Origin of the sequence: Mycoplasma enhydrae (genome assembly GCF_025779955.1) — a bacterium.
GTDB lineage: Bacteria > Bacillota_I > Bacilli_A > Mycoplasmatales > Metamycoplasmataceae > Metamycoplasma > Metamycoplasma enhydrae.
Genome location: NZ_JAOXHI010000005.1, coordinates 1 through 40,628 on the forward strand (window position 1 = coordinate 1; position 40,628 = coordinate 40,628).

A 40,628-nucleotide genomic window follows, 5' to 3' on the forward strand; every position below is an offset into this window, starting at 1 on the left:
CGCCGCTAGATTTCAAAAGAAACCTCGCTCGACATGCATGTATTAGGCACACAGCCAGCGTTCATCCTGAGCCAGGATCAAACTCTTAAAATTTGATTTTGGTTATTATGTTTTTGTTTTGTTTTTTGTTATTTAAATAAATTAAATTGACGTTATGGTATTCGTATCCAGTTTTCAAAGAACTATCTCAAGTGTATCCTTTAAAATGTGTCTTAAAGAACATACTCATAATATTATACACATTAAATATTTTTAAATAAAAATAATTAATATTTTATATTTGCTACATTTAAATTTTGATAAAAGAATAAATAGCCTTATTATTATAATAAAAATCTTAATTATTACGCTAAAAAAATAATAAAAAATGACGGTTGTCTACCGTCATAAAGCTTAATTATTTGATCTTGTCATTAATTGCATTTTTAAGAACTTTTTCTTCTTTATAAAATCCACAATATTTACATGCTTGGTGAGGAATTATTAATTGTTTACAGTGTGAACATTCTACTAATGTTGTTGGCACTAAAGCGTGGTGGCTTCTTCTTAAATGTTTTCTTTGTTTTGAAGTTTTTCGTTTTGGAACTATTGCCATAATAAATTCTCCTAAATCCTATACTAATTTAATAATAGCCATTTTAGCGTTATCACCTGCACGGTTATTAATTTTAATAATTCTTGTATATCCACCATTACGTTGTGCGTATTTTGGTGCTATAACATCAAATAAATATTGTAATGAATCTTTGTTTTCGTGTTTTGAAGGAATTAATCTTAAAAATTTTGCTGCTTGTCTACGGGTAGCAAGAGTATTTTTCTTGCCTAAAGTAATCATTTTTTCAGCCGATGATCTAATTCTTTTTGCTCGTTCTAAAGTGGTTTTTAGTTGTCCATGAATTAATAAGTCTGTAACTAATGATCTTTCCACATGGTTTCATCATTCTGTATTTCTACGAAATACTTGCTTTGGATTTGCCATTATTCATCTCCCTCTGCTTGATTATTTAATTGACTAAATGATTCTATTATGTCATCATCTTCTGAACTCTTACCGACTCTTGCTTGTCATTCGTTTCTTTTTTGAATAATATCTTCGATTGATTTTTTACCTAAGTTTTTAATGTTAGATAAATCTTCATCAGTTAGTTTCATTAATTCTTCAACTGTATTATATTTAGCTCTTTTTAAAGCGTTTAGTGATCTTATTGTTAGACCTAATTTTTCAATTGAAATAGATGCTTTAATATCTTTTTGTTGATTTTGTTTATTATCATCAAATAATTTAATAGTTTCTAAAGCATCAATGTTACCAATTATTTGGAAATGCGCCACAATTATTTGAGCAGCTTGTTCCAAAGCGTCCTTAGCTTCAATGGTGCCATCTGTTTCAATTTTAATTTTTAGTCTTTCTTCAATTAATTTTGATGAACTGTTTAGTTCTTCAAATGATATTGCACATTTTTTAATAGGACTAAAGTCACTATCCATAGCTAAAAATTGACCACGGCTAATACTTGATTCTAATCTTGGACCATACTGGTTAATAACGGCTTTGTTTTCTTCAAAGTCAATAAAACCTCTACCTGATCTTAAAAATAAATCAAATTCTAGACTTCCGCCTTTAGCAATATCGGCGATGTATTGATCTTTATTAACAATTTCAAGTCCAGAAAGATTTGTTATATCTGAAGCTAAAATCGCACCTTCCTTATTTGATTTAAATGAAACTTTTGCCAAGTTATTTTTTTCAAAAAACTCGGGTTTGTAAACGAAACGAATGCTTCTAATGTTTTTAACTAAAGTTATTGCATCTTCTCTAATGCCATTAATTGTTTGAAATTCATGTTCCACGTTGTTAATTTTAATTGCAAATGGAGCTACAGATGTTATTGAAGATAATAAAGTTCTTCTTAAAACTGTTCCCATTGTATTAGCATAACCACGTGATAATGGTTCAATTACAAAAGTTGTATTAAAGTCGTTAATTCTTTCAGCTGCCAATTCCTTATATGTTATTTTTTGAATTTTTTCCATAATATCCTCTCTTCAATTATTTTTTTAATCTAGTAATTTTTATACTCTCTTAAGAATTTTCTTTGGAGGACGTGTACCGTTATGTGGAGTTGGAGTTACATCTTTAATTTCTTTGATACTAAAACCGCTTGCTTCAATTTGTTTACGAGCTGTTGATTTACCTGGACCAACACCTTTTACTAAAATTGATACTTCTTTTAGACCAAATTCTTTAGCTTTTTCAACTGCTGCTGCAGCAGCTAGTCCAGCTGCATATGGAGTTTTTTTCTTTGTACCTTTATATCCAATTGCACCTGATGATGATCATGCAAAAACATTACCTTTTAAATCTGAAAAAGAAACAATTGTATTTTGATAGGTAGAGTGTATGTGTGCTACACCTTGGGTAATAATTTTTTTATTCTTTTTAGCCATTATTATTTACCTTTCTTTCCTGCAATTGTTTTTCTTGGGCCTTTTCTTGTTCTTGCATTTTTCTTTGTAGATTGTCCTCTAACTGGCAATCCTTTTCTATGTCTAATACCACGGTATGACTTAATTTCCATTAATCTTTTAATGTTTAGGTTAATTTCTCTTTTTAAATCACCTTCGGTATTATATTTTTTTGCTTCATCTCTGATACGTGTTAATTCTTCTTCTGTTAGTTCTTTAACTCTTTTTTCACCATCGACATTGGCATCTGCTAAGATTTTTTTAGCGATTGATGGACCAATACCAAAAATGTATGTTAATGAAATACGAGCTTTTTTGTTATTTGGAATTTCTATATTTAAAACTCTAGCCATGTTCTATCCTTGTCTTTGTTTATGTTTTGGATTTATACAAATCACTCTATTAACACCGTTTCTTTTAATGATTTTGCAATCTTTACAAATTCGTTTGATTGAAGCTCTAACTTTCATATTATCTCCTTAAGTTATTTGTGACGAAAGACAATTCTACCCTTAGTCATATCATATGGACTTAATTCCACATCAACACTGTCACCAGGAATCATCCTAATGTTATGCAATGACATTTTTCCCGAAATGAAAGCTTTAATTTCAATTCCATTTTCTAATAAAACATCATAGTCCTTGGTTGAGTGCATTTTGGTAATTTTGCCTGTCATTCTAATTGCGTCTTTTGCCATTAAATGTTATCTCCTGATAAAATGTATGCTTCACCATTATCAATTAAAACTGTTTGTTCATAGTGCGCAGTATTGTAGCCCAATGGGTCTACAACGGTTCAATTATCTTTTTTTGTTGTAACTTTTTTAGATTTTTGTAAAATCATGGGTTCAATACATATGACCATCCCATTTTTAATAATTGGCCCAGTATTAGGTAAGCTGTCATTATATACATATGGGTCTTCATGTAAGTGTTTACCAATTCCATGACCACAATATTCGTCTGGTGTATAGTATCCTTTTTGTCTAATATAGTTACCTATAGCAGCAGATATATCACCAATTCTTTTGCCTACTTTAATCGCATTAAAGCCAGCATAAAAAGCGTCTTTAGCTACTTGAATTAATTCTTTGTCTTTGTCGCTAATATTTCCAATTCCTTTTGTAAAAGCTGAATCAGAATAGTATCCTTCTCAAATTACACCAGTGTCAATTTTTATAATGTCACCATCTTTAACAATGTAATCCGAAGGAATACCATGAATTAATTCTTCATTTACGGATATACAGCAAACTCCTGGAAATCCATATTGTCCCAAGAATGCTGGTTTACCGCCTCGTTTTTCAATTTCTTTAAAAGCGACGCTGTCTATTTCTTTTAAAGAAACACCTGGTCTTATAAAGTCTCATAAAATTGTTTTGACTTCTGCCAAGATTGAACAGGCTTTTTTAATTTTATTAATCTCAATTTGATTTTTGATTTTTATCATTTTAAAGCCTCTTTTACGTCTGAATAAACTTTTTTAAATTCTTGATAACTATTAATTTCAATAGCTATATTTTTATTTTTATAAAAATCTATTAAACATTTTGTTTGGCTTTCATAGATTGCCAAACGCTTTAAGACAACATCTGCTTCGTCATCAGGACGTTTAATAACTTCTGCCTGACATTTTTTACAAAACTTGTTGTCGATTGGAGGAAATGATTCTAAGTGATAAATAGTTTTACATGCTGGACAAACTCTTCTTTTTGATAAACGTTCAATAATTTGATCATCAGTTATTTTTAAAACAACAACTTTATCAATAATGACATTTTTAGCTTCTAATTGTTCTAAAAATTTTGCTTGATCAATCGTTCTTGGATATCCATCTAAAATAAAAGGTTTGTTTTGTGCTACTAATTCTGTTAATTTTTTTTCAACTAATTCATTAGTAATTGCATCATCTACATATTTACCAGAATCTAATATGATTTGAATTTTTTTTCCTAGTTCCGTTTTGTTTTTAATTTCTTGACGAAACATATCACCCGTAGAAAATTGGAAATAATTAAATTGTTTTACAAGTAAACTTGCAATTGAACCTTTTCCAGCTCCAGGCGGACCAATTAAAATTAAATTTGGCTCTTTTTTAGAATTGTTACATTTGCAATCGCAAGTACATGTGCACTTGCATTGGCAAGAACATTTATTTATCATATTAAATCTTCTTCCTCTCCATATACTTCTTTTAATTCTCTAATCATTCTTCTTTTACGAGCAAGTTCTTGAGATTTATATCTTGCTTGAATTTGTTGAACAGTTTCAGTTGCTGTTGAAACAAGAATCATGATTGAAGTTCCACCAAAAGCAATTGGTGCAGGTATGCCAAACATTTGTTGAATAAATTGTAAGGCACCTAAGATTATTAAATAACCAGCTGAAAAGAATGATAATCTTAAAACTGTATTTAATAAATAGTCTTCTGTTTGTTCTCCAGGTCTAATTCCAGGAATAAAAGTACTACTTTTTGCAAAATCTTCACTAATTTTATCAATCTTAGATTGTTGAATTCCCATTAGAATTGTTAGCCCGAAGGTAATAATTACGAATAGGAAAAATCCTAGAGGCTGAGTTAATTGAAGATTTGCATATACTCATTGGTAGTATCTACTTGTATCAGGATTAAATAGACCTGCAATCATTGTTGGTAGTGATAAAACCATCATTGCAAAAATTACTGACATAATTCCTGCAGGATTAGCTTTTATTGGTAAATAACTTAGTTCTTTTTCTGTTTTTGAAAGTCCAGCTCCAACTTGTTGAATTGGAATTCGTCTTTCAGCTAAAGAAAATATAGTTACAACGAATATTACTAATAAATAAGCTAATATGTAAACTACAAAATTCAATGTTTCTTTTAAAACAACTGAATTATTATTTTTTACTGAAGGCATGTAGTACTCAAATGCATGTCTAAAAGTTGGAATAAGTGAACTAGCAATACCTACGAAGATTATTAAACTTGTACCATTTCCAACACCTTTATTTGTGATTTGTTCTGATAAAAATAATGAAAAGAATGAACCAGCTATTAATAATAAAGGGATAACAAATCATTGATATGCACTAGCGCCTTTTGCTCCTAGTATTTTAACTAAATTTGGACTAAAAATAATTCCAAAATTATCAGTAGGATTAACTAGGGCTCTAGTAATTAAAATTGCTTGGAAAATTGCAAAGAATAATGTAACTGTATAAGTAATAAAATTAATTTTTATTCTCCCAAGCGGTCCTGATTGACTTAGGCGATATATTGCCGGGAATGCTTTGGTCTGTAAGATCATCATGACTAAACTTGACGAAATAAATGGACCTATTCCTAATGCAACAATGGAGAATCTACGCAATCCTCCACCACCAACTAAATTTAATATTCCAAAAAAATCACCTTGGCCCAATTTATCTTGATTAGCTAATTCAACTCCTGGTAATGTAATTGTACCAGCAGCCAAGAAAAGGGCAATGATAAATAGAGTGAACAAAATCTTTTTAAAAAGATCATGGTTTTTTCATCACTCTGTTCATGTATTTCGTTTTTCAGCAAAAAACTTATCAATCGCTAATTTGCGTTCAAGTCTTTTGTTGTATGTGTCCTTTTCCAAATTCGATTTCTTAGCCATTATTGAACCTCGATTTTTCCTCCAACTTTTTCAATCGCAGCTTTTGCTGATTGTGAAAGAGTAGGAATTTTAACTGTTAACTTTTTAGTTAACAAGCCATTTCCTAAAATTTTAACAGGTAAAGAACCTTTAATTAGTCTTTTTTCTGTTAATGTTTCATATGAAACGATATCATTAGCACTAAATCTTTCTTCTAAATCTTTAAGATTTATTACTTGATATTCAACATGGTTAACATTATTAAAACCACGTTTTGGTATTCTTCTAAATAGTGGTAATTGACCACCTTCAAAACCTAATCTAACTGTGCTTCGTTTTGTTTGACCACTTTGACCTCTACCTGCTTGTTTACCTTTACCAGCTGCATGACCACGTCCAACACGATGTTTTTGTTTACGAGCACCTAAGGTTGCTTTTAAATTATGTAATTTCATAATAATTTCTCCTTAAATATATTATTTTGCTAATAAATGTTTAACATCGATGTCACGTAATTTAGCAATTTCTTCTACTGTTCTAATTTTCTTAAGTGCTTTAACGGTTGCATGAATAATATTATGTTTTGTTCTTGAACCATATGTTTTGGTTGAAATATCAGTATATCCTGCTAATTCGACAACAGCACGAACAGTGTTAGAGGCAACAATTCCTGTACCTTTAGGAGCAGGACGTAGTTGTACTTTTGAAGCTAGGAATTTCTCTCTAATTTCATGTGGAATAGTTCCTTTTACAATTGGAACTGAAAAAACTTTCTTTTGTGCATCTTTAACAGCTTTTTTGATTGCGTCTTGAACTTCATTTGCTTTTCCGTGTCCAAAGCCTACTTTACCTTTTTTATCACCAACTACAACATATGCTGAAAATGAAAATCTTCTTCCACCTTTAACAACGGTTGTAACTCTGGCAATATCAATAACTTTTTCTTCAAATATTTTTGGTTGTATTGAATTAAATGATCTTTTAGTACTAAAAGTTTTTCTTTCGGTACTTGATTTATTAGTTGAAGCTTCTTTTTTGATTTCTTTTTTTGGAGCTAAAACTACTTTTGTACCCTTAGCAGTTTCAGTTTTTTCTTTTTTAATTTCTTCAGCCATTAGAATTTAATCCCTTCTTGTCTTAATGTATCAGCAAAAGCTGCTAATTTACCATGGTAAATGTAACCTGAACGGTCAAAAACAATTTCCGAAATTTTTGCTTTTTTTAGATTAGCTGCAAATTCTTTAGCAACTAATTTTACAGTTGAGATATTGTTTCCTTTGTCTTTGTCAGATAATTGTCTAGTTGAAAATGAAGCTAATGTAGTATGATTGGCATCGTTAATTGCTTGTGCATAGAAATTGTGTAATGATTTAAATACAACTACACGAGGTCTAGATGCTGTTCCCTTTGCTAATTTATTTGTAATCTTCAAATGTTTAGCTTTACGTTTTTTGTTTCTAGATAACATAATTTCTCCTAATCAAACTACTATTTAGCAGCAGTTTTTCCTTCTTTACGTCTAATAACTTCATCTTTGTACATAATACCTTTACCTGAATATGGGCTAGGACGTCTAATATCTCTAATGTTTGCAGCAAATTCTCCAACTGCTTGTTTATCAATACCTGAAATAATAATATTTGTAGGTTTCGGTACTTCAACTTTTAAATTTGAAGGTATTTCTTTTGTCACAGTATGTGAATAACCCGCAATAACTTCAATTGCATTTCCTTTAAGGGTGGCTTTATAACCAACACCTTTGATTTCGATTTCTTTTTTGTAACCTTTTGAAACTCCGATTAACATGTTATTAATATTGGCATTTGTTGTTCCATGTAATTGTTTTGTAGTTTTTTCTTCATTAGCTCTTAATGTTTTAATTTCATTGTTTTCTACAACAACTGAAATTAAGGGTGAAAATGTATATTCTAATTGTCCTAAATTACCTTTTATAATAATGTGATTATTGTTTAAATTAACTTCTACTCCTGTTGGAATTGCTAAAATTCTTTTTCCAATTCTTGACATATTTAATTCCTTAAAATCTTATTATCAAATGAAAGCAACAACTTCGCCACCTAAGTTGGCTTTTCGTGCTTCTTTATCTGTTAATAAGCCTTTTGAAGTAGAAATAATTGCTGTACCATAACCACTTAGTACACGTGGTAATTTTTCTGATGATGAATATACTTTTAGACCTGGTTTTGATACTCTTTTAATATCGGTGATTGCAGATTGGTTTTGGTTCATTCCTTTGTATTTCAAAGTAACTTTTAATTGCTTAAAGCCTTTTTCTTTAGGACTAATTACTTCATATGAAGCAATATATCCTTCTCTTTGAAAAATCTCAAGGATTTTTTCTTTCTTTGAAGAATGTGGTAAAACAACTTCATGATATTTTCTTGAAATTGAATTTTTAATTCTAATAAACATATCTGCTATTGGATCTGTAATAATAGCCATAATTATCAGCTCGCTTTCTTTACACCAGGGATTTTACCTTCATGTGCTAATTCTCTAAAACAAATTCTACAAATTTTATATTTACGTAAAACAGCATGAACTCTGCCACAAATTTGGCAACGTGTGTATTTTCTTGAAGAAAATTTTGGTTCACGTTCAGCTTTAACCATTAATGATTTTCTTGCCATGTATAATCTCCTTAATTATTGCCTTTTGCAAATGGAATTCCAAGTTGTTTTAATAAAGAAAAAGCTTCTTGATTTGTCTTTGCAGTGGTTACTAATATAATATCCATACCTTTTAATTTACGGATTTTATCAAATGAAATTTCTGGGAAAATAATTTCTTCCTTAATTCCGATAGCATAGTTTCCTTGGCCATCAAAACTTTTTGTGCTTGTACCATTAAAGTCACGAACACGAGGTAAAGCAACATTAATTAATTTTGTTAAAAATGATCACATTCTTTGACGTCTTAATGTTACTTTTCCACCCATTGGCATACCTTCACGTAATTTTCAAGATGCCAATGATTTTTTTGCTACTGTTTGATATGGTTTTTGACCAGTAATTTGAGCTAGTTCAACCATAACTTCTTCTATAGCTTTTGAATTTGATACTTCATTGCCAGCTGTCATGTTAACAACTATTTTTTGTAATCTAGGAGCTTGCATTATTGATGAATATCCGAATTCTTTAACTAATTCTGGACGAATTTTTTCTAAATATTTTTTTTCTAATTCTAATTTAGCCATAATAAAACTCCTTTCTAGATAACCTTATTAACTTTTTTCATAACACGTTGTTTTTTGCCGGTTTTTGTATCAACTTTTCATCCAATTTTTGTACCAATTGATCTTTGGCCTTCAGCACCTTTTTTAGCTAGATAAGCCACATTTGAAACATGGATTGGATATTCTTTTTTTTCAATTTTACCTTCGGTGTTTTCTTGTGAAGGTTTATGGTGTTTGGTTTTCATATTTATATCTTTTAGAATAACAGTATTATTTTTAGTATTTGTTGCTAATACAGAAGCAAATTTACCTTTTGATTTACCAGAGATGACTAAAACAAGGTCGTTTTTTCTAATTTTAGCTTGAGCCATAATTATAAAACCTCCGGTGCTAGTGAAATTATTTTTAAATAACCCTTGTCACGTAATTCTCTTGCCACAGGACCAAATACCCGGGTTCCTCTCATAGAACCATCTTCTTTAATTAAAACAACAGCATTGTCATCAAATCTAATGTATGAACCATTTTCACGTGACAATCCTCTTTTTGATCTAACAATAACAGCTTTTAAAACTTGACCTTCTTTAACTACTGAGTTTGGCATTGCTTTTTTAACTGTAACAACAACTACATCACCAATATTGGTGCTTCTAACAATTGAGCCACCTAAGTTTTTAATAATCATAACTTCTTTAGCTCCTGAGTTGTCAGCTACATTACATCTAGAAAATTCTCTAAGCATTTTCGTTTCCTCCAATTGCGTGAGATTTAATCTCTACCAATCTAAAGTGTTTTGTTTTTGAAAGTGGTCTTGTTTCTTGAATTTCAACTACATCACCAATTTTTGCTTCATTTTTTTCATCATGAACAGCAAATTTCTTTGATTTCTTGAAACGTTTTGAGTATAATGGGTGTTTTTCGTATGTTTCAACTATAACAGTAATGGTTTTTTCGTTTTTTGTACTAATTACAGTTCCAACAAGTTTTTTACGACGGTTTTCTCTTACTTGTTCCATTATTTATCTCCTTCTTGTTTTTTAAAGTTTAAAGCTGTTAGTGTTCTTGCAATATCTTTTTTAATTAAATCAATTTTATGTGTTTGGTCTAGTTGACGTGTTGCATTTTTAAAACGTAATGAAAATAATTCTGCTTTTAAATCATCTAAGATTTTGTTTAATTCTTCGATTGATTTTTTTGATAATTCGGCATAAGTCATAACTATTTATCTCCTTGAAGGTTAACTTCAGTTTCTTTTGCAACAATTTTTCAAGTAACTGGTAATTTGTGTCCACCTAATCTTAAGGCATCTTTCATAACATCTACTTGGTTACCCATTACTTCAAACATTACAGTTCCTTCTTTAACAACTGCAAATCATTGATCTGGGCTACCTTTACCAGAACCCATACGAACTCCAATAGGTTTTGAAGTTTTTGACATATGTGGGAATATTTTAATAATAACTTTTCCTTCACGACCCATACGACGAGTAATTGCAATACGGGCAGCTTCGATTTGTCTAGCGCTAATTCATGCTGAAGAAGTTGATTTTAGACCAAATTCTCCAAATGAAACTGTGTTGTTTCGACTTGCTTTTACCTTGTCATGACGGATACGAAACATTTTTCTATGCTTAGTTCTCTTTGGTTGAAGCATTTTTTTCACCGCCTTTTCTTGGTGCTCTTGGTTTTCTTTCTGGTTTAGTTTCTAAAAATTCATTATTCTTTTTGTTAGCGTCTAGAATTTCACCTAGTGATACTCATACTTTAATTCCTAAAATTCCATATGTAGTTTTTGCTCTTGCAACTGCATAATCAACATTTTGTCTTAAAGTATGTAGTTTCATTTCACCTTCGGTGTATCCTTCAGTTCTAGCCATGTCAACACCATTTAGACGACCAGCAACCGAGGTTTTGATACCTTTAGCTCCAGCTTTCATAGCACTCTTAATTGCCATTTTTTGAGCCATTCTAAAGCTACCACGATTTTCTAGTTTAATTGCTATTCCTTCAGCTAATAATCTTGCATTTAAATCAGGACTTTTTAGTTCCATAACTTCAAGATTAATGTTTAGGTTTTTATTTTTTAGTTCTTTTTTTAATGATAATGTTAATGCTTTAATGTTTTCACCATTAGTTCCTAATAAAGAAGCTGGTTTTGCTGTATAAACATAAACAATAACATTTTTATTTTGATTTCTTTTAATTTGAACGTTACCAATTTGGTATTCACGAACTTTTTTATCAAAGAAATCATATATTTTTTGATCTTCTAATAATAAGTTGGCAAAATCTTTTTTATCTGAATATCAAGTTGTATTATGTGGCTTTGTTATACCATAACGAAAGCCATTAGGATTTACTTTTTGACCCATTATTTTGCCTCCTTATTATTCATTTCTTCAAAATCCATTTCTGCTAATTCAATATAGAAATGGCTTGTTCTTTTTAAAATTGGAAAAGCTCTTCCACGTGAGTGAGGTTGATATCTTTTTAATGTAGGACCATCATTAACCAAAATTTTGGTTATAAATAATTTTGTGGCATCCATACCATTATTATTAGTTGCGTTAGCGATTGCTGAGTTTAGAAGTTTAAGGATAATTGCTGATGCTTTTTTGTTTGTTGTTTGCAAAATTACTAATGCTCTGGTAGCTGATTGATAACGAATTAAATCTGCAACTAATCTAGCTTTTCTTGGGCTGATTCTTTGCATATTAACTGATGCTTTAACTACTTGTTTCATATTATTTCTTTCCTTTAGCTTTATCAGCGCCATGTCCATTGAATGTTCTTGTAGGTGCAAATTCACCTAATTTATGTCCAACCATATCATTTGTAACAAACACATCAATAAATGCATGTCCATTATGTACTTGGAATGTTAATCCAATGAAATCCGGATATATTGTTGAACGTCTTGATCATGTCTTAATTGGACGTTTTGGAGATTTGTTTTCAATAATTGCAACAACTTTTTTCATTAAATGATCATCAACAAACGGTGCTTTTTTTAATGAACGAGACATTATTTAGCTTCCTTTCTTCTTCTAATAATAAATTGGTTAGATGCTTTTTTAGTTGCTCTAGTTTTAACTCCAAGAGCTTTTTTACCTCATGGTGTCATTGGTGATTTTCTTCCAATAGGTTGATGACCTTCACCACCTCCATGTGGGTGATCATTAGGGTTCATTGCTGAACCTCTAACTGTAGGTCTAATACCTCTTAGTCTATTTCTACCAGCTTTACCAATGTTTACTAGTGAGTGTTCTTCGTTTCCTACTTCACCAATTGTGGCACGACAAACTCCTAGAACTTTTCTTACTTCGCCTGATTTTAGTCTTAAGATGATGTATTTTCCTGATTCATCTTTACCTAAAATTTGAGCTGAACTACCAGCTGAACGGGCGATTATTCCACCTTGTTTAGGCTGTAGTTCAATATTGTGAACAAATGTACCTTCAGGGATATTCATAAGTGGTAAGTTATTACCAATTTGAATATCAACTTTTTCACCTGATACAACTTTTTGTCCGACTTTAATACCTTTTGGACTGATGATATATCTTTTTTCTCCATCACGGTATACAACTAATGAAATGTTTGCTGATCTATTTGGATCATATTCAATAGTTTTGATAGTACCTTCGATTCCATCTTTAGTATATCTTTTGAAATCGATGATACGATAGAATCTTTTTAATCTACCACCGTGGTGACGAGTTGTTATTTTACCTTGATTATTTCTACCTGCATGTGAAGCAAGTGCAACAAGCAATGATTTTTCTGGTTTATGTCCAGTTAGATTTGCTTGGTAATCAAGAGAAGACATATTACGGCGACCATTAGTATATGCTTTAAATTTTTTAATAGCCATTTTTGTTTTCTCCGTTTCTTAAAAATATTTTTATCTTTTAAGATTCTTAATTATTTTATTTTTAGCATAATCCTATATTTCAATTATTCTTTATCAAGATCTGCTTTTTTAGTTGTTTTAGCAGCTGGTTTTGGTTTTGGTTCTGCCTTAGCTTTAGCTTCTGCTGCTTTTTTAATTTTTTCAGCCGCTTTCTTTTCAGCTTCTGAAATTTCTTTAGGTTCGTCTTTTTTAGCTTCTTTTTTAGTTTCTTCCGCTGCCTTTTGAGCTTCTTTAGCTTCTTCAGCAAATAAAACTATTTTTGAGTTTTCATCTAAATAAACGATTGCTTTTTTAACTGCGTTTTTAAAACCTTGATATCTACCTAATTTAGCAGGTTTTTTATCATAATTCATAATGTTAACTTTTTCAACTTTAACATCAAAAATGAATTCAACTGCTTTTTTAACTTCGATTTTGTTTGTTCTTTTATCTACTACAAATGTATAAACATTGTGATTAGATCTAGCAATTTCTGATTTTTCAGTTAGAACTGGATATTTAATAACTTCATTTATATTCATTATTTTGCCATCCCTTCTAAGAATTTAATGTCTTGTTCACTAATAATCATTACATCTGCTGCAACTAGTGCTTCAATTGATAATGATGTTACTTTTGATACATGAACATTAGGTAAATTTCTTGCTGATTTAAACACTTTTTCGTCTGAAGAAATTATTAAAACATTATTTAAATTAATCAAATTGTTTTTGTTTAATTCAACTAATAATGCTCTAGTTGAAATTTCTTCTAATTTGTAGTCTCTAACTAAAACTGAATCCTCTTTAGCTAACATTGTTAGTGCTGAGAATAAAGCGTTTTTACGAGCTTTCTTATTAATTTTTAAATCGTAGTTTCTTTCAATGGTTGGACCGAAGGCTCTACCACCACCTACGAATACAGGACTTCTTTTTGAACCTGCACGGGCACTACCAGTACCTTTTTGGGCTCATGGTTTTTTACCTGTTCCACTAACTTCACCACGATTTTTAACTTTATGAGTTGCTAAACGTTTTGCACCTCTTTCAGCCATAATAGCATCAAAAACTGCTTGAGCATAGATTTTTTCTAATCCAAATACAGATTTTGGTAAGTTAGCTGATGATTCTTTTTTAGGTTTTGCACTAACTTTAGCACTTGAAGAAGTTTTAACTACAGGTGTTGTTTTTGAAACTGGTTTTGTTTCTTTTTTAACTGGTGTAGTTTCTTTAGCTTCTTTAGTTTTAACTTCTTTTTTAGGTGCAGTGGTTTCTTTAGCTTTTGAAGTTTCTTTAGTTGTGGTTGATGATGCTTTAGCTACTGGTTTATCAACTAAATTTTCTTTTTCAATAAATTCGATTGCTTTTTCATTTTCAACTTTAGCTTCTGAAACTCTATTAGCTATAATTCTTGCTTTGTCTAAATTTACACTTCCGCTATATGTACCATTTCTATGGAATCATACACGAGTATCATTTTCGGATTTTTCACTAACACTAATAAATTCATTTACTGCATCTAAAAAGTTAACAAAGTTTCCTGAAATTTTTTCTTTGGCCTTCTTGAAATTAAATGAGATTTTTCCAGAACTATCTGATTTTTCAGAGATATAGTATTTATCTACAACTTTAGTCATATTATTTATCTCCTTCATTTGTTTCTTGTTCTGGTGTTTGTTCAGCTTCTTTAGCTTCAGCTGCTGCTTTAGCTTCGTTTTCGATTGCTTCTGCTAGTGCTGCTTTCATTTGTTTTAATGACATTTCCATATTTAATTCAAGATTGTATTTTTTAGCTTGTTCAAAAATTTCATTTTTAGCAAGTGCTTCTTTTAAGTTAACAAGTTTTATTTCTGCTTTCTTTTGAATTGATTTTTTAGCATTCTTAATAACTAATAAAGCACCTTTAGCTCCAGGAACACTTCCTTTAATTAACAATAAATTGTTTTCTGAATCTGATTTAACAACTTCAAGATTTTGAATAGTTACTTGTTCAGCTCCTAAATGTCCTGGCATTGTCATACCTTTTCAAACTCTATTACCAGAGATATCTCCAATAGATCCAGTTTGTCTTATAGGTTGTGAACCACCACCACCACCGTGAGATTTAGGTCCGATGTGTTGGTTTCATCTTTTAATTGCACCAGCAAATCCTTTTCCCTTTGAAATTGCCGTAACGTCAACAATATCTCCGCCATCAAAAATTGAGGCATCTATTGTATCTCCTAAACTTAATCCAGTCATGTTACGGATTTCTTTAACGAATCGCTTAGGTGTTGTATTTGATTTTTTGAAATGGTTGATTTCAGGTTTCTTAATTTGAGATTTTTTCTTATCTTCTAAACTAAGTTGTGTTGCAACGTACCCATTTTTTTCTTGGGTTAATACATTAGTAACAACATTTGGTTTAACTTCAACTATGGTTACAGGTATTAATTTACCTTCTGATGTAAATAGTTGAGTCATTCCAACTTTTCTTCCTAAGATTCCTTTCATATTTTTCCTTTCAATATTTATATATTTGCAGTTGTTGTTCTTATGCGTGTTATATTAAAATTTAAAAAATAATAATCTGTATATTAAGCTACAGATTTAACACTTATTTGAACACCAGCTGGCAGTTCTAATCTTTTTGTTTTATCGGCTAATGTTTCTGAAACGCCTGACAAAATGATTAAACGTTTGTGAGTTCTACTTTCGAATTGTTCACGTGATTTTTTGTTAACGTGAACTGATCTCAAAATAGTTACAATTTCTTTTTTTGTTGGTAAAGGAATTGGTCCACTCACTGTTGCTTTTTCAGCTTTAGCTAGTAAGACGATTTTTTTAGCAGCATCTTCTACTAATTGTGCATCAAAAGCCTTGATTTTAATTTCTAGTTTTGACATGTGTTTGTTCTCCTTCTTCATTAATGAAGTACTCCACATAAGTTCTCAATATCCGAGATGAACAACTAAGCTCGGCATATCGTAACCTTATGTTTCTTTGCATAGATTGCTAATTAATTATAACAAAACAATTTTTTTTAGTAAAATTTTGAATTTTTTTATTTTAGACAAAAGAAAAAAGCAAAAACGCTTTGCTTTTTCCAAAATTCATAAAAACTTGATTTCTATTTAGTTTTTCAATTTGATATGTAGTTTCCATTATCGTCTTTTTGTTGCCCACAAGCTGCTAAAATGAAATCTACTAAGTGTCATATACCAAGTCCAAAGAATATTTTAAGTATTCCTAAACCTATTCTTCCTCCATAAAATCTATCAATACCAATTCAACCTAGAAAAAATGATAATATTGTTAAAACTAGTCTACTTTTATGTGACATTTATATCTCCTTATTTATAATATTTTCTTTTGAAATCAGTAATATTATATTTTAAATAAGATAATAAATTTACAAACTTTTGCTTATTCTTAAGATATTGATATTTTTTTGTAAAAAATTTAATTCTATATTATAATTTAACATGCAATATTGCGGAGGGGTAGCGAAGCGGCCAAACGCGGGTGGCTGTAACCCACTTCCTAACGGTTCGGGGGTTCGAATCCCTCCCCCTCCACCATTTTGCCCTTTAGCCAAGTGGAAAGGCAGCGGTTTTTGGTACCGTCATCCGTTAGTTCGAATCTAACAAGGGCAGCCATATCGTCTATACGATTAAATATGAAGCTTAGGTTTCATATGCTGAATTGAAAATTCAAGTGCAACACATTATTGTAAAATATAAATGTGGGGCAGCTTGAATTTTTTATATTTAAAAATAAAAAAGGCCCCACAAAATAACCCTGGAGACCTATATGAATTATAAATTATTAAAAAAATATTTTCATATTTCCTTTGAAGAAAGATTTTTTATTAAGAGATCAATTGAGAATGGGTATTCAATTAGAAAAATAGCTAGACAATTAAATAGAAGCCCTTCAACTATATCTAGAGAAATAAAAAGAAATCTTAATTTTGCTGGAAATTATGATTCAAATTACGCGAATAAAAAAGCTCTTAAAAGACACTCTCATAAATATATGTTTAAGTTTAAAATAAATTTTTGTTATGAACTCTTTACTAAAATTTTTGCTAAAAAGTTTGATAAAAAATTTTTTGGAATTAAAGCAACTTATCATTGCATTGAAACTAATTCTAATGTAAAATTGTCGTCTCTTAGAACTGTTTTTAATTGAATAAATAGTAACAGATGAATAATTAAAAAACGCGATAAATTAAGGCAATTTTATAAAAAAGGCGGAAAGCGTACAGCTTCAGTGCTTAATAGATTAATCAAAAGCGCTGAATATGTTTTTCCAATATGAACAAGACCCAAATCTGTTGATTTAAGAGAAGAATATGGACATTGAGAGGCTGACCTTATAATTGGCAAACGTAGTTCTGGATATAAAAATATTTTAACCTTGACCGAAAGAAAAACAAGAGTTGGTTTCACTGCCTTTATATTAAGTAAATCAGGTTATGAAATAAATAGTGAATTAAGAAAATTAATAAAAGAAAATAATTTAAATGTAAAAAGCATAACCATTGATAATGGAATAGAATTTGAAAAAATAGGCATTTTAGCAAGATGACTAAATATAAGAATTTATCGAGCAGAACCATACGCTTCATTTCAGCGTGGTTCAAATGAAAATTGAAACGGTATATTTAGACGTGAATATAAAAAAGGATTTAATTTTAATTTAATTACTATTCAAGAATTGCAAAATATTCAAAATAAAATAAATGAAATGCCAAGAGAAATACTGGGATGAAGATCTGCCAAAGAACTCTTCTTGAAAGAAAATTTTATATAAACTAAATATTTAAGTTAATCATTGTTTATTTATTCTATCAATTTAGTGATAGATTTTTTGGTTTGCAAAATTAACTTTAATTTAAATTAAACGGTATTTTTTAAAAATTTTAGCTTTGTATTTTATAATAAAAATATCAAGCACGTTTTGTGTTGCACTTGATATTTCACTTAAGGATATGAAGCTTAGGTTTCATATTTTTTTATTTAAATTTTATAAAAATAAAATATGTGAACTTATTAAGGCTCACATATCTTGAATTAATCTATTTAACAATTATGTTAATAATTTTATTTTCAACATATATTGTTTTAACTATTTCTTTTTTTTCGATTCATTTTAGAATTGAAGGAATTTTTAGGGCATTATTAATAACATCTTCCTTAGTTCAAGTTGGTAGGATTTCAATTTGCCCTCTGGCTTTTCCATTTATTTGAATTCCAATTTGAGGGTTTGAAATTAAAATTTTGTCTTTTTCAGCATATGGCCATGATTGATATTGAATTGGTTTTTCATTTATCATTTCTAAAAACTCTTCAGATAAATGGGGCGCAAAAGGAGATAACATGATTGCAAAATTTTTAATAATACTTGATGAATTAATTTTTTTAATATTAACTAAATAATTAATAAACACCATAAATTTACTAATTGCAATATTAAATTTATATCTTTTAATATTTTCATTAATATCCAAAATTAATTGATTTATTTTGCTATCTAATTCTTCATGTTTAACACTTAAATCAATGTTATCTTTTAGATAATTAATTAGATTATATATTTTATCTAAAAACTTCCTAATACCATTTAATGAATCAGTATTTCAAGACTTAGAATCAGTTAATGGTCCCATAAACATTTCATAAATTCTTAAAGCATCAGCTCCATGTGATTCAACTAACCCATCAGGACTAATAACATTTCCTAGTGATTTTGACATTTTTTGACCATCTGGGCCCAAAATTAAACCTTGATTGATTAGTTTAGCAAATGGTTCTTTAGTATTAACCACACCTAAATCATATAAAAAGCGATGTCAAAATCTTGCATAAAGTAAGTGCAATACAGCGTGTTCTTGGCCACCTATATATAAATCGACAGGCATTCAGTTTTCAAATCGTTTTTTAGCTTCATCACTATCTAAAGCTAAATATGAACCATCTTCATTTTTTAAAATGTAAGCTAAAAAATATCAACTTGAACCAGCTCATTGAGGCATGACATTTGTATCATGACGATATTTTTTACCTTTTCATTCTACATTTAATCATTTTGTGGCATTTGCCAGTGGGCCCTCAGTTGAGCCTGATGGTTTAATGTTTTTTATTTCTGGCAATGCTACTAATTCTTTAACTAAATATATTTTATTTTCTTCATCAAATAAAACTGGAAACGGTTCACCTCAATATCTTTGACGTGAAAAAATTCAATCTCTTAATTTATAGTTTGTTTTTTTATTAACAGCATTTATATTTTTTAAGGCATTATAAATTTTTTCAGTGGCTTGAGCATTATTGCAGCCATTAGCAAAATCTGAATTAATGTGTTTGCCATCGCCTGTGAATGGTAGGTTTTTTGAATCAATTATACTTTCAATTTTTAGATTGAATTTTTTAGCAAATTCATAATCTCTTTCATCATGTGCAGGAACTGACATTACAGCTCCTGTGCCATAATTCATTAAAACGTAATCTGAAACTCATATTTGAATTTTTTGATTTGTTAATGGATGAATGGCATAAGCACCTGTAAATAAACCAGTTTTATGTTTATTTAACTGAGTACGTTCTAATTCATTTTTAGTTTTAGCTTCAGCAATGTATTCTTTAATTTCTGGTTTTTTATCAAATGAACATATACTTAATAATAAAGGGTGTTCTGGACTAATTACTAAAACTGAAACTCCGAAAATGGTATCTAGTCTGGTGGTAAATGTTTGAAGGTTTTTAGTTGAATTTAAAATTTTTCATTCAACAACATGACCTTCAGATTTACCTATTCAATTTTTTTGTAATAATTTTAAGCTTTCAGGTCAGTCTAATTTGTCTAAATCTTCTAATAGTTTGTCAGCATAAGCAGTTATTTTTAGAACCCATTGTTTCATAGGTTTCTTTATAACTGGATAATTGCCTCTTTCGGATACTTTTTGACCATTAACTTCAATAATTTCTTCATTAGCTAAAACAGTACCCAAGCCCTCACATCAATTAACATCAACTTCTTCAATTGAAGCTAAGCCTTGTTTATATAGTTCTTTAAAAATTCATTGTGTTCAAACATAAAATTTCGGATCAGTTGTATTTATTTCTTTTTTATAATCATATGAAAAACCCATTGATTTTAGTTGTCTTCTAAAATTATCAATGTTCTTTAGTGTAAAAGGTGCTGGATGATTTCCAGTTTTTAGAGCATATTGCTCGGCAGGTAAACCAAAGGCATCCCAGCCAATAGGATGTAGAACATCATAACCATTTAATCTTTTATAACGTGAAATAATATCAGTTGCAGTGTAGCCTTCTAAATGGCCTACATGTAACCCTGCGCCAGAAGGATAAGGAAACATGTCTAAAATATATGCTTTTTTATTATGTTTTTCAGTTGTTTTAAAAGATTCGTTTTTTTCTCAAAAATCTTGCCATTTTTTTTCAATTATTTTGTGATTATACATGATATTAATTTTACATTAATAAGCATTTTTTTTAAAATTTAAAATAAATTTTTACATTCACTATTCTTATAAATTTTTGCTTAAATTGAGAATAGTTTTATGCTTCAAAAGCTTCTAATTTGACAAACATTTTTTTTTAAATTAAAATGTTGTAAAATTTATATATTATTTTCAAAAAAATTATAAAGAGGTAGTTTTATGGAAGAAAAAAATAAAGATTATAAAAACACATTACTAATGCCTAAAACAGATTTTTCAATGAAGGCTAATTTAGCTGAAAAAGAAACTATTTTTAGACAAAGATGACAAGATATCAACTTGCATAAAAAAGTTTTAGAACAAAACAAAAATAATAAGTCTTTTGTTTTACATGATGGACCTCCATATGCAAATGGAAACATACATGTGGGACATGCCTTAAACAAAATTTTAAAGGATATTATTGTACGTTTTAGAAGTATGCAAGGTTTTTATAGCCCCTTCGTAGCAGGTTGAGATACTCATGGTTTACCAATTGAACACAAAATGCTATTAGAAAGAAAAATGACAGCTAAAGATTTTTCAATTGCTGAACTAAGAAAAGCATGTGAAAAATATGCATTAGGCCAAGTTGAAAAGCAAAAAGAGCAATTTAAACAACTTTCACTGTTAACTGATTTTTCTGAAATTTACATTACTCTTAATAAAGATTTTGAAGCTGAGCAATTAAAACTATTTAAAAAAATGATTTTTGATGGTTTGATATATAAAGACTTAAAACCTATTTATTGATCGCCATCATCACAATCGGCACTTGCTGAAGCAGAAGTAGAATATGCCGACCATATTTCTCCATCTTTATATGTTGCTTTTAAAATTAAAGAAGGTAATGTGCTTGTAAATTCTAATGATTATATTTTAATTTGAACTACAACCCCTTGAACTTTGATTGCTAATTCTGGTGTAGCTGTTAATAAAGATTTTGAATATATAAAAGTTAAGGTTAATAACAAAAACTATATTGTTGCTAAAGAAATGCTTGAAAGTGTTGTTACAGCATGTAAATGAGAAAAATATGATATTGTTGGCAAATCTTTTACCGGTCAAAAGCTATTAGATGTTAAATATGAAAGCCCAATTAACAAATTAATTTGTCCTATTGTTGAAGGGCACCATGTTAGTCTTGAAAGTGGTACAGGTTTAGTTCATATGGCGCCATTATTTGGTGAAGATGACTTTATTATTGGCACAAAAAATAACCTTAAAAAAATTATGCACGTTGAAGATGATGGAATGCTAAATGATTTAGCTTTAGAATTTAAAGGTTTATTTTATAATGATGCCAATCCTTTGATTGGTCAATTTCTTGAACAAAATGACCTACTACTTGGATTTAAAAAAATCAAGCACTCATATCCACATGATTGAAGAACTCATCAACCTATTATGTATCGTGCAACACCACAATGATTTGTATCACTAAAACCTATTAAGCAAAAAATAATTGATGAAATCAATAATGTCAAAACATATAACGATTGATCAAAAAATAGACTTAAATTAATGCTTGAAAATCGCGATACTTGATGTATATCAAGACAAAGATCTTGAGGTGTGCCAATTATTGTTTTTTATGACAAAAATAAGAATCCTGTTTTAAAAGAAGATATTTTTGATTATGTAATTGATTTAGTTAAAAAGCATGGTTCAAATATATGATATGAAAAAAGTGTAGACGAACTTTTACCTGCTAAATATCGTAATCAGGGCTTTAGCAAAGAAAATGACATCATGGATGTGTGATTTGATTCAGGTTCAACTTCTTTAGGAGTTAAACCTAATAATATCGAAGCACCATTTGATTTGTATCTAGAAGGTTCAGACCAGTATAGAGGATGATTCAATAGTTCAATGATTAATTCTGTTGCTTGAAGAAATAAATCACCTTTTAAGGCATTTTTATCTCATGGCTTTACTTTGGATGGTAAGGGAAGAAAAATGTCTAAATCATTAGGCAATACAGTTGATCCATTAGAAGTAGTTAAAAAATATGGTTCTGATATATTACGTTTATGAGCAGCTAATTCAGAATACACAGCTGATATAAGTATAGATAACAAAATACTGGACCAAAATGTAGAAATTTATCGTAAATTAAGAAACACCATTAAATTTATGCTTGGTGGGCTAGATGATTTTGATTTTAAGAAAATAGAAATTGAAGGAATTCATGCTTTAGTATTAGCAAAACTAAGAAATTTAGAGTGCAGAGTTTTAAATTACTATGAGAACTATCGTTTTGTTAATGTAATTAAGGAAGTAAATAATTTTATAATTGATTTAAGTTCATATTACATTTCAATAACCAAGGATATTTTATATTTAGATAAACAAAACTCAAATGAAAGAAGACAAGTTCAAAGTGTATTCGCAGCTGTTATTGAAACTCTAGTTCAAATACTTGCTCCTATTTTACCTACTACCATGGAAGAAGTTTATGAATATTACAATAAACCTAATAAGCTTGAATCTGTTCATTTATTAAAATGAAATTTATCTAGCAAAGTTGATTTAAGTTTGGAAGAAAAATGAAATGAATTCTTTGAACTTAAGGATGAAATTTATAAACTAATTGAAGAACAAATTCAAAATCAAACAATTAAAAGACAAAATGAAGCACTTGTAATAATAAAAACAAATTCAAGTTTTATTAAATCATTACCTCTTACTAAATTATTAATGGTTGCCAAAGTTGAATTTGGTGTTCAAAATTCTGTAAGCAAATTAGAATCTAAAAAATGTTTAAGATGTTGAAATCATTTTGAAGAAATTGATTTTAATAATGATCTTGAAATTTGTAGACGCTGTGAGGAGGTTATTAATGGAAAATAAAAAAATCAAATACTTTTCAAAAGAATACTGAAAAACCAATTGAAAAACTATTGTTATTAACTTATCAGTATTTATTGGTTTAATGTTCATTTTTTCATTAGTAGACCTATTAACAAAAGGCTTTTTATTTAGATGAAAAGATAAGGCTAATCTTATTGTTGACGAAGATTTTCGAATGGGTAGTTCTTTTATGATAATACGCTCTGTTTTACATAAAGGAACAACAATAGGAATATTCGAAAGCAACTTAGCAATATTACATACAATAAGTTTTTTAATAATTTTAGGTTCAATGTTTGGAGTTACTTTTATTAAAGATAGAAAAGCTTTTATTGTTGTATTCTTAGCTATGATTAGTGCTGGATCTTTTGGTAATATGTATGACCGGTTTGCTTTCAAGGGAGTTAGAGATATAATTAATCTTCCTTGAGCAAATCATGGAGTATTTAATATTGCTGATGTGTGATTAGTTTTAGGAGCCATAGGCACATTCTTATCAATTTTAATTTACAACTTAGTTATATTTATTAAAAATAAGAAAAAACAAAAATTAGAAGCACAAATACAAAATCAAGAAAATAATGAAGACTCACAATTTACTAACAGCCAAATATAATGGCTGTTTTTCTTATCTTTTTCTCAAACTAATAATTAAATGGCAAATTATTGCTATAGATATAGGTGGAGGTAAATAAATGAACTTAACAAAATTAAATAAGAAAGAATGTGATGAACTAGTTGGTGGAGTTGCCATAAGTGGTATTATTGGTTCTATATTAGCAGCTTTACCAGTAATTATGTCAACATTAACTTCTACTGTGGGCCTCATTAGAAGTGTTGGCTCATCTAAAGGTGAAATTAAAACAAAAGATGGTTTTAGTGCTAAATGAGATGATGGAGACAATTCAAGTGGCTTTAAAGTTGGTTTCCATTATTGTATTTAGCTAAATTAACAAAAAACTCAGATGACAATAATCATTCTGAGTTTTAATTATTTTTCTCTGCTAATTAGCACTATTTTTTTGATTTTTCTAATATCTTATTAAATCTTTCTACACGTCCACGAGCTTTAACATCGCTACGGTTTCCAGTGTAGAATGCATGACAATTAGAGCAAACATCTAGAGATACTTTTTCAGCAGTTGAACCAAAACTAAATTCTGAATTACATGATGAACATGTAGCTTTAATTTCAGCATATTTTGGGTGAATTTCTTTTTTCATAGCATGCTCCTTTGAGTATAAGTTAATTAACTAGGTAATATTTTACCAAATTTTGCTATTTGTTAATGTTTTTTCATTTTCATTCTACAACTTCTGGCATATCATATCCATGCTCTAGAATATATTTATGATGTTCATCTAATTTTTTATCCATTAGATCTAAAAATTCTTGTTGTTTTGAACCATATAATTTAGCAATTGCGTCTTTAGCAATATGAAACCTATCCATATGGCTTAATTGTCTAATGTCAAAACTTGTGGTAATATCTCCATTTTCTCTATAACCATGAATTATTAAATTATGATTATGTCTTTCAAAGAAAATATCTCTAATTAAACCTTCATATCCATGAAATGCAAAAACTATAGGTTTATCTTTAGTAAATGCTTTATCAAATTCTTCATGGCTTAAACCACGTGGGTCTATTTCCGGTACTCTTAGTTTTAACAAATCAACGACATTAATGTATCTAATTTTTAGATTTGAAAAATGATTATTAATAATAGAAATAGCAGCTAGTGTTTCTAAATTAGGTTCAACACCTGATGAAACGAATACTATATCTGGTTCTTCATTAATTTTAGTATTCGAAGCTCAATCAATAACCTTATAACCTTTTTCTACTAATTCTTGAGCTTCAGCAACACTGTAGAATTGTTCCCTTGGTTGTTTTGAAGCTACAATTAAGTTAATAACATTTCTCTCAGTTAAAGATTTTTGCATAATTGCCAATAATGTATTAGCATCCGCTGGCAAGTATTCACGAATTAATTCTGGGCGCTTGTCAGCTAAATGACCCAACAAACCAGGATCTTGATGTGTATAACCATTATGATCTTGTTGAAATGCTGTAGAAGTTGCAATTATATTTAATGAAGGATAATCTTTTCTTCATGATAGTTCTAAGGATTTTTTTAGTCATTTCATGTGCTGAGTAATCATTGAATCTACAACACGTAAAAATGATTCATACGAAGCAAAAAAACCATGTCTACCGGTTAGTACATAACCTTCTAAAAAACCTTCTGCTTGGTGTTCACTTAATTGTGAATCAATAATTCTTCCTTCAGTAGAAACTCATTCATCATATTTTTCCGAAGAGTCTTCTAGTCATTGTCTTTTGGTTACATCAAATAAAGCAAATAATCGATTTGATTTAGTTTCATCTGGTCCAAAGACTCTAAAATTATCTGGGTTTTTTAAGACAACATCAGCCATGTATTTTCCCAATTCAACCATATCTTGTGATTTTGAAGCTCCAGGATATTTAATATCAATAGCAAAATCTTTTCATGATCTAAGTTTTAGAGCTCTTGGATTAATTCCTCCATTGGTTATAGGATTAGTTGCCATTCGAAAATCACCAGTAGGTGCTAATTGTCTAATTTCAGGTATTATTTTTCCTTGCTTATCAAATAATTCATTAGGTTTATATGACATTAATCATTTTTCAAGTTCTTTAATATGTTCAGTTTTAAAATAACTTACTGGTAATGGTACTTGGTGTGCTCTAAAACTACCTTCAATAGCTTGACCATCTCATTCTTTAGGACATGTTCAGCCTTTTGGAGTTCTAACAACTAAAACTGGTCAAGTAGGTCTTTTAACTTTAGAAGCGCCTAGTTTTTTGGCTTCTTTTTTGATTTCAAGAATTTTTTCAATGGCTTTATCCATTAAAGTTGCCATTTCTTCATGGATTTCAATATTAGTTTTCTTTGAAGATCAATTAAAAACTATTGGCTCTCAACCCATTCCTCTAAAATACTCTTTAATTTCATTTTCAGGTTTTCTTGATAATAAAGTTGGGTTTGATATTTTGCCACCATTTAAATGCAAAATAGGTAAAACCACACCATCATTAACAGGATTAATAAATGAATTTGAAAATCAGCCGGAACATAATGGACCTGTTTCAGCTTCTCCATCTCCAATAACAGTTGCAGCTATAACGTCAGGATTATCTAAAATAGCTCCTGTAGCGTGTGATAGAGCATATCCTAATTCTCCGCCTTCATGTATAGAACCTGGACTTTCAGGCGCAGCATGACTTGCTGTTCCACCGGGGAATGAAAACCTTTTGCACATTTTTTTCAAACCAGCGATATCTTCAGTTATTTCTGGATATATTTCAGTGTATGAACCATCTAAATATGAATTAGATATCATCACTTGTCCACCATGTCCTGGACCTTCAATATAAAACATGTTAAGATTGTATTTTTTGATAACTCTATTTAAGTGTAAATATATAAAGTTTTGTCCTGGTATTGTGCCTCAATGTCCAATTGGATATAATTTAATATCACTGGGTTCTAATTTCTTTTGCAATAATGGATTATCTTTCAGATAAATTTGAGCAACACTTAGATAATTTGCCGCTCTAAATCACTTATCCATTGATTCAAAATATTTAGTTTCATTATATTTATTATTTGATTTCATAATACCTCCAAAAGTAGTATTTAATATGTTTTTGCATTAATAATTTTACATTATATTAACCCAATAATCTTGAATATAAAAAAATGCCCTAAGGCATATTTATAAACCTAGTTCTTCATCTGTTGGAATTTTTAAATTTGAGCCCACATAAGCAAAAATTTCAGGGCTTTGTTTTAAATATTTTCCATCTAAAATTCTTCTCACGGATTTGACTGTTTCATTTAATGGAACATAAACTCCTGGAGCTTTAGTAAAATGCTCAGTCATAAAGAAGTTTTGGGTAAAGAAGTTTTCAAGTTGTAATGCTTTGATAACTGTTTTTTTAGATTGATCATCAAGTTCATCAAAACCTAAAATCATAATTACATCTTCTAGGTCCTTGTAGGCTTTTAAAATTCGCTTGGTTTCCACTATAGCTTCAAAGTGTTTTTGACCAATAATTTTTTCATCAACCGAATGCGATGAACTAGCAAGTGGATCAAAAGCAGGGAAAATATTTTTTGCTGTTTGATTACGAGATAAAACTAAATTTCCATCTAGGTGGTTAAATACTGCTACAGCTGATGGATCACTTAAATCATCCATTGGTAAGAATATGGTTTGAAAAGAAGTGATAGCACCGTTATTGTTTTTAAATAATCTATTTTCAATATTAGCGATATCACTTTCTAAAGTAGATTGATATCCTCCCACTGATGGTTTTTTGCCTAATGAAGCACTAACTTCATTTTCAGCTTGCACAAAACGATAAATGTTATCAATGAATAATAAAACATCTTCTTTTTCAATGTCTCTTAAATATTCTGCTGCAGTAATTCCTATTGGCACAATAGACATACGAGCACCAGGAGATTCGTTCATTTTTGAAATATACATTGAAGAATTTTTCATTAACTTAGATGATTCAAGTTCATTGAATAGTTCAATGGCTTCACGTGAACGTTCACCTGAACCGATAAAAATGTTAGATGTCTTTTTAGAATCTTTATTAATATTAAAAATAATTTCCTTCATTAAAACAGTTTTACCAACTCCTGCACCACCAAAGATACCAAGTTTGTATCCTTTAATAATTGGCATAAAAAAGTCTATTGCTTTAATTCCTGTTTCTACTATTTCAATTTTATTATCTAAATAACGGTCTTTGTTGATGGTTGAGTTCATTTCAACATATTCAGGCATTGATAATTTATTTTCTAATAAGGGTTTGCCTTCAAAAGAATAAATGTTGTTTTTTGAATTCATTCCTACTGGAACCATAAAACTTTTTTTAGTATTAACTATTTTATCAGTCATACAAATTTCTTTAGAGCTATAAATAATAATAGCTCTTACAGTTTCTTCATCAATTACTCTTTTAACTAGTAAATATGTTTTGCCATCGTTTGTGGTTAGCAAATGATTTACTGCTGGCAAACTGTTTTTAGGAAATTTAATTTCAACAATATCTGATCATAATTTTATTATTTTACCCATTATTTATCTCCTAAGGTTTTTGCTATTTTTTCTAAATAGATGTTATTAAATTCCACAAATTCATTTGTATAATCAGTTTGCCATCCTAAATTTAAATAATCAGAATATTGTTGAAGTGCATAAGCAAAAAAGTCTTTTACTAATTCATCATCATAATCATCGCTTGTTTGAATTGTATTAAATATCTTTTTAGCTTCTTCATTAGTTTCAACTAGGATATCAATAAATTTAAGTGCTTTTTGGTCATCCTTAATACCGCGTAAGATTTTTCAAGAAATTAATTTTGACATTAATAGCACAAATTTATTTGAATATAATGAATATCCTTTTTGGATAAACATTTTATCAATCATTTTGCCCTTGTATAGCAATTCCGCTGTTTCTTTATTTAGTTCATAATCCAACATGGCAAGTTTTAGGTGTCTTTTATATTGTTTAAAAGTTTTGGCTACTTCTGAAGCCACTTTTGACATTATTCTATTTTGTACTGAAGATCCTGTTCTTGAAACTGATAAATTAATGTTGATAGCAGGTAAAATACCTTGAGAAAATAAATCAGCACTAGTTACGATTTGACCATCTGTAATTGAAATAACATTAGAAGCAATTAAGCTTGTGATATCACCATCAATTGTTTGAATTATTGGTAAAGCTGTAATGGTTTTACGACCTTCAAAAGAACCTGCTCTTTCTAGTAATTGTGAATGAGCAAAGAATAAATCACCTGGCATAGCTTCTTTGCCGACAGGTTTATCAGTAAGCAGCGCTATTTCTCGAATAATATTGGCATGTTTAGTTAAATCATCGAAGATAATAACAACATCATCAGTTAGTGAAATATTTTCAGCATGAGCCATACCTATGTAAGGTGCTAAATATTGTTCATATGCACTTGTTGAAGGAGCATCAATTATAATTGTGTTTTTTAAAGCATTGTGTTCTTCTAAAACACTATATATTCTAGAAATACTTTCTTTCTTTTGGCCTATAGCTACATATATACACTTTGTATCAGTTTTAGCTTGGTTCAAAATTACATTAATGGCAATGTGAGTTTTACCAGTTTGTCTATCACCAATGATTAATTCACGTTGACCTTTACCTATAGGAATTAATAAATCAATTGAGCTAAAACCTGTATATAGTTGCTCATTTAAAGTTTTAACTGTCATTAAATCATGAGCCAATTTAAAAATTGGTGTTTGAGGATCATCTTTTTGTTTTTTGATTTCTTCTTTAAAAGGCAATATTACATTACCAAAAATATCTATAACCTTGCCAAAATGTGCCAAAGAACTAAAAACTTCATTTCGCTTAGTTGGACAGATAGTATCATTGATTTTAATTTCCTTGTTTTCATTATTTGCTAATAAAAATGCCCGATCAGTAGAACAATTAATTAAAATCATTTTGATGCTATCGTCTTTTGTACTAACAAAGTGTTGGCCTTGTTCATATGGGAATTCCCCTACTACTTCGATAATGTAACCAAATATAGAAACAACTCTTGGGTTTGGTTCATTATTATTTATTTTTCTTGTGCTCATTTTCTTTTCCTTCCTGTTTAATTTCAAAATATTGAGACATAATATAAATTCGATATTCTAATGAATCATTAGCTATATAAAGAACAATATTTGGTAAAAATTCAACATAGTAATTTTTAATTAGGCTCAAAATTTCTTGATTGTAGATTTCTTCTAATTGTAATTCATATTTCTTGGATTGATTTAGTTTTTGAATTGATGGTATTTTTTTAGTACTACTAAACTTAGTATTTATTTCAAATTCAACCTTAAAATCTTGATATTCGATTGCACTACATTTTGAAACTAGTGATTTTAGTTTATCTAAAAAACTTGTAACTTCTAATGAAGATTTATTTAATGAATTTTTTAAGATTATTGTTGAAATCAATTTATTAAAATTTATAAAATTATCTTTAGTTAAATTTTGTTCCAATCAAAACAAAATTTTATTCTTATTTGAAATAAATTTTTGATGCTCTTTATCTTTCATTTGTTCCTCAATTAAATTCAAAATATAACAATAATAAATTACTGCTAATTTAAAACATACCTTTAAATTATATTAAATAATTATTTAATATGTTAATTATCTATTGATTAATAATATATTAGTAAATCATATTATTATTTAAGCAATACAAAACACAGTGGTTTTGTATTGCTTAAAAATAGTATAGTACTAAAACTAAAAGCAGAAGCTGTATTTTGTAAAGATTGTTTTGTATTGCTTAAAAATAGTATAGTACTAAAACTTATTGAAAATTTAAACATAAATTTTTATAGTTTTGTATTGCTTAAAAATAGTATAGTACTAAAACAACATAATATTTTTAATTGGTACACTATTTGTTTTGTATTGCTTAAAAATAGTATAGTACTAAAACTAGCTAATAATAATTGTGTATATTATGTCTGTTTTGTATTGCTTAAAAATAGTATAGTACTAAAACTCATTGACTTTGTAGATATATCTTCTGTATGTTTTGTATTGCTTAAAAATAGTATAGTACTAAAACATAGTTTATTTACTCATATATCTGGTTCTAGTTTTGTATTGCTTAAAAATAGTATAGTACTAAAACAAATAGCCAATTTTTGTTGAATGAATTGATGTTTTGTATTGCTTAAAAATAGTATAGTACTAAAACATAGTTGTTTTTTGTTCTTCAACACCTTTAGTTTTGTATTGCTTAAAAATAGTATAGTACTAAAACTAACTAATTTATTTTTAGTAGCTTGAGTTAGTTTTGTATTGCTTAAAAATAGTATAGTACTAAAACTTAATAAGATTGGTGATAAGTGGTAGAGAGGTTTTGTATTGCTTAAAAATAGTATAGTACTAAAACCAAGGCATTAATTCATGCTGCAGATCCTTCGTTTTGTATTGCTTAAAAATAGTATAGTACTAAAACAATTATCTCCTTTTAAAATTTTATATTTATGTTTTGTATTGCTTAAAAATAGTATAGTACTAAAACTATTAACTACAGCAATAATAACAATAATAAGTTTTGTATTGCTTAAAAATAGTATAGTACTAAAACTAGTGCTTCCTAACTCTGATACATAAAAATGTTTTGTATTGCTTAAAAATAGTATAGTACTAAAACCTTCATCGTTAAGATTATCACGTTCATTATGTTTTGTATTGCTTAAAAATAGTATAGTACTAAAACTAGCAGTTAAAGCATTTATTCAATCATGATGTTTTGTATTGCTTAAAAATAGTATAGTACTAAAACTAGAAGTCAAAGCATTTATTCAATCATGATGTTTTGTATTGCTTAAAAATAGTATAGTACTAAAACAATTATCTATAATATTATAGAATTTTTCTAGTTTTGTATTGCTTAAAAATAGTATAGTACTAAAACAATTATAGTTTCTTCATCTGCTGTAAATGGGTTTTGTATTGCTTAAAAATAGTATAGTACTAAAACAAGGCAAAATGATAAATAAAAATTATTATTGTTTTGTATTGCTTAAAAATAGTATAGTACTAAAACACATAGATGCTTCAGCAACTATTAAAGATGGTTTTGTATTGCTTAAAAATAGTATAGTACTAAAACTCTTTGTGTCTTCCCAATTGATTACATAATGTTTTGTATTGCTTAAAAATAGTATAGTACTAAAACTAGATTGTTCTAAATTCAATTTATAAGATTGTTTTGTATTGCTTAAAAATAGTATAGTACTAAAACAAGTAGCCAATAATATTTAATAAGTTATTTGTTTTGTATTGCTTAAAAATAGTATAGTACTAAAACAAGTGGATAAAAATTTAAGATTTGATAAAAGTTTTGTATTGCTTAAAAATAGTATAGTACTAAAACGTCAAATTATTGAAATTTTCAACAATTTGACGCCTTTTTTTATTAAATTAACTGTTTTTTTAGTTTTATTTGCTTAAACTCATTGTTTTTTAACTCTTCAAGAACTCTTTCAGAATTTACGTTTTTAACATTATATTCATCTTCAAATCATATTTTTATGGAATCAGTAGAAATAAATTGATATAAATTAGATTGTTTTTCAAAAGCGCAACACTCTAATTCATTAAGATTTTCAATAATTGAAAATAAATTATTAGTTATTACTAGAAAATTAAACTTATTTAAATATTTGCTTAAAGTAGCACATGGTATTGTAAAATCTTTTAATATTATTAATTGCTTATTAGTTGACTCAAAATTACCTAGTCATTTTTCAAATGTTTTCTCACTAATAAACTTTTCATCATCCAAAGATATTAAATTTTTCATTATTTTAATTTTGTCCATGTTAATGGTTAAAAATTCATCAGAAATTCAATCATTTATTTTGTCAATTTCTTCTAAAAATTTATCATTGTTAAAAATTGCTTGAACATCAAGATTCTCGTTATTTAAAATAATTTTAGTTAGTATGTTTTTTGCAGATAAATTATATAGCTCTTCCAGTTTTGTTAATGGTGATACTATAATTGCATTCTTTATAGAAATTTCAGAATTTTCAATTTCAAAAACAGTTTTTAAATTTTTAATTTCATATTTATAAAAGTTAGATATTAATTCATCAATGTTATTTGTCTCAATTACAAATATACCTTCATATTCGATCGGACTTATTGTTTTTAAATTATTAATTTGCAGCATTATAATTCAATGTACCTTTCTTTGTCATTATAATATTCATTTATTGATTTTTCTCCCATTAAAATGTCAATATTAGCATATTGCTTTTCAGTAACCAACAAAACTCTCACGTTTGATTTTGGTGGAATTATTTTCATAAGCCTTTCTTTTTCATAGTTGTAGACTGTTTGAAAACCAATTGTTTTGACATATATTGAATATTGCATCCTGTGGTAACCCATTTTAATTAATGAGTTTCTAAACTTATTAGAAAAAGGTAAGTTGTCATTTTCAGTTGAAATATCGTACATAATTATTATTTTCATATATCTATTTTGAACTTCAGTCAATTGCCAATTCCTTTATATCCCTATTTTCTAATATACCTTTAGTTAAATAATCAATATAATCAATAATTTTCATTTGCTTATTATTAACAACTATATGCTGTTGCAAATATAAAAATAATTCTTCTTTATAGTCTTTAAAATTTGATTCTATTTTGGAATTCTTTTTAAGCACAAACTTATATACAAGATTATCTACAATGCACCGTAATGGTTCTACTAAATCACAAGCTAGGGGTACGTTATTATTAAAACTTTTATGAAAAACACTAATTCGATTATCAAAACCTTTCGAAACTAAAGAACGGCTCACATATGACATTAAAACACTATATCCATAGTTTAAATATATATTTATATAATCATTAGCATTTTCTTTTTCTCGAATGAAATCTTTTCCAAAAATGGATTTAAAATAAACTTTTGCAGCATGTCCTTCTCGGTTGGATAAGTCCATAATTTTAACATCTTCAAAATAATTGCTTAAGTTCTCAATTGTGCTAATATCATCAGGAATTAAGTTTTCAATTAAATTTTTCGAGTTTAATATTTTTAATTTAATAATTAATTGTCAGGTTTTTGCTTTGTATTTGTCATCTCAACTAAGTTGAGAAGCAAAAACCTTGTTATCAAAATAACCATTAAAAGGAATTATTTGAGCTATTGGCATATGCTTATAATCGCAAAAAATAATATTCACTTTTTTTTCAATTAAATCATTTATTAGTGGAATGCTTATGGCCATTCGATTATTTTCAAAAATAATTGTTTCTATATCATTAATTGGAATAATAATCTTACTTTGTTCTTTTTTAACAATAAGATTACCTAAAAATAAAGATAAATATTCACTTTTTGAAACATCAATAACTTTTTTCATTTTTACCTCCGCCAGAATTTCTTCTGGCCTAAGGCATATCAACTATATTTTACATTAGTTTAAGAATAAAAAATAAGTCTAGATTGACTAAACTTATTCTAACCTAAAACAGATTTATCAATTTTTTCATAATTTTTTAATAAATCATAGGGTTTTTCTCTATGTCTTACATCTTTTTGAGGATCTTTAGCTTGTTTTTCTCTAAACACACAATATTTGTATTCTATCATATCCGATGTAGCTCCACTAATATAAATTAGTTGTTTATCTCTATTAATTTCTTTATGGTTGATTAACATAGTTCCTTTATAAAACACATCTATGATTTTATTTTCCAAAGGAATATTGTTTGCATCCTTTTGTTTATTTAATTCATCTTGTAAATATATAGATTCATCTTTGAAATCCGGCTTTTTATTATTAGCGAATCTATATATTTTGGCATTAACAGGAATATATTTATATTGATCATTTTCATTTTTATATATTAATAATGCAACTCAATTAAATGATTCTTTAAAACCTTTCTTGTTTTGATTTGGTAAAAAACTTACTTTATCTTTGTCTAATTTGTAAGACATAATCTTGAGCTTCCGAATATAAGAAAAACTCTTTGGTTTTCCAATTATTAAAGCCTTTTTATTTTCATTGTTTAAAAATTTTCTGGCTTCTTCTTCATGTTTTTCTGGATTATTACACAATTCTTCTTTGTATTCTCTAAATAAATCTTGTGTGTATCTCTCAATTATGTTTTTGGCATTTGGCGTAGTTTTCTTTTTTTTGTCATCTGGTGAAGAGGCATTTTCGTCTCGCAATTTTTGATCATATTCTAAAAATATTTTATAAATTTTGTTGAATTCTTGAGGATGTGATTTTTTCATTAATATTGATTTGTCTTTTTCTAAAATTAGACTTAGATCAATCTCAAATATTGATTTTCTTTCTACTTTTCTATCAACACCTTCATCATCAGTCAATCAAGAATAAATTGTCTGTTTAAATAATTCGATATTATAATCCTTAATAAGTTTTCTGGAATATCTAATCCTATTCAAAATACTTTCTTTTGTTTTTCTAATTTTTCTATCATCATCTACAATTTCTGTCATGGTATTTTGAATTATTTCAGATATTTTTTTAGCATTAAAACTCAGCTCCTCAGTTTTACAAATAAATTCACCCGTTTCGGCATTAAAAACCTTGTGATCTTTTATTTCAAACCTTGGATCTTTAAATGCTAAGCTTTGAGATCAGGGATTGTATTTATTAGCCACTATAGCTATTATAGAAGCATCAATAGCATGATGAGAAAAATGGTTTCGATCTTTAGGACTTAATTTTCCTAATTTTCTCATTAGACTTGTAAATTTTCCTCTAACAGTTATTACATTAAATTGTTTATTATGCGTAGCTGAATATTCATTTAATTTTTCTAAAAACATTTTGCTTGCATATCTTGTATCATTTAAATTTCTAGCCAAAAAATCAATTTTGTCTTCTTCAGTTAAAGTATCATGTAGCAAATTAGCAATTTTATTTTTAAATTCGTTGGATTTTTTATCAATAAATTGCTCATCAAATCCGTTTTTGCAAAATTGTTTCAATTTTTCAAATTCTTCTGCTGTTAAAAATTCTTTAGGAATTCTATTATTTTTGGCTTGATTAGTTTCCATAAGAACCAAAACTTTATTACTCAATGAATCATCATGGCTAATACTGCGAGGGATAATGTGATCAATCTCAGAATAGTTAGGTTCTTTAATAACTCTACTAACATCTAATTTTTCATTTTTATAAGGATCGTACCCATCTTGTTGACAATACAATAATAATTTTTGTTTTGTTTTTAAATTCAGTTTGTTAATATCAATAATATCGCCTGAAATTTCGCATACTCTTGTTTTAATTTTTTCATATCTAGCTCTATTATCCTTATTTTGTTTATTAATTTTATCAATTTCTTCTTTTGAATTCTTATCACGAGGCATTTCTAAGCCTATTTTAGATATATTATAAATATTTCCATATTCTTTTATAATCTGGTTGAACACTTTAATTGCTTCAGCCATTGCTGTTTTAAATGCTGGAGGTACTACTAGATCATTCAAAAAGGAACTATCCATGTATTTTGAAGGCTGCTGTTTTAAAAATTGTTCATTGCCTTGAGTTGATTTATTATATTCTTGAATGGCAAAATATAATTTACTATTTTTATCAAATTTTAGTTTATTTAAATTTGTATTTTCATTAAGTAAATCATCTAATACTAAATTAATTACCTTTAAAGATAGAGAATGTGTTTTGGTGGTTTTTAGCTTTGAGCTTCTAGAAATATCTAAAATTGCATTATTTATATCTTCTTCAGAATTAAAGTATTTATTGAAAATTTCCAAATATTTGTCTTTAATAATATCTGTTCGTTTTTCAATTTCTTTATTTTTAACTAAAACATCAAAAATTAAATCTAGTGATTTAATAAATTCAAAAAGAGTATCAAAATTTAAGATACTTAAATTGGCTTTATTATTCTTAAATATAGAAATAAATTCAAATAAAGATTCTAGTTCTGAAATTTTTTTATCACTATTTCGAAAATCTTCAACATGCAATAATTCTTTTATATCACTTCTTTCAGCCTTCAAGTACTCTAAAACTGTTTTGTAATTTAGTGTAGGTATTTTTTTGCTATCTTTGGCTTTCTCTATTCATTTAGATAAAATGGCTTTTTTGTTTTCAAATGATAATTTTCAATCATCATCTTTGTTATGTCGAATATTATTCAAGTCTTCTAACAAATTAAATATTTCCATACCTAGACTTTGTTTAGCAGCGCAATATTCATTTGCAAAAATACTACATTTGCCCATTGTTTTTTCTCAAATGTAATTATATTTCTTAACTAATTTATGATTTTCATCGTATTCATATATTCCATAAGGACTATAGCTGTGTTCACTACCGGGTCCTGTTTCATAATTTCTAATTCAATCATATAATTTGAAAAATTCTTGTTGAAATTCTTTAAATTTTGATTCTTCATACTTAGCTGCTTGAATCGAAAATAAATGATTTAATTCTTTTTTGTAATCTTTATGTGAAAATTTTACATTAGCAAAAGATTCAACACCATTATATCAATGATATTTATCATAAAATGCTTTTTGAAATTGTGTAGGAAAATTATAAGCTGCTTTATTTAAAGAAATTACTGATGCTTCACCTTTTTTATCAGTATCTTCTTCCACTACTTCATAAAAGAAGCCTCTATTTTGTAAATAATCATGTAGAATTCAAATTAATTCCTTACTATTAATTTCTTGTTCTAATGCTTTAGCTCTTAGATAAATAATATTTGGATATTTTTGCGACATTTCCAAATAAATATCATCAATGTCTTTTGAAACAGAATTCAAACCTAAACCAAAAAGTTCCTTATATTTCAAAACAATTTTTTTAAATTGTAATTTCTTATAGTTTTTTCTTCTTATTGATCTTCTAATTGCACGATTATCTCTTCTTGTTTTTGCTAATTTAGGTTCATTAAAAAGCCTAGATCCTAGTTCCAGAATTTCATTATTATCATTTTGAACAATTGATCAACCTACTGATCCTATTCCTAAATCAAACCCTAAAGTAACATTAATTTTTGTACTATCTTTTACACTCATTGCCAACTCCCTAATAAATTTTTGTGCTTAAAATCAGATTATTACATTAATATTTTATAATTTTTTATCATTTAATCTATATTTATGTATAATATTTTATGTACTAATAAAAACTATTTGTATTGCTTAAGAATAGTATGTACTAAAAAAAGGCGCCTTTTTAGGCTGCCGAATTTGCTCCCGTAATTGGGAGTTTTTATTTTCAAAATTTTGTAATATAAAAAAATGCCTTGAGACTAGGATATAAAACTTAAAAAGTTAAATCTTTAAAAGCATTATAAGCCTAGTAGGCATTTTTATAAATTATTTTGATTCAGATGGATAAACTGAAGCAAATTTTCTATTAATTCTGTTTTCGAATTTAACAATTCCATCAATTAAAGCAAAAAGTGTGTCATCTTTTCCACGGCCAACATTTTGACCTGGAAAAATTTTGGTTCCTCTTTGTCTATAAATAATGCTACCCGCAGTTACAAATTGACCATGAGTTGCCTTAACACCTAATCTTCTACCCGCCGAGTCTCTACTATTTGATGTCGTTCCACCAGATTTCGTATGTGCCATGACTATTTCTCCTTAATTTCTGTAATTTGTACTTTTGTATAAGGTTGACGGTGTCCCAATTTACGTTTATGTGTTGATTTGGCATTATGTCTATAAACTACAATTTTTTTTGCTTTTCCTTGTTTTTCAATTGTTCCTAAAACAGAAGCTTTTTCTAAATAAGGTGTACCAATTTTATCTTTAATAACTAAAACTTTATCAAATACTATAGCATCACCTTCATTGCCTTCGATTTTTTCGATGTAAATAACGTCGCCTTTTTTAACAATTAGCTGTTTTCCACCAGTTTCGATAATAGCAAACATTGAAAGCCTCCTTATATTTTGTCACATCTTTAAGGCACTTATATGAAACATTATAAGTTTAAGCCTGTTTAGAATGGTTACTCTATAAGTAACTTTAGAATTATAACAAAAACAATAATAATTATCTTTTAATAAAAAATTTTATTGCTCTTGGTCATCATTGGAATATTTATAATAAATTTCTTTTAGATTCTCATAAATATTATTTCTTAGTTTTTCTCTATCATTAGCAGCTTTGGTATCTCTTAATGAAGGAAATTTTTTTCTTAAAACTCCATTAACTAAATTAAAGAAACCTAAACCTTCTTTGCTTATTCTATTATCGATGAAACAATGATGTAGATATTCATTGGCAGTTTCCTCTAGAAGTTCAAATTTATTACATATTATATTTAAATCTTCTTTGTAATTTTGGTGTAAATTAACACTAAAAGCTTCTGCAATTTCACGATCACTTCAATTTACAAAGTTGTTTTCGATTACAAATTTTATTATTAATTCTTTTTTTGATCTTAAACCAATATTACTATTAAGTTTAGCTTCAATTTCTTTAACTAATTCACCTTTTTCGATTTTTTTGTTCATGACTATTAAATTAACTATATCATCAACATCATATTCATTTGCTTTAGCTAAAGAAATTTCAAATTCAAGGTCTTCATTAATAATTTCTTTTTGATTATTTCGATTAGCTTTTTCTTTTTCATAAATATCATTGTAATGAGATTTGTAATCACCAAATTCACGTTCACTAATTATTGTCTTATTTTCAAATTCCTCAAAACTAAAAAGAATGTTTCTTAATCTCAAAATTTGATTAAAGAGTTTAACAAAATTAGTTTTATCTTGTTTGGACATTCTTTGAAAATCACTAAGCTTAATTTTTTGTAATTTTTGAATAAGTGATTTTCATCCTTCAAAATGCTTACCTTCTTCTGTATAACCATTGTAATAATCATTAAAACTTCTATATAAAATAAACTTAGAAGCATTTTCACTTCCAAATAGTTTTAGAGCTTCTTCAAAATATTTATCAAGATTTACAAAACAAACAATATTACCAGCATCTTTAATTTCATTGCTAATTCTATTAGTTCTTGAAAAAGCTTGTAATAAATTATGATAACGAAGTTCCTTATCAATTCAAAGCGTATTTAGCACTTTTGCATCAAATCCAGTTAAAAACATATTAACAACAATTAAAATGTCAATCTCCCTGTTTTTAACCTTTTTACTAACATCTTTATAGTATTCTAAAAATTTATTTACATCTCAGTTTGTTTTAAACATTTCGTTATAATCGTTAATGGCAAAACTTAAAAATTCTTTATCAGTTTTTTGTAATTTATCAATTGAATCATAGTTCTCATCACTATCCTCATAGCGGCCTTCTTGATTTGCATCATAACTGTAAATTAAAGCAATTTTCAATTTATCTTCAGCATTTTTAAACATGTCCCCTATTAGTGGACAAATCAATTAAACCTTTCTCATGTAATGACACGGAGAGAGGTTTTTTAGTTTAATTTGTATTCTAATATTATTATAGTAATTTATAAAGTCAGTAATTAGCTC

General features: G+C 28.1%; 49 protein-coding genes, 2 tRNA genes, 1 rRNA gene and 1 CRISPR repeat array. Of the genes, 6 read left to right on the plus strand and 46 right to left on the minus strand.

The features are described from left to right. The 32 genes from OF364_RS01775 to OF364_RS01930 form a co-directional block, all read right to left on the minus strand. Positions 1-93: ribosomal RNA gene (locus OF364_RS01775) — 16S ribosomal RNA — on the minus strand; the annotation flags it as partial. A gap of 304 nt (positions 94-397) precedes the next feature. After that, a complete protein-coding gene (gene rpmF / locus OF364_RS01780) occupies positions 398-595 on the minus strand; it encodes a 50S ribosomal protein L32 (protein WP_205851396.1) in 198 nt (65 codons plus the stop codon). A gap of 18 nt (positions 596-613) precedes the next feature. Beyond that, complete coding sequence (gene rplQ, locus OF364_RS01785) at positions 614-979, minus strand: 50S ribosomal protein L17 (RefSeq protein ID WP_263774036.1); 366 nt, start codon at positions 977-979, stop codon at positions 614-616. Continuing rightward, entirely contained in the window at positions 979-2,034 is a 1,056-nt protein-coding gene (locus OF364_RS01790; RefSeq protein WP_263752694.1) for a DNA-directed RNA polymerase subunit alpha, read from the minus strand. Before OF364_RS01790 ends, rplQ begins: the two co-directional genes overlap by 1 nt. Positions 2,035-2,073: 39 nt before the next feature. Continuing rightward, on the minus strand, positions 2,074-2,448 hold the full coding sequence (rpsK, locus tag OF364_RS01795; RefSeq protein WP_205851393.1) for a 30S ribosomal protein S11: 375 nt from the start codon (positions 2,446-2,448) through the stop codon (positions 2,074-2,076). A gap of 2 nt (positions 2,449-2,450) precedes the next feature. Next, positions 2,451-2,819: a 30S ribosomal protein S13 gene (gene rpsM, locus OF364_RS01800; RefSeq protein WP_205851392.1), complete on the minus strand. Its 369-nt coding sequence runs from the start codon at positions 2,817-2,819 to the stop codon at positions 2,451-2,453. Positions 2,820-2,822: 3 nt separating this feature from the next. Further along, entirely contained in the window at positions 2,823-2,936 is a 114-nt protein-coding gene (gene rpmJ, locus OF364_RS01805) for a 50S ribosomal protein L36 (RefSeq protein WP_205851391.1), read from the minus strand. A gap of 14 nt (positions 2,937-2,950) precedes the next feature. Further along, the gene (gene infA / locus OF364_RS01810) at positions 2,951-3,166 is read right to left on the minus strand and encodes a translation initiation factor IF-1 (protein WP_205851390.1); all 216 of its coding nucleotides are present in this window, start codon (positions 3,164-3,166) and stop codon (positions 2,951-2,953) included. Then, entirely contained in the window at positions 3,166-3,918 is a 753-nt protein-coding gene (gene map / locus OF364_RS01815) for a type I methionyl aminopeptidase (protein WP_263774037.1), read from the minus strand. Before map ends, infA begins: the two co-directional genes overlap by 1 nt. Then, positions 3,912-4,631 carry an adenylate kinase gene (locus OF364_RS01820; protein ID WP_205851388.1) on the minus strand — a complete coding sequence of 240 codons (720 nt, stop codon included), beginning with the start codon at positions 4,629-4,631 and terminating at the stop codon, positions 3,912-3,914. Before OF364_RS01820 ends, map begins: the two co-directional genes overlap by 7 nt. Further along, complete coding sequence (secY, locus tag OF364_RS01825; protein ID WP_205851387.1) at positions 4,625-6,094, minus strand: preprotein translocase subunit SecY; 1,470 nt, start codon at positions 6,092-6,094, stop codon at positions 4,625-4,627. The genes OF364_RS01820 and secY overlap by 7 nt, the downstream gene beginning before the upstream one ends. Next, entirely contained in the window at positions 6,094-6,528 is a 435-nt protein-coding gene (gene rplO, locus OF364_RS01830; RefSeq protein WP_263752696.1) for a 50S ribosomal protein L15, read from the minus strand. Before rplO ends, secY begins: the two co-directional genes overlap by 1 nt. A gap of 21 nt (positions 6,529-6,549) precedes the next feature. After that, positions 6,550-7,188 (minus strand): 30S ribosomal protein S5, encoded by a 639-nt coding sequence (rpsE, locus tag OF364_RS01835; protein WP_263774038.1) that lies wholly within the window; start codon positions 7,186-7,188, stop codon positions 6,550-6,552. Further along, complete coding sequence (rplR, locus tag OF364_RS01840; protein ID WP_263752698.1) at positions 7,188-7,541, minus strand: 50S ribosomal protein L18; 354 nt, start codon at positions 7,539-7,541, stop codon at positions 7,188-7,190. Before rplR ends, rpsE begins: the two co-directional genes overlap by 1 nt. Positions 7,542-7,561: 20 nt before the next feature. Further along, positions 7,562-8,101: a 50S ribosomal protein L6 gene (rplF, locus tag OF364_RS01845; RefSeq protein ID WP_205851383.1), complete on the minus strand. Its 540-nt coding sequence runs from the start codon at positions 8,099-8,101 to the stop codon at positions 7,562-7,564. A gap of 21 nt (positions 8,102-8,122) precedes the next feature. Beyond that, positions 8,123-8,536 (minus strand): 30S ribosomal protein S8, encoded by a 414-nt coding sequence (gene rpsH / locus OF364_RS01850; protein WP_205851382.1) that lies wholly within the window; start codon positions 8,534-8,536, stop codon positions 8,123-8,125. 2 nt (positions 8,537-8,538) lie between these two features. Next, complete coding sequence (locus OF364_RS01855; RefSeq protein WP_205851381.1) at positions 8,539-8,724, minus strand: type Z 30S ribosomal protein S14; 186 nt, start codon at positions 8,722-8,724, stop codon at positions 8,539-8,541. 11 nt (positions 8,725-8,735) lie between these two features. Next, positions 8,736-9,290, minus strand: a complete 555-nt coding sequence (gene rplE, locus OF364_RS01860) for a 50S ribosomal protein L5 (protein ID WP_205851380.1) — start codon at positions 9,288-9,290, stop codon at positions 8,736-8,738. Between the two features lie 14 nt (positions 9,291-9,304). Continuing rightward, positions 9,305-9,640: a 50S ribosomal protein L24 gene (gene rplX, locus OF364_RS01865; RefSeq protein ID WP_205851379.1), complete on the minus strand. Its 336-nt coding sequence runs from the start codon at positions 9,638-9,640 to the stop codon at positions 9,305-9,307. Between the two features lie 2 nt (positions 9,641-9,642). Further along, positions 9,643-10,011 carry a 50S ribosomal protein L14 gene (gene rplN, locus OF364_RS01870; RefSeq protein ID WP_263752707.1) on the minus strand — a complete coding sequence of 123 codons (369 nt, stop codon included), beginning with the start codon at positions 10,009-10,011 and terminating at the stop codon, positions 9,643-9,645. Further along, a complete protein-coding gene (rpsQ, locus tag OF364_RS01875; RefSeq protein ID WP_116171587.1) occupies positions 10,004-10,285 on the minus strand; it encodes a 30S ribosomal protein S17 in 282 nt (93 codons plus the stop codon). Before rpsQ ends, rplN begins: the two co-directional genes overlap by 8 nt. After that, a complete protein-coding gene (gene rpmC / locus OF364_RS01880; RefSeq protein WP_205851377.1) occupies positions 10,285-10,485 on the minus strand; it encodes a 50S ribosomal protein L29 in 201 nt (66 codons plus the stop codon). Before rpmC ends, rpsQ begins: the two co-directional genes overlap by 1 nt. A 2-nt stretch (positions 10,486-10,487) precedes the next feature. Beyond that, entirely contained in the window at positions 10,488-10,925 is a 438-nt protein-coding gene (rplP, locus tag OF364_RS01885; protein ID WP_205851376.1) for a 50S ribosomal protein L16, read from the minus strand. Next, positions 10,903-11,643, minus strand: a complete 741-nt coding sequence (rpsC, locus tag OF364_RS01890) for a 30S ribosomal protein S3 (RefSeq protein WP_205851375.1) — start codon at positions 11,641-11,643, stop codon at positions 10,903-10,905. Before rpsC ends, rplP begins: the two co-directional genes overlap by 23 nt. Continuing rightward, complete coding sequence (gene rplV, locus OF364_RS01895) at positions 11,643-12,014, minus strand: 50S ribosomal protein L22 (RefSeq protein ID WP_205851374.1); 372 nt, start codon at positions 12,012-12,014, stop codon at positions 11,643-11,645. Before rplV ends, rpsC begins: the two co-directional genes overlap by 1 nt. 1 nt (position 12,015) lies before the next feature. Further along, positions 12,016-12,297, minus strand: a complete 282-nt coding sequence (gene rpsS, locus OF364_RS01900) for a 30S ribosomal protein S19 (RefSeq protein ID WP_205851373.1) — start codon at positions 12,295-12,297, stop codon at positions 12,016-12,018. Next, positions 12,297-13,145 carry a 50S ribosomal protein L2 gene (rplB, locus tag OF364_RS01905; RefSeq protein WP_205851372.1) on the minus strand — a complete coding sequence of 283 codons (849 nt, stop codon included), beginning with the start codon at positions 13,143-13,145 and terminating at the stop codon, positions 12,297-12,299. Before rplB ends, rpsS begins: the two co-directional genes overlap by 1 nt. 83 nt (positions 13,146-13,228) lie before the next feature. After that, positions 13,229-13,705 carry a 50S ribosomal protein L23 gene (gene rplW, locus OF364_RS01910; RefSeq protein WP_263774039.1) on the minus strand — a complete coding sequence of 159 codons (477 nt, stop codon included), beginning with the start codon at positions 13,703-13,705 and terminating at the stop codon, positions 13,229-13,231. Next, positions 13,705-14,799: a 50S ribosomal protein L4 gene (rplD, locus tag OF364_RS01915; protein WP_263774040.1), complete on the minus strand. Its 1,095-nt coding sequence runs from the start codon at positions 14,797-14,799 to the stop codon at positions 13,705-13,707. The genes rplW and rplD overlap by 1 nt, the downstream gene beginning before the upstream one ends. 1 nt (position 14,800) lies before the next feature. Next, the gene (gene rplC, locus OF364_RS01920) at positions 14,801-15,655 is read right to left on the minus strand and encodes a 50S ribosomal protein L3 (protein WP_263774041.1); all 855 of its coding nucleotides are present in this window, start codon (positions 15,653-15,655) and stop codon (positions 14,801-14,803) included. A gap of 83 nt (positions 15,656-15,738) precedes the next feature. Continuing rightward, positions 15,739-16,068, minus strand: a complete 330-nt coding sequence (rpsJ, locus tag OF364_RS01925; protein WP_449867083.1) for a 30S ribosomal protein S10 — start codon at positions 16,066-16,068, stop codon at positions 15,739-15,741. Between the two features lie 203 nt (positions 16,069-16,271). Further along, a complete protein-coding gene (locus OF364_RS01930; protein WP_205851368.1) occupies positions 16,272-16,484 on the minus strand; it encodes a TM2 domain-containing protein in 213 nt (70 codons plus the stop codon). 154 nt (positions 16,485-16,638) lie between these two features. Here OF364_RS01930 and OF364_RS01935 point away from each other — a divergent pair. From OF364_RS01935 to OF364_RS01945, 3 genes are all read left to right on the plus strand, one after another. Beyond that, positions 16,639-16,722: transfer RNA gene (locus OF364_RS01935), tRNA-Tyr, on the plus strand. Between the two features lie 3 nt (positions 16,723-16,725). Continuing rightward, positions 16,726-16,800 (plus strand) — tRNA-Gln (locus OF364_RS01940). 154 nt (positions 16,801-16,954) lie between these two features. Then, complete coding sequence (locus tag OF364_RS01945; RefSeq protein ID WP_263774042.1) at positions 16,955-17,959, plus strand: IS30 family transposase; 1,005 nt, start codon at positions 16,955-16,957, stop codon at positions 17,957-17,959. A 265-nt stretch (positions 17,960-18,224) separates the two neighbouring features. Here the strand turns inward: OF364_RS01945 and leuS are convergent, their stop codons facing one another. Next, on the minus strand, positions 18,225-20,630 hold the full coding sequence (gene leuS, locus OF364_RS01950; protein ID WP_318529866.1) for a leucine--tRNA ligase: 2,406 nt from the start codon (positions 20,628-20,630) through the stop codon (positions 18,225-18,227). Between the two features lie 198 nt (positions 20,631-20,828). Between leuS and ileS the strand changes: the two genes are divergently transcribed. The 3 genes from ileS to OF364_RS01965 all read left to right on the plus strand — a co-directional run bounded on the left by ileS (position 20,829) and on the right by OF364_RS01965 (position 24,445). Next, positions 20,829-23,501 carry an isoleucine--tRNA ligase gene (ileS, locus tag OF364_RS01955; RefSeq protein WP_263774043.1) on the plus strand — a complete coding sequence of 891 codons (2,673 nt, stop codon included), beginning with the start codon at positions 20,829-20,831 and terminating at the stop codon, positions 23,499-23,501. Continuing rightward, positions 23,491-24,117 (plus strand): signal peptidase II, encoded by a 627-nt coding sequence (locus OF364_RS01960; protein WP_263774044.1) that lies wholly within the window; start codon positions 23,491-23,493, stop codon positions 24,115-24,117. The genes ileS and OF364_RS01960 overlap by 11 nt, the downstream gene beginning before the upstream one ends. 79 nt (positions 24,118-24,196) lie before the next feature. Continuing rightward, complete coding sequence (locus OF364_RS01965) at positions 24,197-24,445, plus strand: hypothetical protein (RefSeq protein WP_241006240.1); 249 nt, start codon at positions 24,197-24,199, stop codon at positions 24,443-24,445. A 70-nt stretch (positions 24,446-24,515) separates the two neighbouring features. On the opposite strand, the gene rpmE is transcribed toward OF364_RS01965, so the two are convergent. The 13 genes from rpmE to OF364_RS03065 all read right to left on the minus strand — a co-directional run bounded on the left by rpmE (position 24,516) and on the right by OF364_RS03065 (position 40,622). Then, positions 24,516-24,725 (minus strand): 50S ribosomal protein L31, encoded by a 210-nt coding sequence (gene rpmE / locus OF364_RS01970; RefSeq protein ID WP_205851366.1) that lies wholly within the window; start codon positions 24,723-24,725, stop codon positions 24,516-24,518. A gap of 55 nt (positions 24,726-24,780) precedes the next feature. Next, positions 24,781-27,168, minus strand: coding sequence for a phosphoketolase family protein (locus tag OF364_RS01975; RefSeq protein ID WP_263752722.1), 2,388 nt, complete (start codon positions 27,166-27,168; stop codon positions 24,781-24,783). Between the two features lie 99 nt (positions 27,169-27,267). After that, positions 27,268-28,644, minus strand: coding sequence for an MSC_0618 family F1-like ATPase beta subunit (locus tag OF364_RS01980; protein WP_373422510.1), 1,377 nt, complete (start codon positions 28,642-28,644; stop codon positions 27,268-27,270). After that, a complete protein-coding gene (locus tag OF364_RS01985) occupies positions 28,644-30,191 on the minus strand; it encodes an MSC_0619 family F1-like ATPase alpha subunit (protein ID WP_263774045.1) in 1,548 nt (515 codons plus the stop codon). Before OF364_RS01985 ends, OF364_RS01980 begins: the two co-directional genes overlap by 1 nt. Continuing rightward, complete coding sequence (locus tag OF364_RS01990; protein ID WP_205851363.1) at positions 30,169-30,663, minus strand: MSC_0623 family F1-like ATPase-associated protein; 495 nt, start codon at positions 30,661-30,663, stop codon at positions 30,169-30,171. The genes OF364_RS01985 and OF364_RS01990 overlap by 23 nt, the downstream gene beginning before the upstream one ends. Positions 30,664-30,823: 160 nt before the next feature. After that, a CRISPR array of direct repeats spans positions 30,824-32,509; the repeat unit is 36 nt; unit sequence GTTTTGTATTGCTTAAAAATAGTATAGTACTAAAAC. A gap of 42 nt (positions 32,510-32,551) precedes the next feature. Next, entirely contained in the window at positions 32,552-33,310 is a 759-nt protein-coding gene (locus OF364_RS01995) for a hypothetical protein (RefSeq protein ID WP_263774046.1), read from the minus strand. Beyond that, complete coding sequence (cas2, locus tag OF364_RS02000) at positions 33,310-33,615, minus strand: CRISPR-associated endonuclease Cas2 (RefSeq protein WP_263774047.1); 306 nt, start codon at positions 33,613-33,615, stop codon at positions 33,310-33,312. The genes OF364_RS01995 and cas2 overlap by 1 nt, the downstream gene beginning before the upstream one ends. Positions 33,616-33,619: 4 nt before the next feature. After that, entirely contained in the window at positions 33,620-34,516 is an 897-nt protein-coding gene (cas1, locus tag OF364_RS02005) for a type II CRISPR-associated endonuclease Cas1 (protein ID WP_205851360.1), read from the minus strand. Between the two features lie 98 nt (positions 34,517-34,614). After that, entirely contained in the window at positions 34,615-38,184 is a 3,570-nt protein-coding gene (gene cas9, locus OF364_RS02010; RefSeq protein WP_263774048.1) for a type II CRISPR RNA-guided endonuclease Cas9, read from the minus strand. Positions 38,185-38,487: 303 nt separating this feature from the next. Beyond that, positions 38,488-38,748, minus strand: coding sequence for a 50S ribosomal protein L27 (gene rpmA / locus OF364_RS02015; RefSeq protein WP_205851358.1), 261 nt, complete (start codon positions 38,746-38,748; stop codon positions 38,488-38,490). Positions 38,749-38,750: 2 nt separating this feature from the next. Then, positions 38,751-39,053, minus strand: coding sequence for a 50S ribosomal protein L21 (gene rplU / locus OF364_RS02020; RefSeq protein ID WP_205851398.1), 303 nt, complete (start codon positions 39,051-39,053; stop codon positions 38,751-38,753). A 141-nt stretch (positions 39,054-39,194) separates the two neighbouring features. After that, a complete protein-coding gene (locus tag OF364_RS02025) occupies positions 39,195-40,508 on the minus strand; it encodes a type I restriction endonuclease subunit R, EcoR124 family (protein WP_263774049.1) in 1,314 nt (437 codons plus the stop codon). Positions 40,509-40,532: 24 nt separating this feature from the next. Continuing rightward, positions 40,533-40,622, minus strand: coding sequence for an IS3 family transposase (locus tag OF364_RS03065; protein WP_373422513.1), 90 nt, complete (start codon positions 40,620-40,622; stop codon positions 40,533-40,535). Positions 40,623-40,628 lie beyond the last annotated feature (6 nt).